The organism is Bartonella sp. AD24XZML (assembly GCF_042196485.1).
Taxonomy (GTDB): domain Bacteria; phylum Pseudomonadota; class Alphaproteobacteria; order Rhizobiales; family Rhizobiaceae; genus Bartonella.
In genome coordinates, this window is sequence record NZ_JBHIQH010000051.1 from 1 (window position 1) to 57,671 (window position 57,671).

The 57,671-nt window shown below is 38.3% G+C and carries 46 protein-coding genes and 1 tRNA gene (1 of these 47 running past the window's edge); 32 read left to right on the plus strand and 15 right to left on the minus strand.

Annotated features, from left to right (window positions below):
• Positions 1-300: 300 nt before the first annotated feature.
• Positions 301-375 (minus strand) — tRNA-Gly (locus ACFIMX_RS04305).
• Between the two features lie 186 nt (positions 376-561).
• On the opposite strand from ACFIMX_RS04305, the gene ACFIMX_RS04310 reads away from it, so the two are divergent.
• The 7 genes from ACFIMX_RS04310 to ACFIMX_RS04340 all read left to right on the plus strand — a co-directional run bounded on the left by ACFIMX_RS04310 (position 562) and on the right by ACFIMX_RS04340 (position 8,986).
• Positions 562-1,539 (plus strand): ABC transporter substrate-binding protein, encoded by a 978-nt coding sequence (locus tag ACFIMX_RS04310; protein WP_375618342.1) that lies wholly within the window; start codon positions 562-564, stop codon positions 1,537-1,539.
• A gap of 62 nt (positions 1,540-1,601) precedes the next feature.
• Positions 1,602-2,498 carry an ABC transporter permease gene (locus ACFIMX_RS04315; RefSeq protein ID WP_375618341.1) on the plus strand — a complete coding sequence of 299 codons (897 nt, stop codon included), beginning with the start codon at positions 1,602-1,604 and terminating at the stop codon, positions 2,496-2,498.
• A complete protein-coding gene (locus ACFIMX_RS04320) occupies positions 2,491-3,285 on the plus strand; it encodes an ABC transporter ATP-binding protein (protein ID WP_375694074.1) in 795 nt (264 codons plus the stop codon). The genes ACFIMX_RS04315 and ACFIMX_RS04320 overlap by 8 nt, the downstream gene beginning before the upstream one ends.
• Before the next feature lie 4 nt (positions 3,286-3,289).
• A complete protein-coding gene (gene holA, locus ACFIMX_RS04325) occupies positions 3,290-4,330 on the plus strand; it encodes a DNA polymerase III subunit delta (RefSeq protein WP_375639844.1) in 1,041 nt (346 codons plus the stop codon).
• Between the two features lie 1,954 nt (positions 4,331-6,284).
• Positions 6,285-7,214: a prephenate/arogenate dehydrogenase family protein gene (locus ACFIMX_RS04330; protein ID WP_375618338.1), complete on the plus strand. Its 930-nt coding sequence runs from the start codon at positions 6,285-6,287 to the stop codon at positions 7,212-7,214.
• Between the two features lie 410 nt (positions 7,215-7,624).
• A complete protein-coding gene (locus tag ACFIMX_RS04335) occupies positions 7,625-8,479 on the plus strand; it encodes a YihY/virulence factor BrkB family protein (RefSeq protein WP_375618337.1) in 855 nt (284 codons plus the stop codon).
• Between the two features lie 30 nt (positions 8,480-8,509).
• Entirely contained in the window at positions 8,510-8,986 is a 477-nt protein-coding gene (locus tag ACFIMX_RS04340) for a YaiI/YqxD family protein (RefSeq protein ID WP_375618336.1), read from the plus strand.
• 2 nt (positions 8,987-8,988) lie between these two features.
• On the opposite strand, the gene ACFIMX_RS04345 is transcribed toward ACFIMX_RS04340, so the two are convergent.
• Positions 8,989-9,684 (minus strand): TlpA disulfide reductase family protein, encoded by a 696-nt coding sequence (locus tag ACFIMX_RS04345; protein WP_375618335.1) that lies wholly within the window; start codon positions 9,682-9,684, stop codon positions 8,989-8,991.
• Between the two features lie 32 nt (positions 9,685-9,716).
• Here ACFIMX_RS04345 and argH point away from each other — a divergent pair, with 32 nt between their 5' ends.
• The 5 genes from argH (at position 9,717) to ACFIMX_RS04370 (ending at position 16,190) form a co-directional block, all read left to right on the plus strand.
• Complete coding sequence (gene argH / locus ACFIMX_RS04350; protein ID WP_375639842.1) at positions 9,717-11,117, plus strand: argininosuccinate lyase; 1,401 nt, start codon at positions 9,717-9,719, stop codon at positions 11,115-11,117.
• Between the two features lie 51 nt (positions 11,118-11,168).
• Positions 11,169-11,348 (plus strand): LPS translocon maturation chaperone LptM, encoded by a 180-nt coding sequence (locus ACFIMX_RS04355; protein ID WP_375618333.1) that lies wholly within the window; start codon positions 11,169-11,171, stop codon positions 11,346-11,348.
• 8 nt (positions 11,349-11,356) lie between these two features.
• On the plus strand, positions 11,357-12,640 hold the full coding sequence (gene lysA / locus ACFIMX_RS04360) for a diaminopimelate decarboxylase (RefSeq protein ID WP_375639840.1): 1,284 nt from the start codon (positions 11,357-11,359) through the stop codon (positions 12,638-12,640).
• A gap of 126 nt (positions 12,641-12,766) precedes the next feature.
• Positions 12,767-15,196 carry a TIGR02302 family protein gene (locus ACFIMX_RS04365; protein ID WP_375694075.1) on the plus strand — a complete coding sequence of 810 codons (2,430 nt, stop codon included), beginning with the start codon at positions 12,767-12,769 and terminating at the stop codon, positions 15,194-15,196.
• A 223-nt stretch (positions 15,197-15,419) separates the two neighbouring features.
• Complete coding sequence (locus ACFIMX_RS04370; RefSeq protein WP_375694076.1) at positions 15,420-16,190, plus strand: class I SAM-dependent methyltransferase; 771 nt, start codon at positions 15,420-15,422, stop codon at positions 16,188-16,190.
• A gap of 912 nt (positions 16,191-17,102) precedes the next feature.
• Here ACFIMX_RS04370 and ACFIMX_RS04375 read toward each other — a convergent pair.
• The 3 genes from ACFIMX_RS04375 to tsaD all read right to left on the minus strand — a co-directional run bounded on the left by ACFIMX_RS04375 (position 17,103) and on the right by tsaD (position 20,819).
• Positions 17,103-17,786: a response regulator transcription factor gene (locus ACFIMX_RS04375; protein ID WP_375694077.1), complete on the minus strand. Its 684-nt coding sequence runs from the start codon at positions 17,784-17,786 to the stop codon at positions 17,103-17,105.
• 907 nt (positions 17,787-18,693) lie between these two features.
• Positions 18,694-19,128, minus strand: a complete 435-nt coding sequence (locus ACFIMX_RS04380) for an EVE domain-containing protein (protein WP_375618328.1) — start codon at positions 19,126-19,128, stop codon at positions 18,694-18,696.
• A 596-nt stretch (positions 19,129-19,724) separates the two neighbouring features.
• Positions 19,725-20,819 carry a tRNA (adenosine(37)-N6)-threonylcarbamoyltransferase complex transferase subunit TsaD gene (tsaD, locus tag ACFIMX_RS04385; protein WP_375694078.1) on the minus strand — a complete coding sequence of 365 codons (1,095 nt, stop codon included), beginning with the start codon at positions 20,817-20,819 and terminating at the stop codon, positions 19,725-19,727.
• A 303-nt stretch (positions 20,820-21,122) separates the two neighbouring features.
• On the opposite strand from tsaD, the gene ACFIMX_RS04390 reads away from it, so the two are divergent.
• The 4 genes from ACFIMX_RS04390 (at position 21,123) to ACFIMX_RS04405 (ending at position 26,555) form a co-directional block, all read left to right on the plus strand.
• A complete protein-coding gene (locus tag ACFIMX_RS04390) occupies positions 21,123-22,307 on the plus strand; it encodes a hypothetical protein (RefSeq protein WP_375694079.1) in 1,185 nt (394 codons plus the stop codon).
• Between the two features lie 11 nt (positions 22,308-22,318).
• A complete protein-coding gene (locus ACFIMX_RS04395) occupies positions 22,319-23,878 on the plus strand; it encodes a heme biosynthesis protein HemY (RefSeq protein ID WP_375694080.1) in 1,560 nt (519 codons plus the stop codon).
• 146 nt (positions 23,879-24,024) lie between these two features.
• Positions 24,025-24,771 (plus strand): glutamine amidotransferase, encoded by a 747-nt coding sequence (locus ACFIMX_RS04400; RefSeq protein WP_375606037.1) that lies wholly within the window; start codon positions 24,025-24,027, stop codon positions 24,769-24,771.
• A gap of 797 nt (positions 24,772-25,568) precedes the next feature.
• A complete protein-coding gene (locus ACFIMX_RS04405) occupies positions 25,569-26,555 on the plus strand; it encodes a DUF2125 domain-containing protein (protein WP_375694081.1) in 987 nt (328 codons plus the stop codon).
• A gap of 1,193 nt (positions 26,556-27,748) precedes the next feature.
• Here the strand turns inward: ACFIMX_RS04405 and ACFIMX_RS04410 are convergent.
• Entirely contained in the window at positions 27,749-32,458 is a 4,710-nt protein-coding gene (locus ACFIMX_RS04410) for an NAD-glutamate dehydrogenase (protein WP_375694082.1), read from the minus strand.
• A gap of 272 nt (positions 32,459-32,730) precedes the next feature.
• Here ACFIMX_RS04410 and ACFIMX_RS04415 point away from each other — a divergent pair, with 272 nt between their 5' ends.
• The 4 genes from ACFIMX_RS04415 (at position 32,731) to rpsP (ending at position 35,931) form a co-directional block, all read left to right on the plus strand.
• Positions 32,731-33,387, plus strand: coding sequence for a carbonic anhydrase (locus ACFIMX_RS04415; protein ID WP_375639832.1), 657 nt, complete (start codon positions 32,731-32,733; stop codon positions 33,385-33,387).
• Positions 33,388-33,617: 230 nt separating this feature from the next.
• Positions 33,618-35,186, plus strand: a complete 1,569-nt coding sequence (gene ffh, locus ACFIMX_RS04420; protein WP_375618345.1) for a signal recognition particle protein — start codon at positions 33,618-33,620, stop codon at positions 35,184-35,186.
• A 24-nt stretch (positions 35,187-35,210) separates the two neighbouring features.
• Positions 35,211-35,540, plus strand: a complete 330-nt coding sequence (locus tag ACFIMX_RS04425; protein ID WP_375639831.1) for a chorismate mutase — start codon at positions 35,211-35,213, stop codon at positions 35,538-35,540.
• Between the two features lie 16 nt (positions 35,541-35,556).
• A complete protein-coding gene (gene rpsP / locus ACFIMX_RS04430) occupies positions 35,557-35,931 on the plus strand; it encodes a 30S ribosomal protein S16 (protein WP_375612227.1) in 375 nt (124 codons plus the stop codon).
• Positions 35,932-36,066: 135 nt separating this feature from the next.
• Here the strand turns inward: rpsP and ACFIMX_RS04435 are convergent, their stop codons facing one another.
• Positions 36,067-36,282 (minus strand): DUF1674 domain-containing protein, encoded by a 216-nt coding sequence (locus ACFIMX_RS04435; RefSeq protein WP_375606032.1) that lies wholly within the window; start codon positions 36,280-36,282, stop codon positions 36,067-36,069.
• Positions 36,283-36,365: 83 nt separating this feature from the next.
• Here ACFIMX_RS04435 and htpX point away from each other — a divergent pair, with 83 nt between their 5' ends.
• The 3 genes from htpX to ACFIMX_RS04450 all read left to right on the plus strand — a co-directional run bounded on the left by htpX (position 36,366) and on the right by ACFIMX_RS04450 (position 40,634).
• Positions 36,366-37,412, plus strand: a complete 1,047-nt coding sequence (gene htpX / locus ACFIMX_RS04440) for a zinc metalloprotease HtpX (protein WP_375618320.1) — start codon at positions 36,366-36,368, stop codon at positions 37,410-37,412.
• Positions 37,413-37,459: 47 nt separating this feature from the next.
• Complete coding sequence (locus tag ACFIMX_RS04445; RefSeq protein ID WP_375639830.1) at positions 37,460-38,824, plus strand: RsmB/NOP family class I SAM-dependent RNA methyltransferase; 1,365 nt, start codon at positions 37,460-37,462, stop codon at positions 38,822-38,824.
• A gap of 64 nt (positions 38,825-38,888) precedes the next feature.
• On the plus strand, positions 38,889-40,634 hold the full coding sequence (locus ACFIMX_RS04450) for a heparinase II/III family protein (protein ID WP_375639829.1): 1,746 nt from the start codon (positions 38,889-38,891) through the stop codon (positions 40,632-40,634).
• 920 nt (positions 40,635-41,554) lie between these two features.
• Here the strand turns inward: ACFIMX_RS04450 and ACFIMX_RS04455 are convergent.
• From ACFIMX_RS04455 to ACFIMX_RS04465, 3 genes are all read right to left on the minus strand, one after another.
• Positions 41,555-41,707 (minus strand): DUF1127 domain-containing protein, encoded by a 153-nt coding sequence (locus ACFIMX_RS04455; RefSeq protein ID WP_273790070.1) that lies wholly within the window; start codon positions 41,705-41,707, stop codon positions 41,555-41,557.
• Positions 41,708-42,071: 364 nt separating this feature from the next.
• Positions 42,072-43,691 (minus strand): bifunctional phosphoribosylaminoimidazolecarboxamide formyltransferase/IMP cyclohydrolase, encoded by a 1,620-nt coding sequence (gene purH, locus ACFIMX_RS04460; RefSeq protein ID WP_375639827.1) that lies wholly within the window; start codon positions 43,689-43,691, stop codon positions 42,072-42,074.
• A 692-nt stretch (positions 43,692-44,383) separates the two neighbouring features.
• Positions 44,384-45,166 (minus strand): SURF1 family protein, encoded by a 783-nt coding sequence (locus ACFIMX_RS04465; RefSeq protein WP_375694083.1) that lies wholly within the window; start codon positions 45,164-45,166, stop codon positions 44,384-44,386.
• Positions 45,167-45,462: 296 nt separating this feature from the next.
• Here ACFIMX_RS04465 and rpmB point away from each other — a divergent pair, with 296 nt between their 5' ends.
• From rpmB to ACFIMX_RS04485, 4 genes are all read left to right on the plus strand, one after another.
• A complete protein-coding gene (gene rpmB / locus ACFIMX_RS04470) occupies positions 45,463-45,768 on the plus strand; it encodes a 50S ribosomal protein L28 (RefSeq protein WP_375694084.1) in 306 nt (101 codons plus the stop codon).
• Positions 45,769-45,845: 77 nt separating this feature from the next.
• Positions 45,846-46,529, plus strand: a complete 684-nt coding sequence (locus ACFIMX_RS04475; RefSeq protein ID WP_375618314.1) for a VUT family protein — start codon at positions 45,846-45,848, stop codon at positions 46,527-46,529.
• A 556-nt stretch (positions 46,530-47,085) separates the two neighbouring features.
• Positions 47,086-47,937, plus strand: a complete 852-nt coding sequence (locus ACFIMX_RS04480) for a DNA adenine methylase (RefSeq protein ID WP_375618313.1) — start codon at positions 47,086-47,088, stop codon at positions 47,935-47,937.
• 8 nt (positions 47,938-47,945) lie between these two features.
• Complete coding sequence (locus ACFIMX_RS04485; RefSeq protein ID WP_375639825.1) at positions 47,946-48,842, plus strand: HaeIII family restriction endonuclease; 897 nt, start codon at positions 47,946-47,948, stop codon at positions 48,840-48,842.
• A gap of 49 nt (positions 48,843-48,891) precedes the next feature.
• Here the strand turns inward: ACFIMX_RS04485 and cobT are convergent, their stop codons facing one another.
• The 3 genes from cobT to ACFIMX_RS04500 all read right to left on the minus strand — a co-directional run bounded on the left by cobT (position 48,892) and on the right by ACFIMX_RS04500 (position 52,605).
• Positions 48,892-50,787, minus strand: a complete 1,896-nt coding sequence (gene cobT, locus ACFIMX_RS04490) for a cobaltochelatase subunit CobT (protein ID WP_375639823.1) — start codon at positions 50,785-50,787, stop codon at positions 48,892-48,894.
• 14 nt (positions 50,788-50,801) lie between these two features.
• Positions 50,802-51,782: a cobaltochelatase subunit CobS gene (gene cobS, locus ACFIMX_RS04495; RefSeq protein WP_375639822.1), complete on the minus strand. Its 981-nt coding sequence runs from the start codon at positions 51,780-51,782 to the stop codon at positions 50,802-50,804.
• A 202-nt stretch (positions 51,783-51,984) separates the two neighbouring features.
• Positions 51,985-52,605 carry a J domain-containing protein gene (locus ACFIMX_RS04500; RefSeq protein WP_375606021.1) on the minus strand — a complete coding sequence of 207 codons (621 nt, stop codon included), beginning with the start codon at positions 52,603-52,605 and terminating at the stop codon, positions 51,985-51,987.
• Positions 52,606-52,729: 124 nt separating this feature from the next.
• Here ACFIMX_RS04500 and ACFIMX_RS04505 point away from each other — a divergent pair, with 124 nt between their 5' ends.
• Positions 52,730-53,002, plus strand: a complete 273-nt coding sequence (locus ACFIMX_RS04505; protein WP_375612716.1) for a BolA family protein — start codon at positions 52,730-52,732, stop codon at positions 53,000-53,002.
• Positions 53,003-53,020: 18 nt separating this feature from the next.
• On the opposite strand, the gene ACFIMX_RS04510 is transcribed toward ACFIMX_RS04505, so the two are convergent.
• Both ACFIMX_RS04510 and ACFIMX_RS04515 read right to left on the minus strand, forming a co-directional pair.
• Positions 53,021-53,989 (minus strand): tyrosine recombinase XerC, encoded by a 969-nt coding sequence (locus ACFIMX_RS04510; RefSeq protein WP_375618308.1) that lies wholly within the window; start codon positions 53,987-53,989, stop codon positions 53,021-53,023.
• A 3-nt stretch (positions 53,990-53,992) separates the two neighbouring features.
• Complete coding sequence (locus ACFIMX_RS04515) at positions 53,993-54,814, minus strand: SapC family protein (protein WP_375618307.1); 822 nt, start codon at positions 54,812-54,814, stop codon at positions 53,993-53,995.
• A 131-nt stretch (positions 54,815-54,945) separates the two neighbouring features.
• Between ACFIMX_RS04515 and rimM the strand changes: the two genes are divergently transcribed.
• The 4 genes from rimM to sdhC form a co-directional block, all read left to right on the plus strand.
• Positions 54,946-55,503, plus strand: coding sequence for a ribosome maturation factor RimM (gene rimM, locus ACFIMX_RS04520; protein WP_375618306.1), 558 nt, complete (start codon positions 54,946-54,948; stop codon positions 55,501-55,503).
• Positions 55,504-55,787: 284 nt separating this feature from the next.
• Positions 55,788-56,486: a tRNA (guanosine(37)-N1)-methyltransferase TrmD gene (gene trmD / locus ACFIMX_RS04525; RefSeq protein ID WP_375694085.1), complete on the plus strand. Its 699-nt coding sequence runs from the start codon at positions 55,788-55,790 to the stop codon at positions 56,484-56,486.
• Positions 56,487-56,695: 209 nt separating this feature from the next.
• Positions 56,696-57,136 (plus strand): 50S ribosomal protein L19, encoded by a 441-nt coding sequence (gene rplS, locus ACFIMX_RS04530; protein WP_375618305.1) that lies wholly within the window; start codon positions 56,696-56,698, stop codon positions 57,134-57,136.
• A gap of 471 nt (positions 57,137-57,607) precedes the next feature.
• On the plus strand, positions 57,608-57,671 hold the beginning of the coding sequence (sdhC, locus tag ACFIMX_RS04535) for a succinate dehydrogenase, cytochrome b556 subunit (protein WP_375606014.1). 338 nt of this gene lie beyond the right edge of the window; the window shows 64 of its 402 coding nt (coding positions 1-64); it begins with the start codon at positions 57,608-57,610; the stop codon falls past the right edge of the window.

The following is a 57,671-nucleotide window of genomic DNA, read 5'->3' on the forward strand; positions in this document are numbered from 1 at the left end:
CCCCCCTTAAAATCATGTAAAAGAAAATAAATTGATACAAAACCTAGTGGCAAAATATACAAAACCTAGTGGCAAGCTACAGTCATTGCTCATCATTTCTAATTAATCTTTTATACGGGGGCTGTAAAAATCCGTCTAAGTTAAAAATTATTATCTTAGATCTAAGCCCCCAATCCAATAGATGCTTCATAAGAAATTACGAATCTTAGAAAAACTTTGAAAAAAAATAAATTGATACAAAACCTAGTGGCAAAATATATAAAACCCGCTGGCAAGCTACAGAATAAATACAAAATTCAATGGAGCGGGCGATGGGATTCGAACCCACGACCCCAACCTTGGCAAGGTTGTGCTCTACCCCTGAGCTACACCCGCTTACCGATTCGATATATGTCTTGTCTGTATGGCGTAGGCTTCTACGAATTGCAACAAAAAAATATCATTTTAGTTTGATTTATTTTGTCCATGTTTAAATAAAATGAAATAAAGATTGATTTTAGAAAATTCTTCAGTAATAGATTATTCTTTTTTTAATTTTTGCATGGAGAGGGGTGGAATATAATGTTGAAGAGAATAAATATATTAGGGATTATCATTGCAACTGTTTTTATGATGAACAGTGTTGCAAAGGCAGATGACCAAGTTAAACGCGTTAAAGTTGCAATAACGCAAATTATGGTCCATCCTGCTGCGGATGCCGTTCGTAAAGGTGTGGAAGATGTTCTTGCAGAAAATGGTTATAAGCAAGGTGAAAATTTTCAACTTACCTTTTTATCAGCGCAGGGTAATATTTCAACAGCAACGCAAATTGCACGTAAATTTGTTGGTGATAAACCCGATGTTATTGTAGCAATTACCACGCCTTCAGCACAAACGATGCTTGCGGCAACAAAAACAATTCCTATCGTTTTTGCGGCGATTTCTGATCCTATCGGAGCTAAAATCGTTTCTTCGCTTACCAAACCTGGCGGTAATATGACGGGGAGTTCTGATCGTATAGATGTTGCAGAAAGTGTTAAACTTTTACAAGAAGTAAAACCAGATTTGAAAAAAATTGGTTATCTCTATAATGCTTCTGAAGCAAATTCTGTTTCAACACTTAAGGTGTTAAAAGATGCGGCAAAAAAAGTTGGAATTGAAATCATTCCTTCATCAGCACCAAAACCTTCAGATGTTCAGGCGGCAACACGGGCTTTAATAGGTAAGGTAGATATCATTTTTATTCCCGCTGATAATACGGTTCTTTCTGTTTTAGAGGGGGCAGTAAAGGTCTCACAGGAAGCAAATGTTCCTGTATTTACTGTTGATGCTAATTCTATTGGACGCGGTCCCTTTATGACGCAAGGTGTGAATTTCTATGATGTAGGGGTTGATGCTGGGAAGCTGGTTGTGCGTATTCTAAAGGGTGAAAAGCCTGGTGATATTGATGTTGTGCAGGCGGCTAATAATGACATTCGAATTGATATGAAAGCAGCAGAAAAAGCGGGGATTGTTATTCCGCAGGCAGTTATTGATCGTGCAACAAAAGTGATTCAATGACTTTCATTGATAGGATGTTGATACAATAAAATACGTTAAGTTTTCATGGGGATTGTCTTTACATGAATATATTTGCGTTTTCTGGCGCTGTAGAATTAGGTCTTATTTATGCGTTTGTGGCTATAGGGGTTTATCTCTCTTTTCGCGTTTTGGACTTTCCTGATTTAACAGTTGATGGCTCATTTCTTCTTGGGTCTTGTGTCTGTGGCGTCTTGATTCTTTTAGGTTTTAATGCATGGACAGCTATGGCATGTGCTTTTTGTGCAGGCATGGTAGCTGGTTTATTAACCGCTCTGTTGAATTTGCATTTTGGTATTTTGAATCTTTTAGCTTCTATTTTAACAATGTCGGCACTTTATACGGTTAATCTTCGTATTATGGGAATTATGGGAGGGTCTAATGTTAATTTAGCTCTTGCTGATACGGCGTTAACGCCCTTTTATAATCTGTTTGGTTTGTCTGATATTTTTGTGCGTCCTCTTTTCGTTGGTATTGTGTTGCTCGTTATGGCGTTTTTGATTTGGCGCTTTTTGGAAAGTGAAATTGGTCTTGCTATGCGTGCAATGGGCGCTAATCCACGCATGGCGACGGCGCAAGGTGTTCATACATCAGCATTGATATATTTTGGAATGGGGCTTTCCAATGCGTGTGTGGCACTTGGTGGTTCTCTTTATATTCAAACTGCGATTGCAACAGATATTACCGGTGGAATTGGAACAATTGTTTTTGGATTGGCAGCCGTGATTATTGGTGAAACTCTCTTTCGTACGCGCAATATTTTTTGGATTATAATCAGCTGTATTGTAGGGTCTGTACTTTATCGTGTGGCGGTGCAATTTGCATTTGAAGCAAATGGCATTGGTATTGATACGTCGACAGATCTTCAGTTGATTACTTCGTTGTTGGTTGTTTTAACCCTTATTGTGCCACGCTATTGGAGGAGGCATAAACGTGATTGAATTTTTTCATGTTGGGGTCACATTTAAACCGCAAACACCTTTGGAAAAACAGGCTTTAATTGATATTAACCTGAAAATTGATCAGGGTAGTTTTGTTACGGTTATTGGTTCAAATGGTGCTGGTAAATCAACTTTGCTCAGTGTTTTAGCGGGTGCAACGCTTCCCTCAACGGGGAAAGTGGTTATCAATGGACAAAATGTTTCTAGGCAATCAGTCAGTGAACGCGCTGGAAAGATTGCTTGTGTTTTTCAAGATTCTTTAGAGGGAAGTTGTGGTTCTTTAACAATTGAAGAAAATTTGGCTCTTGCTGCTCTTCGAGGAAGTCGTCGTGGTTTGCGTGCGGCTTTAAATCATGAGAAACGGCAATTTTTTCGAGAGAAAATTGCTCAATTAGGCATTGGTCTTGAAGCATATATTCATAATCCTATGGATAGTTTGTCAGGTGGGCAACGCCAAGCAGTTTGTCTTGTGATGGCAACATTAGCACATGCGGATGTTTTATTGCTTGATGAACATACCTCAGCGCTTGATCCTGGAATGGCTGATTTTGTGATGCGGTTGACTGAAAAAATCGTTGAAGAGAAAAAATTAACGACTATCATGGTGACTCATTCTATGCGTCAGGCTCTTGATTATGGCGATCGTACCTTGATGTTGCATGGTGGAAAAGTGATTTTGGATGTCTGTCATGAAGAGCGTAAGGGCTTGGATGTAAATGATTTAATTGGCATGTTTCAGAAAGTTCGCGGGGGAGTTCTTGATGATGATGAACTGTTAATGGATTAATAGTGTGGCTCAGAAAAAAGCACATGAAGTTGATCAGTTTCTAATGCGTTTTTCACGTGCTTTTCCTATTGTTCTCATTTATGGGCCAGATCGTGGTCTTATTTGTGAGCGTGCACAATGTTTTGTAAAACTTACACGGGTAGCAATAGAAGATCCATTTTCGACAATTCGTTTGGATGCTGCTGAAATTGATAAAGATCCTGCACGTTTAGAAAATGAAGCGCGTACGTTATCGCTTTTTGGGGGAGATCGTTTGATATGGATCTCTAATGCTGCTAACCAAAAAGGTTTTCTTGCTGCCTTAAAGCTTTTAATTGAGAAACCACCAGAAGCTTGTTTTATTCTCATTGAGGCAGGGGATTTAAAAAAAGGAACAGGGTTGCGCAATGCTGTTGAAACAGCATCAAAAGCGATGGCTTTACCCTGTTTTGCCGATGATATGCGTTCTCTTGACGGTTTGATTGATGAGGTTTTAGGACAGTTTAAGAAGACTCTTTCTTTAGATGCACGTAGATGGTTGCATGAATGTTTAGGGGCGGATCGCCTTGTATCACGAGGTGAATTAGAAAAGCTTTGTCTTTATGCTGCAAATGTTCGTATTACTCTTGAAGATGTGAAAGCTGTTGTAAGCGATGTCAGTGCTCTTTCTCAAGATGAAGTCATTGATGCTCTTTTATTGGGCGATATATCAGGCTTTGAAGCGCATTTTAACCGACATGCAGCAGTGCAGGGGGCACTTTTTTTAATTTTGAGTACAGCTCAAAGGCATTTTCAGCAATTACAGCTATTGCGTTATCAGGTAGAGGTTGAAGGAAATTCGCCTTTTACGGTGGTTTCTCAGGCACGTCCTCCCATTTTTTTTCAACGGAAAAAGATCGTTGAACAAGCTTTAAAATATTGGAAGTTAGAACAAATTTCTTATGCAATGGAAAGAATTCAGAGTGCTGTTTTAGATAGTCGTAAAAATCCACTTTTGGGTGAAGCTATCATTCGTCAAGTTTTGTTAGGGCTTACAATTATTGCACGACGCCAGATGGCAGCTTAACAGCCTAGAAATATAATGATTTTTTATTTTTTGTATACCACAGAGGTATTTTCAGCAATTAAAACTGTTATGCTATCAAGTAGAGGTTGATAGAACTTGTATTTTTGAGGATGCGTTTTAGGAGCTTGAAAGCTTGATAGAAACTTTTCTTCAAAAGAAATAGTTTATTTTCAAAAGGCCATTTTGAAACAGTTTTATTATTTTGTTGTGTCGTAAAATACTGTTTTTAGGGTAGTGATACGAGGCTCATATCAAATTTTATGTATTCGATGTTTTTTGTGTGGATATTTGGTGAATATTAGGTTGGTTCATAGAGTCTTAATGGAGTAACACCCCTCATGTAAAACAGAGTATCTCAAACAACAGAAGATACTTGTATGGTAGATTCATACGCTTTCTTAGAAATATTTTTCAATGCGCGTCATATCTATTTTGCGGCGGTGTTTATGAATGGTGTAGAAGTAAAGTTCCTTGTGAAGAATATAAAACCCATAGAGCAACTCTATCTTTACGCTTAATAAAAGTGCAAGTCGACACTCATTATATACTTTGCTAGCCTCTAATGTTGCTACAGTTTTTAGCATTAGAAAGCGTTTTTCATCATTTTTGCTCACATGTCTTCTTGTGATGTGTAGACAAGAGATTTTAATTGATAAGAGGGTTTGTGATGGAAGAATTTTACAGTATTCGAAGTTATGATTCAAATTGAAAAAAGTATTATTTTTATAAATCAATGTATTATAGATTAATTGAATCACATAAAATAGTGAGCCAGAGGAATCTTTTAGACAAGAAAATGAATTGTTTGCAGATTGGTATGAATTAAGAATCTTCGTGGGATGAGGAGAAAGTCAAAATAGATTATGATGAAAATGACAACACCTATGGGGAAACTTTTATGTTTGATATAGAGATGATTATCTTAGCAATGAATGTGTCTCATAAACAGAGCTAGCCATTGTTTATTATTAATAATTTATTATTTTTCATATTGAATCAATCAGAACAATGTCTTTTGCACGTCATAAGTGGGGGCGTGTGGATAAAAACTGTGCAAGAAAGCACTAAAATGCCTCTTATGAATGCTCTCAAATTCCAAGGTTTTTTGCAACATTGGGGGTAGGAAAATATAATGATAGTGTTTTATTAAGTGTGAAGAGGGTCGTGCTTAATAGATTTATAGTTATAACATTTACGAACACTGTCGTGAGATAGGCTAGAGAGCGAGATGCCTTTTTAAAACAAACGCATGAATTTGTAATCCAAATCTATTCTATTTAGGGCGTTCTGTTTTACGTGAGGGGTGTGATTCCATTAAAGGGATATTCGGTGTTTTTATTATCAAACTTTTTCTTTATTGAGAGGTCGTGTTTTTCTCATATTTATTTGATTTATGGTATCCGGAATCTGGAGAGGAAAATGTTTTTAATGGTATCTTTTGGTATGCGTTGTTTTACGGTGTTTTCAATATTCGCGAAACTTATGTTGTTGTTGTAGGTGGAGGCGTAATACGTTTTTATATAGGTCTGATGTACAAATTAATGAACGTATCGGGATAATTGGAGAAGAGCTAGTGTCTGCTTACGCTTTTGATGTGTTTTTTTGTGAGTAAAATTAGTAAGATAAAGTAAACTGATGGGATTTTATGTAGAGTCGTTGTTATCCTAATTGAGAGTGCATTTTATTTTGTTTCGGTGATGCGCTTTGATCAGTAATTAAGAGGGAGTTTTAGAGCGTGATGTTAGATTTCTCGTCATTTATTTTTTATGTGTTTTCTAGGTAAAGTGATCTGTTGTCAGCTTGCGCAGGTGATAATTGGTAAACTGCGTTATTCTTTATTCCCTAGTTGTCATTTTTTAATGTTTTACGCATAACTCTTGAACAAACAAACAAGAAAATTGTGATTTTACAATTGTCTTTATTGCCATTTGCAAAGAATCTTTGAAGGTGAAAGATGCTCCATATTCAGTTTGAAAAAATAGCACTCATTGGGATCGGTCTGATTGGGTCTTCTTTAGCAAGAGTGATTAAAAAGAAAAATCTTGCGGCTCAGATTTCTATTGCAACACGTCGTCCAGAAACCCTGAAAAGAGCGCGTGAATTGGAGCTTGGGGACTTTTATACGACAGATAATGCAAAAGCTGTTGAAGGAGCAGATTTGGTTATTCTTTCTGTTCCTGTTGGGGCTAGTGCAGAAGTGGCAAAAACCATTCGTGATCATTTAAAACTTGGAGCGATTGTGAGTGATGTTGGTTCTACGAAAGCGTTGGTTATTGCGGAAATGGCACCTTTATTGCCAAAAACGGTTCATTTTATTCCAGGGCATCCAATTGCTGGAACGGAATATTCAGGACCGGATGCTGGTTTTGCTGATTTATTTATGAATCGTTGGTGTATTTTAACGCCTTTTGCGGATAGCGATGCTGCTGCTGTCGCACAATTAACAGCGTTTTGGGAAGCTTGTGGTGCGCGTGTCGAAAAGATGGAACCTAAGCATCATGATCTTGTTTTGGCTATTGTTTCACATTTACCCCATTTGATTGCGTATAATACTGTTGGGACAGCGAGTGATTTAGAAAAAGTAACAAATTCGGAAGTAATTGCTTATTCCGCTTCCGGTTTTCGTGATTTTACGCGTTTAGCATCTTCTGATCCCGTTATGTGGCGAGATATTTGTTTGCATAATAAGGATGCTATTTTAGAAATGTTGAGCCGTTTTAGTGAGGGGCTTGCTTTTTTAGAACGGGCAATTCATTTAGGAGATGGTGAGACACTGTTTAACTTTTTTACACGTACGCGTGCTGTACGTCGCAATATTATTGATGCTGGACAGGAAATTGATGCTCCTGATTTTGGACGTCAGAGTGTTTCTAAAAAAGGGTGAATAAAAGCAAGGGGTTTTTGTTGAATTTCGCTGGTTTTTTCTAGAAATCGATAAGAAGTTTTTTCTTTATTCAGTCATAGATTGCAATAAAAAAGAGTGACGATTGCTCCGATACAGATAACCATGACTTTAAAAGGTTTTATGTGTGCACGATCATCTTGCTTAGCTCTCTATAGGGCATATAATGTACAGAAGAGGTTACTGATCTGTAGAAGTAACAAAAAAATGAGGTTGTTGTAGAACTTCATAGAGTGGGTTATTGTTTTTGTTTTGGTATAAAGTCGGGCTTGACCGTATTGATTATTGACCGTTATATTGCAACATTGCAAAATGTTTATTTGCAGAGCTTTGATGATTTTTATAAAACTTGAAATAGACTGAGGAAGAGTTTTACCAGAAAGTATTGAGTTTTGTTAAAAAATATCTTTTGGTATAGCTATCGTATTTTGGGTGACGCAGTAAGTCATTATTGGCGTGATAATGGGAGTGCTTTTGCAAGCCATGTTGCGCTATCGGGGCTTTTAGCATTTTTCCCTTTTTTTATTTTTGGAACATCGTTTGCTCGTTTTCTAGGTGCTTTTACCTATACACCGCAAAAAATTAAAGCACTGGTGCAGTTATTGCCTGATGTTATCGCAGAGCCTTTATCTCAGGAAATTGTCAATGTTTTAACCATTCATCGAGGAGGTGTGTTGACGCTTTCTGTCATTGGAGCGGCTTATTTTGCTTCTAATGGGATAGAGGCTTTGCGTACGGCTTTAAATAAAGCTTACCGTGTTACTGATCGACGGAGTTTGTTGTTTTGTCGTTTTCAAAGTCTGTTTTTTGTAATCCTTGGAGCTGTTGGTATTGTTGTGATTAGCTTTTTATTGATTTTGGCGCCTTTGTTGATCAAAATTATGCAAAATCATTCTTTTTTTATGACTGAATATATTGCTGCTATTCGTGTATGGCGTTATACAGTTGCAATCATTATTTTGTTTATCAGTCTTTTGATTGTTCATAAATGGCTTCCAGCAGGGCGGCGGAAATTTATAGATATTTTACCAGGAATAGTGGTGACAATGTTTATATGGTTTATGGCTTCTATCGCTTTTGCGCAATATTTAACGATGTTTGATTATATTTCTACCTATGCAGGGTTGGCATCTATTATGGTTGCTATTATTTTTCTCTACATATTGAGTGCAATTTTTATTTTGGGAGGAGAAATAAACGCGGCGATAATGTTTTATCGCAAGGATTTGCAACATTCAGATGAATGAAAGAGTTTATTATTACTTGAAAGCCAAGGTATGAGTATCCCAATAAAGCCTGCTATCACTTTGTTGATTGATGCGGATGCTTGTCCCGTAAAAGATGAAGTTTATCGTGTGATGAATCGTTATCAGCTTAAGACATTTGTTGTGGCAAATCGTTCTTTGTCCCTTCCAGATGAAGCACTCATTGAAAGAGTGGTCGTTGCTGGTGAATTCAATGGTGCTGATGATTGGATCGTAGAACATGTGCATGAGGCAAGTATCGTTATTACCAGTGATATTCCTTTAGCAGCGCGGGTTGTGCAAGCTGGGGGTTTTTGTCTTTCGCCAACGGGGCGTATTTTTGATGTAAATTCAATTGGTCAGGCTTTGGCGATGCGCAATTTGATGGAAGATTTGCGTGGACAGGGTAGTATAATAGGTGGTCCCCGTCCTTTTTCTCGTAAAGACCGTTCTGCTTTTTTGTCAGCACTGGATCTTGTTATACAACGTTTAAAAAGACGCGGTTATTAAAGTTATAGGGCTTCTTTAATGATTGCTTTTATAAGTGCTTTGGCATCGTCATTGGCCCATGGAGCTGCACCATTGAAAGAAGCAATGAGATATCCTTCTTTATCAATGAGCAGTGTAATGGGGAGTCCTAAAGCGAGCCCCTGTTTTCTAACATTGTTGAAAATATCCATTGTTTCATCGCGATAGTAAAGCAAATTATCTGAATGAATATTTTGTAAAAATTGCTGAATTTTTTCAGGAGAAGCAGTTTTATCGATATTAATAGCTATGACATCAAAGTTTTCTCCACCTAATTCACGTTTTAATTGCGCAAGTTCAGGCATTTCTGTGCGGCAAGGTGCACACCAAATAGCCCATAGATTGACCAGCATTGGTTTTCCGGTAAATTCGCTGAGTGTGCGCTCTTTTCCTTGAATATCCTTGAAAGAGAGTTTATTCATATCTAAGAGCGTATCAGCAAATCGTATGTGGCTAAAAAAGCCTTTTGCTGCTTTTCGTATCGCCATCATTTTTTCTGCTCGTGCTTTATTAATGTTTATTTCTTGTGCTTGTGCTGCTGAAATGAAATTGAAAAGAAAAAATTCTCTTTTAGTATCGTAGTTTATGGTTGCGTATAAACTCAGTGCAATGATAAAGAATGCAAGGGAGAGTTGCCTTTTTTTATTGTTTTTTTCGCTGATGAAAATTTGAAAAATCATAATTTTGTCCTTTGGATGGGTGTTTTCAGAATATGACAGATGAGAAGTTAAAGAACCAAATGTGGGGTGGTCGGTTTGCGGCAGGTCCTGCTGCAATTATGGAAGAAATTAATGCCTCTATTGATTTTGATCAAAAACTTTATCGACAAGATATTGAAGGTTCTTTTTCTCATGCAGCTATGTTAGCGCAAACGAAAATCATTTCACAATCAGATTATGAAAAAATTGTTCATGGTTTGAAACTTATTCGCCAAGAAATTGAAGACGGTAAATTTGTTTTTTCACGAAAGCTTGAAGATATTCATATGAATATTGAAGCGCGGTTGAGTGCGTTGATTGGTCCTGTAGCAGGGCGTTTGCATACGGCGCGTTCACGCAATGATCAAGTTGCTGTTGATTTTCGCTTGTGGGTACGTGAAGCAACGCAAAAAATAGCACAAGCTTTAAAAGGATTGATAGAGCAATTACTTATTCGCGCAGAACAACATGTTGATACCTTTATGCCAGGCTTTACGCATTTACAATTGGCTCAACCCGTAACATTGGGTCATTATATGATGGCTTATGTTGAAATGTTTGGTCGAGATTTATCGCGGATGCGTGATGCTGTTGAGCGAATGAATGAATCGCCTTTAGGGGCGGCTGCTTTAGCGGGGACAGGCTTTCCAATTGACCGTTTTATGACAGCAAAAGCGCTAGGCTTTCGGGAACCTACACGCAATTCAATTGATAGTGTTTCAGATCGTGACTTTGCATTGGAATTTTTAAGCGCTGGCGCTCTTTGTGCAACACATCTTTCGCGATTGGCGGAAGAAATTGTCCTTTGGTCAAGTGCACAGTTTTGTTTTATTCATTTATCAGATGCTTTTTCAACAGGGTCTTCCATTATGCCACAAAAGAGAAATCCTGATGCGGCAGAGTTAGTACGAGCGAAAGCAGGTCGATTGAATGGTGCGCTTATGGGATTGTTAACGGTGATGAAAGGATTACCGCTTGCTTATTCAAAGGATATGCAAGAAGATAAGGAATATGTGTTTGATGGGGCTTTGAGTTTGGAATTATCACTAGTAGCAATGACAGGGATGATTGCTGATTTGAAAGTGAATAAAAAAGCCATGAAACAAGCAGCGGATTTAGGGTATGCAACAGCTACAGATTTTGCGGATTGGCTTGTACGCAATTTAGGGATTCCTTTTCGCGAAGCACATCACATCACAGGGTATGCTGTGGCATTGGCAGAAAAAAAACAGTGTCGCCTTCATGATTTATCATTAGATGAACTTCAAGCAATTTGTCCTGATATCAATGCGACACTTTTTGATGTTTTGACCGTTGAAAAATCTGTTGAAAGTCGTAAAAGCTTTGGGGGAACAGCGTCTTCAGAGGTTCTTCGGCAAATTGCGTATTGGAAAAAGCGTCTCGTGAGCGCTTGAGTGATTGTATTTTAAAGGTAAAAAAGAAATCGAGATGAGGAAAGAGGACAAATGAAAATTATATTAAAGGGGTTGGTGATTGTCCTTTTGGGGGGCTTGGGTATTGTTGGGTGTGGGCGTAAAGGGTCATTAGAGTTACCTCCTTCAACAGGAGTGAATTCTTCACAAGGAACTTTTGTTTCTCAAGGCAAAACAGATAAACCTTTTATTCTTGATCGATTAATACAATAGGAATTTTTATGCGTTTTTTTTCTTATCATCAGGGTGTGCTTCACGCTGAAGGTCTTTCTCTTTTGGAACTTGCGCGGGAAGTTGGAACACCTTTTTATTGTTATTCAGCTAGCGCAATCGTTGCACATTTTAAAGATTATCAGAATGCATTTCATGATATGCCGAGTTTAATTGCTTATGCGGTTAAAGCGAATTCCAATCAAGCAGTTTTACAACTTTTAGCTAACAATGGAGCGGGAGCTGATGTGGTCTCAGAAGGGGAATTACGGCGTGCACTTGCTGTTGGTATTCCTGCGCAGAATATTGTTTATTCTGGTGTTGGTAAAACAGTGAGAGAAATAGATTTTGCTCTTGCACAAGATATTTATTGTTTTAACGTTGAATCAGAGCCAGAACTTGAACAATTATCGGCGCGGGCTGCTGCGCTTTCAAAAACGGCTCGTATTTCTTTACGCATTAATCCTGATGTGGATGCTAAGACTCACAAGAAAATTACAACAGGTAAGTCTGAGAATAAATTTGGTATTCCACTGTCTTTGGCGGGTGATGCATATAAAAAAGCAGCCCAATTGCCCGGTCTTCATGTGTGTGGTGTTGATCTCCATATTGGCAGTCAAATTTGTGATTTAAAACCGTTTGAAGATGCATTTGTTATTGTTGCAGATTTTGTGCGTCAATTATGGAATAATGGTTATGCGATAACCCATATCGATATTGGGGGTGGGCTTGGTATTCCTTATGGTTATTATGAGCAGCATCCAGTACCTTCTCCTTTTGAGTATGCAGCACTGGTAAAGAAACATATTGCGCCTTTAGGGATCAATATTATCCTAGAACCTGGGCGTAGTATTGTTGGTGAAGCCGGTGTATTGGTAACATCGGTTGTGTATTTAAAAAAGGGGGAAGGACGAAATTTTGTTATTGTTGATGCGGCGATGAATGATTTCATGCGTCCAACGCTTTATGATGCGTGGCAAAATGTAATGCCAGTGAAAAAAACACCAGTAGATGCCCCTCTGATTAATGCTGATATTGTTGGTCCTATTTGTGAAACTGGTGATTATTTAGGCTTGGAACGTTCTTTACCAGTGTTGAAAGCGGGTGATGTTTTGATGTTAACAGGAGCAGGGGCTTATGGCGCAGTGATGGCAAGCACTTATAATAGTCGACTTTTGGTGCCGGAAGTTCTGGTTCAGGATACGCGTTATGCAGTCATTCGTCCACGCCTTGATTATGCACAATTGATAGGCTGTGATCATATTCCAGATTGGATTGAGCCCAAATTAGATTGAGCATTATTAAATATTTTGGGTCTTATTTTTACTAAACTTTGATGAAACAATTTATTTTCTAGAAATTGTTTTGTATGGGGTTTATGATCTTAATGCACCACGATAAAAGGGGATAAATGCTTGTTTATGAAAAATAAAAACATCAAAGGTTTTGCAATGAAGCTTTTGTGTGTGCGCATTTTGATGTGGGGGATCCTTTCATTTGAACGGATGTGGGTACGGTTGTTGCCATTTTTCCTCGTTCTTAGTCTCTTTTGTTCGTTTAGCTGGTTGGGACTTTTTGGTATTTTGGGCTATTGGTCACATTTGCTCTTACTTGGGGTTATACTTATTTGTGCTGGGGCGAGTTTATTTTTTCTTATTCGTTTTCGGTTTCCCACAATGCGGGAAGTAAATTGCCGCCTTGAACGCGTCAATGATCTTAGACATCAGCCTTTGAATATTCAGACAGATCGTTTATGTTCTGAAAATGATGAAGATTTTAGTGCTGTTATTTGGCGTGAACATCAACGCCGAATGGCAAAGCAATTATACCATTTAAAAACGGGATTTATCTCTCTTAATAGTGCGGATTATGATCCTTTGGCTTTGAGGGCTTTGTGTGCTCTTCTTTTTGTGTGCGCTTTTAGTTTTTCTTTTGGTTCACAAGGGGGGCGTTTGGCTGATGCCTTTGATTTTCGTCCTGTCGTTGATGAAAAACTCATGCGGATTGATGCTTGGGTAACACCACCTGCTTATACCGGTGTGGCACCGATTTATTTGACAAAAGATGAGAAAACACAACTAGAAATCCCTGAAGGGAGTAATGTTGTTGTGCGTGTTGTCAATGGGGCTGGCATTACAGTAAAAGCAAAGTCTGTAGAAGATGGGAGGGAAGTTTCGTTTTCAGAGAAAACGGAACAAACAGCTTTGAATGATCCAATTGTTCATTTTGAAACACATTTAAAGCATTCAATAAATTTATTTGTATCATCACGTCGTAAAAAACAGCAATGGCATTTGCAGATAATTAAGGACACGCTTCCAACAATTCATTGGTTGGAAAAACCAGGGAGGATTTTAACAGGATCATTGGAGTTACGATATGTGGTGGATGATGATTATGGTGTGACAAAGGCTTTTGTTGAAATAGAGCCTTTTCTTCCTCAGAATAAAAGTGCTTCTTCTCTTTATAATGCTCCGGAAATAGAGCTTCTTCTTCCGCGTAGTGGAAAGGGGAAAATGCGAATGGTGCAGGATATATCAGCGCATCCATGGGCGGGTTCGCAAGTCAAAATTACTTTGGTGGCAGAAGATGGTGCGGGGCAGAAAGGGCGTAGCAAAACTTTTGTTATGATATTACCACAGTGTGTTTTTTCGAATCCTGTTGCACGCGCAGTGGTTGAACTGCGTCGTTTATTAGCTCTTAATCCTTTAGCGCGAGAGCGGGTACTTGATATGCTTTCTGCTTTGCTTGTGCGTCCAGAAAAGGGGTTGCAAAATGCATCGCATTTTATTGTTCTACAAAGTGCGTGGACAAGACTTTCTTTAGCACAAACAGACGAGGATTTGCGCGATGTGGTGGATTATTTATGGCAAATTGCTTTGGGTATTGAAGGCAATCAACTTGAATCCGTGCAAAAAAAGTTAAAACAAGCACAAGCTGCTTTACGTGATGCATTGCGTTACGGTGCTTCAGCGGCAGAAATTGAACGGCTTATGGCAGATTTACGTCAAGCTATGGATGAGTATATTCGTGCTTTGGCTGAAAAAGCACCGGATAGTCAAGTTTCTAAAAATTCTAAAAGCTCAAAAAGTCCTAATCTTTCTGAAGCTACATTACAAGAAAAGCTAAATTTAATTGAGGAAATGGCTAAAACAGGCTCTTCTTTAGCAGCTGAACAACTCTTGGCGGAAGTTGAACAGACGCTTGATCATTTGCATGTGCAAAAAGGCAATCAAAATGAGGGAGAAAAAAGCCAATCTGCACAAATGAAAGAAAAGCTGGACCAGCTTGGAGATTTAATGCGTCGTCAGCAAGAAATTCTCAATGAAACACATCAGTTAGAGATGGAACAAAAACGCGGAGAAAATGTACCGGAAACACAAAAAAAATCTTTAAAAAAACGTCAAGCTGAATTGCAATCTGAATTATCAACATTAGAAAAAGAATTATCAGAACGAGGATTTGAAACAGGGGGCGCATTGAAAAGGGCAGAAGAAAAAATGAATTCTGCGGAAAATGCGCTTGATAATGGAAATCATCAGGTATCTATACAAAATCAGTCTGATGCTTTGGAATCTTTGAGGCAAGGTGCACAAAATGTTTTGAAAAAAATGCGCGAAACACTTAAAGAAATGGGAGATGAGCAAAATGCTGATTCTGGTCCTAAAGATCCGTTAGGACGTCCACTTTCTTCAAAAACAGATGAAGAACAAGAAGGCGAGGCACTACCACAAGAAAGTGATCAAATGCGTACGCGGCAGATTTTGGATGAAATTCGCAAACGTCTTGGTAAAGAGCATCTTTCAGAAGAAGAAAAAAACTATCTTGAAAGATTGCTTCATTTTAATTAACCAGTGTTGGCTTTTTTCTTAATTGATGTCAAAAACAGTGTATGAAGAACCTCTATGGGGTTTATCTCCAAAAAAATGATTAAAGTGCTTGTAAGGCAATAATCATCCTGTTGTACTGATTTTTTTAATCATTTAAGTTTAAAATATGCAATATTGAAATGTTCGCTATTGCGGAAAAAAAGCAGAAGTCCATATAGGTTTGGTATATGAAAATCTGTAATGTTTGAAATTTGTTTCTACATGGTATGTTGAGTTGGATATCGTTACGCTGAAAGATTTTTATGCTTCTGCACTTGGACTACGTGTGCAAAAGGCGCTGTGTGACCAATTGAATTTATGGTGGCCTGATCTTACGGATAAACGGATTATGGGATTGGGTTATGCACTTCCTTATCTTTCTACATTGCGTGAACGTGCCCAACAATGTTTTGCTTTTATGCCTGCTGCTCAGGGTGTTTCGCCTTGGCCTTGTTCTGAGCAAGTTGCTACAGCGCTTGTTTTTGAAGAAGATTTGCCGCTTCCTGATGCGTCAGTTGACTGTATTTTATTAGTACATGCATTAGAATATACAGAAAACTCATTTGAAACGTTGAATGAAATATGGCGTGTTTTAGCACCCAATGGCCACTTGATCGTTATTGTACCTAATCGCTCTGGCTTTTGGGCGCGCAATATTACTACGCCCTTTGGTTATGGCGAACCCTATAGTCGGCAACAAATTACTCGTTTGTTTGAAAAAACAAATTTTGTTTCTGGGCCAATACAAGAAATTGTACACTATATGCCCTCTACGGGGTATTTTTCGCGGTTGTTCTCATTTTTTTACGAGCCATTTGCTCGCTATCTTTTGCCTTATTTTGGTGGACTCTTAATGTGTCAGGCACAAAAACGTGTTTATCAGGGTTTGCTCGTACAGCGTCGTCAGTCGCGACGTATTTTTATTCCTGCTTTATCGCCACAGACAAGAAATATTTTAATTTATAAAGATAATTAATCATTTTGTCATTGTCATAAGAACCGCAAGTATAGAAGGATTCTCTTATTTCAATTTTTTGCATTTACAATTTAAAAATATTCTTTTGTACATTAATATGTGGAATTGGTATGTGAATAAAAATCTCAAGTATCTATATACCGAACTATATTTCACGAATAGTGGAAACATTTTAAAAGAAAAAAATGCTGGTATCTTCGTAAAAATAGCAGAGTCCAAGGGATCTTGCATAATATGGTTTATGGTGGTTAAAAACTGTACAAGGAAGGATTAAAATGCTTCTTATGAACCATCTCAAGTATCAAGGGCTCCTCTGCAACATCGAGATCTAACATAAGTGTGTGATGGTGCTGGCTTATTCTTTTATAAACGTAAAGATGGTGGTGCTCAGTGGCTTTATCGTTAGGATAAACATTTAGCGTTATATCATTAATTATATAACCTCTTAAGAGGAGATAAAATCATAAAGAATAGAAGAAAACTATAAAGATAAAAAACATCTCTCAATTTAGGCTAGTGAATATGAGATAAAGCAGTGCGTGGAGCGGTTTTTCTGAAAAAATAATCATAAATAGCACTCATCTAAAGATGATAGTTATGATCAAGAATGTTGCTAAAAGATATCACGATTATTTATATGCGAAACATATTAAAAACTTTAGAAAGAACAAAAGCATGTGAAACAGAAGTTACAAAGTATATCGTGAGGGTTGAAAGCATTTTTGTTTCTGGTTCTCATGTTGGAATATTTCGTTTTTTATTCATAATGTTATATATTTTGTCATAAGAGTACAGATAAGAGTAAGTTCTATGTATATGTAATAGCATTCGAATTATACGTGAAGGTTTTTTCATCTCGTTTCTGTTTTCATTTAGGATATTAAAATTATTTTTGAAACAGTAAATCTCGAATTAAAGATTTAAACGATAACCATTTTGATCTGTCATGAGAATTTGTGCATTGGAGGGATCTTTTTCGATTTTTTGTCGCAAACGATAGATATGGGTTTCTAAAGTATGAGTGACAATATTTTCATTATAACCCCAAACTTGTTCTAACAATGTTTCACGGCTGACAATTTTATCATTGGCATAATAGAGACATTTAAGAATCGCTGCTTCTTTTTCTGTGAGACAGATTTTATTGTTGCATTGATCAAGAAGAAGTTTTTGTCTTAGTTTAAAAGTATAGGGACCAATATGAAAGGTTGCGTCTTCATTTTGTTCATATTGGTGCAACTGTGCTCGAATTCTCGCTAATAACACCGCAAAGCGAAAGGGTTTTGTTACATAATCATTGGCGCCTGTTTCAAGATCTAAAATATTATCACAGTCTGTATCATAATTTGTTATCATCATGATAATGGGGGCACGAAATCCTTGGGTGCGTAATTGTTTAACGGCTTTGTAGCCATCAAGATCAGGAAGTTGAAATCCCAAAATAGTGAGATCAATATTTTCTTCTTGGATTATTTTCATTCCCGCTTTTGCTGTTTTTGCTTGGAAAATTTTAAACTCTTGATGCATTTGCAATTGTTCTACTAAAATGGGGCGTAGATCATCGTCTTCAACGATTAAAAGAGTATAGTGGTTCATGTTTTTCCTTATAGGCATATTGATGCACTGATTGATATAGTTTCATGAAAAATGAGATTTCATGCAAGAAAAATTAAAAGAAGAAAATTAAAAAAGAACGCTTCTAAAAAATAAACTTTTATAATTTCTAATGGTTGCTTGCTGAAAAGAAGGTATTCCGTCTGCAGAGTATTTTACGTATTGGTTGGAAGCGTTTTTTATGTTCTAGAACGTGTTTTAGCTATTGAGTGTCATCATCTTTACGCTTATGGAGAAACAAGCTAGCACTATCATTCACTTTGCCAGCTCGTGGGTGTTGCGGACAGTCCTTGGCACTTGAGACGATTCATAGGAGGAATTTTTAGAGCTTTCTTTCACGTTTTTTATCTATATGGGACTTTCTCCGCTTAGAATGTGCAAGCAAATAGCTTTTGATTGATTCAATATAAAACAGGTTGGGAATGAGAGAATCCTGCGGTATGAGGCGCACTCGTCCAACATGCAAAACAATGAACACGCAATATGATGCGTTTTTTAAGCGTGAAGAGAATTGTGCAACACTTAGCACATATGCACTGTTTAGGAGAATTTCACGATCATTTTTATTGTTTTTTATCCACGTTCAGTTTTGTTTTTTCGTTGCATTTGTGTGCGAAGGGGGCTGTGTGTTATGTTCGTGGTGTTGCTTATTATAATTGTTGAGTAAGCCTTGCCTTTAGCAATGCCGAAAAGATGCATCATAAAGAGGTTTTTTGTGTAATTTGGAAGGAGACTGTATTGAGAAAGAGTGCAGGATAAAAAATGACAAAGAAAAATATCATATTTATGCATTTAGCATGAGAATACCTCAACAGAAGGATGTGTTGTGCTTATTCTTCTGCGCTATGAAGCATCTTTTTATATGAGTTAATGAATAAAAATTATTGTTTTAAGATAAAAGCATTTCCCTCTTAAGGTTGCCCATCAAACAGACTTCTGTCCATTCCTCTTCTGTCACGGGTTGTACTGATAAGCGGCTGGCCTTGACCAACACCATATTTGCTAGTTTAGGATTGGCTTTGATTTGTTTTAATGAAACAGGTGTTGGCATGTCACAAAGTGTTCGGATATCCACACATTCCCAGCGTGGATCAGAACTTGTAGAATCAGGGTGTGCTTCAGCACATATTTCTACAATTCCTACAATTTCTAAACCTTTATTTGAGTGATAAAAAAAACCTTTATCACCATATTTCATAGCGCGCATATTGTTACGGGCTTGATAATTGCGTATACCATCCCATTGTTCGCCATTAACTCCTTTTTTCTTTTGCATCTCCCATGACCATTTATGGGGTTCAGATTTAAAAAGCCAATAAGCCATGAGTTCTCCTTTTTCATAGACTGTTATGCATTTTTATAAGCATCTTTGTAATACCATCAACGATGATTTTTAAAATGGGGTAAAGAACGGCTATTATCTATTTTTTCTTGTTTCAAAATAACGTGTAGTAGAGAGACGCGCTCCATTGATATTTCATGTTGTGTAAAAGTATTTTGCTCTTTGCTTATCTTTTCAGCTATGGTTTGAAATGCGGTTACTATAAGAGTTTGTTGGAAAAAATTAAGAAAATTGGTTCTAAAAAGCTTTAAGATTACAATGACAATGAAACGAATAAATGATCAAAGATGATGAGGTCAACGAATGACATTCATATCTATGCTTCGTGGGAGAGAGTAGATCTTATTATGCTGTAAAATACCGTCATTTGAAGTGTAATGATATAAGGCAGTTTTTTGAAACATGGAGTTTTTAAGAATGTGTGGTGAATATTTAGGTTTACGTGTCGATCTTTGGGTTAAGTGAATTGTGTGAGTGGGAAGCAGGTGGAATCTGCTCGATAGAGAATTCGGACTATCTATAGACCGGATTGAGTAGAAATCTTCGTTCTTTAAGATGTGTGTAGGACATCAATTTTATTATGCTTTTGTTCCACGGCGTCCCATCCCGATCAAGGGTGGGGCTTTTTCATCTAATGGCCAGCGTGAGCGGGGTGCAATGTCAAGAGAGCTTGTTTCTCCTCGTACGAGTTTTTGTGCACCGGCGAAAGCAATCATTGCAGCATTATCGGTACACAAGGAAAGAGGAGGGGCTATAAATTCAAAACCATGTTGATGGGCAAGTTCTTGCAACGTAGAGCGAATGGCTTGGTTTGCGGCAACACCGCCTGCGACAACCAAAGCAGGAGAACGCTTTTCTTGATCATGAGAGAGAGGATATTGGTGGGCAAAGTGTTGTAGGGCTAGGTGAATACGATCATGTATTGTATCGGTCACGGCGGCTTGAAAACTTGCGGCAATGTCAGCAATATCATTTTCTGTAAGGGGAGCTATGGCTGTTGCGGCTTGTCGAACAGCAGTTTTGAGTCCTGAAAAAGAAAAGTCTAACCGTTTTTCACCTTTTAAAGGTCGTGGAAGAGGGATGCGATTTTTATCACCAAATAAAGCTGCTTTTTCAAGTGCTGGTCCACCAGGATAAGGAAGACCTAAAAGTTTTGCTGTTTTATCAAAGGCTTCTCCTAATGCATCATCAATAGTGGTTCCTAAACGTTGATAGTTGTCTACTCCATGAACAATGATTGTTTGTGTATGACCTCCTGAAACTAAAAGTAATAAATAAGGAAAGCTGACGTTGTGCGTTAACACAGCTGTTAAAGCATGTCCCTCTAAGTGATTTACCGCAATAAATGGTTTGCCAGTGGCAAGAGAGAGTGCTTTTGCGCTCATAACGCCTACCAACAATCCTCCTATCAAACCAGGCCCACAGGTGGCTGCAATGCCATCAATATCTTTTAATTTTGTGTTTGCTTCTGTTAGTGCTTGTAGAATTAAATGATCAAGAACTTCAACATGGGCACGAGCAGCAATTTCAGGAACAACACCGCCGTAAGGTGCATGGTGATCAATTTGACTCCAAACAACATTGGAAAGAATTCGGCTGTTTGATTCATTGTTATATTCAATGACAGCTGCTGCCGTTTCATCACAACTTGTTTCTATTCCCAGCAGACGCATTTTAAACAAAACCTTATATTGAAGCTTCTTTCCTGCGTGCGTACCATGAACAGAAAAAGATGCAAAGTATTTCTCTTAGAATTGTTTTTTCTATGAAAAATATGTGTTTTGGCATTTTCTTTGAATTTTATGATATCGTTGATTAAAAAATAAAGCTGTATTTTCGAGTATAAAATGCAAATGTTTTTTAAAAACTTGTCTATTAAAGGCGATACTTGTATTATTGAGAAAAGCTGCGTTTTTAAAACTTTTTTCATTTTATTATTTTATCATTAAAAAAAGTGTGCACGAAAAGTGACAGAGATGGTCGATTCTTCAAAACCAAAAGTTAAACCACATTATGCTGGTACGCGCCGTAAGAAACCAGTTATTGAACATGAAGCTGTTCCCCATGATTCAGAGGAAAAAATCCACAATTCTGTAGAAGCTCATGCGCGAGAAAAACAGAATATGCAAGGTCAGGATAAAAGTACCTCTAGTACAACTTGGCTTTTCTTGTCCCTTTCTGGGATTTTGGGAGGATTCATTGCTTTGGGAATTTTTATGGGGCTTCAACGGGCTGGTTTTTTTCCTTCTCCTTTTGTGGAAAATTCTGCTAGAGGAGAAAAAGCTTTGCAGATTGCTGAAGCCGCAAAAAGTCAAGGTGAAGAGACAAAGGAACAATTGAGGCGGGTCTTTCAAGAAATTGATACGTTAAAAACAGAGTTTTTTTCTTTTTCATCACAACAGTTTAAAACAACGAAAAATGATGAACTATCGAAAGAAGAAAGCAAAAAAGCTTTTGCGATTTTAGAGGAAAAAGTAAAAGCTCTTGAAGAAACTGTACAAACTTTTGTTAGAAAGTCGAAAGATATAGAGACGGCTTTGTCTGTTGGGCAGAGCAATGCAAATAATTTTGCTGCGTTAAAACAACAGTTAGAAGCACTACAGGAAGAAACTGCTGTTAAAAATAGTGAGAAAAAAGAAATAGATACCGCGCTCTTTACTGCAATTAGTTCATTAAAAAATGCTGTAGAGCGTGGTGGATCTTATAATAATGAATTAAAGCTGTTGCGGCAATTATCGCCTTCGATTAATGGACTTGATGTGTTGCAAAAAACAGCTACTGTGGGTCTTCCAAGTTCAGCACAACTTTCAGTTGATTTTGCTCATGTTGCTGATGCAATTGTTGGTACGCAAAATCTTGTTGCGTCAGATGCTGGTTTTTTTGACCGAATTTTAGCGTGGATAAAAGGGCTCATTGTTTCGCGACCGATTGGAAATGTTGAAGGGATAACGCTGGGGGCTATTGCTGCACGCATGGAAGTTGCCATTCAAGCTGGTGATTACGAAAAGGCTTTGAGCGAATGGCAATCATTGCCCCAAAGTGCAAAAGATGTTTCAATGGATTTTGTTAAGCAGCTTGAAAGACATATTGCTATTCAACAGTTGTTGCAGCAATTGTTATTGTCTGTGCAACAAGGATCTTTTAAAGCAACAAAGATGTAAATAGGCCCAAGATGATACGTGTTTTTATTTATATTTTTGTTGTTTGTATCCTCGGTTTAGCTTTCACGTGGGTTGCTAATCACAATGGTATTTTTGTTCTCACATTTTTGCATTTCAGATTTTCTGCTTCATTTCTTACAGTGTTAAGTGTGCTTATTTTGTTTTTTGTAACGCTGGTGCTTTTATGGTGGTTATTGTCTTTCTTTTTTTCCATACCGAGTGCTTTTTCCAATTATTTTTATAAACGCCATCAAAAGCGTGGTTACAAAGCTCTTTCAAAGGGGATTCTTGCAACTTTTGCTGGTGATAGTATGGTTGCGCAAAAAATGGAAGCACGGGTTGCTAAATATCTTGCAGGAAAACAAGAGCCATTGGTAAAACTCTTACAAGCGCAAACCTTGTCTTTACAAAATGACTCTGTTCGCGCCATCGGTCTTTATGAAGAGATGAGAAAGGAAGATCCGACAAAACTGGTTGGACTTTATGGTTTGTTTCGTGAAGCGATGAAGAGTAAAGCTTATGAGGCAGCGCAACAATATGCCGAAGAGGCACTGACTTTATCGCCAGCACTTTTATGGGCGCATCAGGCGGTGCTTGATCGGTTAAGTACTGAGGGTAAATGGGATAAGGCACTTACTATTTTTGAAAGAACGCAAAAAGCTCTCCCGCGTTCTATTCGCGCGACTCCAGAGCAGCAGCATATACAGGTTTTACTACTAAGTGGGCAGGCACTTTCTTTGTTTGATACACATCCTGTACAAGCACGTGAAGCTATTTTGAAAGCCCATAAATTGGCGCCTGATTTTGTTCCAATAATAGTTATTGCTGCTGATATTCTTTATAAATTAAACGAGACGCGTAAAGCGGATAAAATGATTATAGCGGCTTGGCAAAAGGAGCCGCATCCTGACTTGGGAGCGCTTTATCTTGAAAGAGAAGAAGGAGCCATTGGGCGATTGAAAAGGGCTAAGACACTTGCTTCTTATAATAAAGATGCATTTGAGTCGGCTTTCCTTATTGCTAAAGCAGCTTTGGATGCTGGTGAAACAGCATTAGCAAGAGAGAAGGCACAAAAAGCATTACAATGTCATCCACGGGAAAGTGTTTATTTATTATTGGCAGATATTGAAGAGGCACAGGGAAACAATCAAGGTGCTGTGCGTCAATGGCTTTCTTTAGCACTTCGTGCTGAACGTGATCCAGTGTGGATGTGTGATGGGGCCATTTTTTCTTCTTGGTCAGCGGTTTCTCCAATCAGTGGACGTTTGGGCTGTTTTGAATGGAAGGCGCCTCCTTGTATGCCTTCTCTCACATTAGAGGCGGACAATATTGTGTCGAAAAAGCAAGACAAAGAGTATGTTATGGGAAAAAGTGTTGAGGTTGGAGATAAGAAGCTTGAAAAATTAACACCTATAGATGATTCTCTTTTGCATAATGCGCAGGTGGAGAAACAAGATATAAAAGAAAAAGATGTAAAAATGTTCAGTCAAACTCACTTAAATGTTGATGATCCAGGGGTTAAAACAGAAGAAGAAACATCTTTATCGAGGAAAAAATTTCGTTTATTTTAAATTGCATCAATGTGATAATACGAATGTTTTCTCAGAAGAAACAATTGACCTAGAAGAAAAAATATCGTTAGTCTTGTCCAATAAAATTATTCTCTTATGTTTTAAAAATAAAGTTTTGCTTGATAGCAGAGGTGATTGGTTAAAAAATGTTTTTAAATCAGAGATGTCTTGATAAAAAACAAAAAAATAACAAACCAAGGATTGCTGTCGTTATTCATCGGCGCTCTACTTATACTGGTCGTTTGGGAAAATTTTTACAACAAAATGGTTTTGTTCTTGATATTTATCGTCCTATTTTTGGACAAAAACTCCCTGATACATTAGAGCATTATGCCGGCGTTGTTATTTTAGGGGGACCGATGAGTGTGAATGACAGCGAAGCCTATATTGGTGAGGAAATTGATTGGATTTCGTTATCACTAAAGGAAAATAAGCCTTTTTTGGGTATTTGTCTTGGAGCACAAATGTTAGCGCGAAATCTAGGGGGGCGCGTTGGTACAAGAAGTGATGGGACTGTTGAAGTCGGCTGGTATCCACTAGAAGCAACCCCACAAGGGAAGGAATTGATGAATTGGCCAGAGATGGTCTACCATTTCCATGATGAAGGTATTTATGATTTACCGAAAGAGGCAATGCTTTTGGCAACAGGGAATACATATCCTACACAAGCTTTTCGTTATGGAAATAATGCATGGGGCTTGCAGTTTCATGCTGAATTTACACGCGCTATGATGCGGCGTTTGGTCGTGCGTTCGGCACATAAATTGACTGAAAAAGGTGCTCAACCTGCTTGTGCACATTTGAAAGGTCGTTTAATCTATGATCGAGCTTTGAGCCAATGGTTTGAAAGCGCATTACACCAGATTTTTTGTACACCGCCCGTACTTGTGTGATTATTGACAAAGCATTGATTTATATAGGTAATTCATGGTTTTGTATATTGAATGAGAACTCCGAATATAGTAAGGTTTTCTCATTCCAAATCTGTGTATGTTGACTCAATAAAAACTTCTTGCTTGCATGTCACAAGTAGGGCTGGTATGTGGGCAAAAACTGTATAAGAAAAGACTAAAAATGCTTCTTATGAACTGTCTTAAGTGTCAAGGGTTGTCGCAACATTTGGGGGCTAGCCAAATATAATGATGGTGCTGGCTTGGCTCCTCCATAAGCGTAAAGATGGGGGGCTCAATGGCTTTATCGTTAAGAGACACTATTCATTATCATTTTTGTTGTGCTGTAAAACAGTATGGTTTAAGGCAGAGGTAGAAAATCTATGTAAAACTTTACACATGAGGTGTTTTTTGTTAAGGGGTGTAATGGGTTTTTTTTAAGAAAATCTTGTTTATTAAGCTTATGAGATACTATACTTTAGAACGATGTATAGGGACTTCTTGAAGTGATCAGTAGATAAAATCCGATCGATTAAGAAGTTGGATTGTGTATAAACTGAACGTGGTTGGGAATCTTTATCCTTTTTAGGGTGGGGAGGAAGTTAAGAGATAAAGAAAGTTTGAATATTGTCTAAATCCTTTCAAATACCATCATCACAAAAAAGTTTTTCTTTGAGTTATTTAATTTGTGGGCTCTTTTGTTTTGCTCTGATATTTATTTATAGCGCACTCTGGTTTTTTTTTCACGTAAAATAGAAGACTATGTTTCTGATATATTCACAAAAGTATCTTCCCATAATATGGCGGCGGTATGTGAGAATGTGCACAAGGATGGTTATCCTTTAAGTGTCGGTGTTGTTTGTGACAAGTTTCAATTTTCTTGGCCTTTACATGGGGTTTCTTTATCGACGGGGCGTTTGACAGCTGGTGCACCAATTTACGCACCTCATTTGGTCGAGTTTAATGTTCATTCTCCTGCATTAATTGTTTTTTCCGAAAAAACTCCCATAGTATCGCATTGGCGCAATTTGGTGATTGAAACAGAGCCTTATTGGAAAACGGGTAAAACATTGAAATTTATAGCTGAAGGGCTTGAGATTTCATCTTTTTCCTCTTCCCCTGAAGATCAAAAGCTTCAAGAAGCATTAAGAGCACAAACGACAGATAAAAAAACGACACAAGAAAATATTGAAGATCCGGCATCTTTGCAAAATACGCATGACGTGATTATTCAGCCGTTAGAGCCAAAAGAAGCTTCCCAAAAAATAACGGCAGAATTTTTGCGTTTTGATCTAAAACATGAAAAGAATGATTTATCGGGACATATAACTTTTGACGGTTTTGATGCTTCTCCTTTTTTAAAACCTTCTTTTGTTGATATTCCTAAAATTGATGGCAATTTGAAATGGATTTTAAATGACATCTCTTTTCAGTCTGAAGATGAAGAAAAAAATTGGCAACAGCGACTGTATGGAAAAAGTGGACTTTTAAAGCAAGGTGAATTGACTTTTCATACAGGTGGTGCAGTGCGTATTAGTGGACCTTTTTCTTTTGATGATGAAGGATATTTGACAGCAAAATTTGAACTTGTCCTTATTCAGTCCATGAAGCTTCTTGACACTCTGCAGCGCTTATTTCCCGCGCAAGCCAATAATCTTCAAGTGTTATTTTTTATTTTGGGTGCTTTGCCTAAAAATGCGGACGGCGCTCCCGTTCTTTCCTTGCTCATTAACAATGGGTGGGTAAAACTGGGATTTTTAAAACTTGGTCGTCTTGCTCCACTTTAGGTGTTGTACCAAAGCCTTTTTTCATCTTTACTACCAAATTTCGACTTTTTCTGATTTTCACACTTTTTTGCAATTTTAGAGTGTTAAACATTTATTTTAACAAAATGCGTATTTAATGGTAAAAAAAAATAGCTATAAAAATAAAAAATTACCACCTATTCCTAATTCGTCCAACCTCTTTTCACTTAGTACAAAATCTTATGTCAAACTACATATAGCAACAGTGTTTGTATGGAAAAAGTGGCATTTTAAAGTATGCTGAATTGCCTTTTTATACAGGTGGTGTGGTTTTTGTTAGGAACCTTTTTCTTTATATATGGATTGAGCATATTGCATATATTTGTTTGGGTGTAACCTCTAAAAACAAGTAAATAGCCTAGTTGGAGGAAGATATGAAGTTGTAAAGGGGAAAATCAACATCCATCTTTACTGTCATTTTTTATTCGATTTTACGCATTTCAAAAGCAGTTACAGTTATATCTTTTAAATAATGGATTAAACTTATCCTTTTATTTCTGATATTTTTTAATGAAGCCATATGTCTTCCACGTAAAACAGAATATATTTGTATTGCATATTTACGTATTTATTAAAACAATATTTCTTAGTGCTTCTTATTTCACGATGTCGCCTATGAATGGTATAAGGATAAAGCCATTAAACACCACCATCTTTTCGGTTATGGAGTAATAAGCTAGGGGGCAACACCATCATATTATATTTGCTAACTCCCAATGTTACTGCAGCTTTTGGCACTTGGGGCGGTTTATGAGGGGCATTTTTAGTCCTTTCTTTATTGTTTTTATCTATTCGGCTTTCCCATTTGCAATATGCAAGGGGAAATGGGGTTAATTGACAGTAAAATTTGAATTTATTTTTTATTTTAAGTGCTCTGTCTAAAAATGCAGGATAGGGCTTCCGTTCTTCCCTTGCTGATTAGTCATAGATGGATAGAACGGAGCAAAAGCTTAGCTGTTTTGTACTGCTTTTTAGTTTGAAAGGTTTATGTTTTTAGGGTGAAAAATCAATCCTGTTGTTTTTTTGAAATTGTTGCAAACAATTCTATTGTGATAAATAGCGAGATTTTTATTTTTGGAACCTTGCCTAAAAATGCAAACTTCTGCTCTGTCTTAGTTGGTTTGTTGTGGTGGTGGGATAGAATGGGAGATTGAGAGGGCCGTTTTGTATTTTCTTTAGGTTTGAAAGCCAATATTTTGAAGTTGAGAAATCAATCCTGCTGCAAAAGTAAAACGAGAAATATTGAGATCATTTTCAATAAGGGCGCTAATGCGGTTTGTAATGTTGTGAATATGATCTTCTTCTGTTTTTTTCCAAGTGTCAAAAGGATCTTTTTTCTTTCCATAATTTTTGAGGATTTTCATAACGATTTGCCGAAAGCTTTCAGAAACATTTTCTTTGGCTTGGCTTAAAGCCATACTATCATAATAATCTACTACAGGGATTATACGACTTGCTTCGTTAATGCGGTTTATACGAATGATTTGCGCAAGTGAAAAGTAGATCTCTGCGGTTTTAATAAGATCACTGTTACTTCTTTTTGCAATTAAAGAAATATCACAGATTGTTGAAGCAGCTTCCAAGAGGGCTAATTGTTTCGCTAATGCTTTTGGTGCTCCCTCTTCGCTGTAGTGTAATGCTTTTTCTTCAATCTTTTGCTTAATATCGTTGTCGTGAGAATGCATAAGCTCTTTTTCAATAACGCTACGGGCTTGCTTTATTGTTTTTACAATTTCTTCTAATGGACGTGAGAGATCTATGTTGTGCAAACCCCAATTGGTTGTTTCAAAGAGCATTGGGGTCATTGTTGCGTAGAATTTATTTTGGACAAGGCCGGGTATTTTATTATCAAGCTTATCAATTTGCTCAGACAATTGAGGAATTTCGAAACCATCGCGGATGGCAATGAAAACGCGAATAATATTTTCAGTCTTTTGTTCTGTTGCATCGTGTAGTCTATTAACAAAAGTGGGGCCTCCACGATTTACAATATCGTTGGCAATCAGCGTTGCGATAATATTACGACGCAATTGATGGTTAATAACTTCCTTCTTAAAATTTTCTTGAATTTGGGTTGGAAAATAGTTCAGCAAGGCTGTATTGAAATAGTGATCATCAACAATGGGGCTATTAGCAATTTCTTCTTTTAAGGTCAATTTAGCATAGGCAAAAATAACGGCGAGTTCTGGACGGAGAAGACCTTTGCCTTGGGTTGTTCTTTGTCGTAAAATTTGCTCATCAGGGAGTATTTCAACTCTACGATCTAGAAGCTTTTTTTGTTCCAAATCGTGCATAAAGCGTATTTGATAGGGCAAATCAGTAGTGCTTTGGTTTTCCGCCAAAGAAAGCGCAAGGGGTTGTAGATAATTGTTGCGCAAGACGAGTTGCTCGACTTGAGGCGTCATTTTTTTCAAGAGCTTATTGCGATCTTCGCGGGTTAACGTTTTGGCACGTAGTGCTGATGCAAGAACAATTTTGAGATTGACCTCAATATCAGAACAATTCACACCAGCAGAATTGTCAATGGCATCCGTATTGCATCGACCACCATTTAAGACATATTCAATCCGTCCACGTTGTGTAACACCAAGATTAGCTCCTTCACCAATAATTTTTGCATGCACTTGTTCTCCGGTAATGCGTATTGCATCATTTGCGCGATCACCTACTTGGGCATCATTTTCTGTTGCAGCACGGATATAAGTACCAATGCCACCGAACCATAAAAGATCAACAGGGGCTTTGAGAAGAGCAGAGATAATTTCAAAGGGTGTTCCTGTTTGTTTTTCGAAACCAATGGCTTGTGCTGCTTCAGGTGAGAGAGTAATGGTTTTTTCTTTTCGTGAGAAGATACCACCGCCCTTTGATAATTTGGTTTTATCGTAATCCTGCCAGCTTGAGCGAGGCAGTCTGAAGAGACGCGTACGCTCTGCATAGCTTTCGTCTATGTTCGGATCTGGATCAATAAAGATATCGCGGTGATCAAAAGCGGCAATCAATTTTGTTTGTTTGGAAAGCAGCATTCCATTGCCAAAGACATCACCAGACATATCGCCAACACCGACACAGGTGAAGGGCGTTGTTTGAATATCGTGATTAAATGACTCTCTAAAATGTCTTTTGACGGCTTCCCATGCACCTTTAGCTGTAATACCAATGTCTTTGTGGTCGTAACCTGCTGAACCTCCAGAGGCAAAAGCATCATCAAGCCAAAAGTGGTTTGCTTGGCTGATGGCGTTGGCTGTATCAGAAAAAGTTGCTGTTCCTTTGTCTGCCGCAACAACAAAATAGGGGTCAGGGTCATCATGACAGATGACATTGTGGGGAGAACTTATTTTGCCGTTAATCAGATTGTCTGTAATGGAGAGCAAAGCTGTGATAAAGTCTGTATAAGCTTGTCGTGCTGCTTCTATGATGACAGCACGGTCATTTGTTTGGGGAAGCCGATGGGGATAGAATCCACCTTTTGCACCTGCAGGAACGATAACCGCATTTTTAACTTGTTGGGCTTTGACTAAGCTAAGCACTTCGGTGCGATAATCTAATGCACGGTCAGACCAACGAATTCCACCACGAGCGATAGGTCCAAAACGCAAATGGACCCCTTCAACTTCTGGTCCATAAACAAAAATTTCTCGGTAAGGGCGCGGTTCAGGCAAACCTTCAATCTGGCGCGGATTTAATTTGGTGGCTAAAATACGCCGTGGACTTCCATCAGGAAGAGGTGTAAAGGCATTCGTTCGTAAACTCGCCTCGATAAGGTTACAATAACGGCGTAAAATGAGATCATCGTCTAAACCAGAGACTTTCCGTAATTTTTCTTCAATGCGCTTTTGAATGACTTGTTGGTTTTTTTCCCGTTCTTTTTCTGTATGGCTTTGATGAAATTTTAAATGAAATAAAGCATAAAGATCTTGGGTAATGTCAGGATAAGCATTTAAAGTTTGGGCAACGCGATCTTGCGAATAAGGAATTCCAGCTTGTTGGAGATAGCGCCCATAATGGCGCAAAATAACAATTTCATGCCAATCAAGCTCAGCTGTCTGGGTGAGAGCATTAAAGCCGTCATTATCAGCATTTTGTGCCCAAATGGCTTCAAAGGTTTCGGCGTGTTTTTGACCGTCTTTTTCAAAATCGATACAGCGTTGGAAAGTACTTTCTAGCTGCATATCATGAAGATACACAGAGCGCCCATTGCCATCTGGTAATTCAAGGGTTTGTTCAGCAATAACGCGAAACCCCATGTTTTCAAGGAGTGGTACACGTTTGGAAAGGGCAAGTGCTTCATGGCGGTGAAAAAGCCGAAGAGAAATGCACTGTTTTTCTTTGTTTTGTGCGTGATAAAAGATCACGAAAAGGGGCTTTTCATCATGAAGACTTAGAATATGTCCGGCATCATTAATAGCGTCTTCAGCTGAAAATAAATCACGATAGCTGTTGGGGAATTCACTGGCTAGACGTGTTTGTTGCTCTGTTATTTTCTTGTTAAGAGCGATGGCTTGAACCCTGTCTTCCCAACTTCGTGCAATCGAACGTACATGTTGTTCAAGTGTGGAGCGCTCGTGAAGAGGAACAGTTTCATTTCCTTTGCGATGGATGATATAATAGACACGTATAAGAGTGCTTTCCAAAAATAGCGGATAAGATTCAAAAAAGTCACCTTTATAAAGCTCAACAAAATGTTCACCAACTTTTTCACGCAGGCTGCTGCTATATTGGTCACGCGGTACGTAGACCAGGATAGAAACAAAGCGTCCAAAAGAATCAGTGTGGGCAAGAACCCGTAAACGTGGGCGCTCATCTAATTGTAGAATAAGCTTAGTGTTTTCTGTCAATGTATCAACATCAGAGCGAAACATTTCATCTCTTGGATAGGTTTCTAAAGCACTGATGAGTGCTTTTCCTGAATAATCGGCATGATTGTGTCCAAGACGTTGAATAATAGTTCGGGCTTTTTCTTTTAAGAAAGGAATTTGCAAAATAGAACGTGTATAAGCTGAGGAGGTAAAAAGCCCTACAATGCGTAATTCTCCACAGAGTTGGTTTTCTTTATCAAAGATTTTAAGACCAATATAATCGAGCCAAACAGAACGGTGAATTTTGGAGCGGCTGTTCGCTTTTGTCACGATAAACAGATTATCGCTTTCCATGAAGGATAAAACTTCTTGAGGAGGTTCTTTCATGCTTTTATCGTCAATAATATGAATAGAAGCATCCGTGAGTATACCAAGTTCAATATTACTTGCTGTAAAGGATTTTAGGGGTTTTTGGTCTTTGATGAAGTTGTAAGTGCGCATACCAAGGAAAATGAAATTATCGTCCATTAGCCAGTGAAGAAACTCAATGGCTTTTTCGCCTTCTTGTTTGTAGTGCGGGGGAAGACTTATTTGGTAGGCATGAATATGCTTTTCAACTTCTTCAAGCATAGGTTTCCAGTCTTGTACAGCAGCATTAACCTGTTCAAGAACTAAGGTGAGTTCATTTTCAAGTTTTTGTATTTGCTGTTTGTTTAATGACTCGATGTGAATTTGCATCAGACTGATGCGTTTTCCAGAAGCACAATCAATAATGGGGTGTGCAATCAAATAGATATGGTTTTTGTGTTGATTGAAAACATTTAAAATAGAATCGAGAAGGAAGGGTTTGTTATCATTGACAAGCGTGATAACGGTTACAGGTCTGTTACTACGGGTTAAATTTTGTTCAAAGCAGATGGTGTTGTTTCCCGTCTGATGGAGATTAAAAGCTTTTACCGCGATGGCTGTGGCCTTTTTAAGTTCTTCATTTTCATAATAAGCAATATCTTCTTTATCGGTTTGGGCAAAAAGGATTTGTTCTATTTTATCTTGGGTGTTTTTTGTTTCTGTTTTTTTTTGTTGCAACACATTCACTCTCCCTTTTTGCTCTTAAGGGGTCTTTCTTCTCTTTTTAAAAGCAGACCATTATATTTTTTATATACTGTAACACCTTCTTTCTGAAGAAAATAGCTCTTTATTTGGAAAGAATGAGTTTGTTTTTGCTATTTTTAGTAATATTTTGTACTTTAAAGAAATATTTTGCTTCAAGGAAAGGGCATTTTTAGTATTTTGTATGTTAATAGTTTGTTTTTTAAACTATACAAAATGAAAGTAAAAAAAGAAGCAAAAGTAAAGAGAGAATGGCGCATTTACCAGAAAGACTTTTAAGTGGTTACCAAAACTTTATAAACAATCATTTTTTATATAAAATAGCAGATTATCAGCAATTGGTGATTGAGGGGCAGAAACCTGAAGTTTTGGTCATTGCTTGTTGTGATTCGCGTGCAGTACCAGAAATGATTTTTGATGCTAAGCCAGGGGAAATTTTCACTCTGCGCAACGTGGCGAATGTGGTTCCTCCTTTTTCTCCTGATGACCAATATCACGCAACATCAGCAGCTCTTGAATATGCTGTGCAATTGCTTGAGGTGAGACATATTGTCGTTTTTGGTCATGCCCATTGTGGAGGTATTCGTACTGCTCTTAATGAGACATATAAATCTTTATTATCAAATGATTTTATCGGTCAATGGATAAGTCTCTTAGCTCCAGCAGCAGAAATTGTTTTGAATAATAAGTCGTTGTCGTGGCCAGAAAAACAGACGGCATTAGAGCAGCTTTCTATTCGCTATTCGTTGAGAAATTTAGAGACGTTTCCGTGGATAAAACTTCGCAAAGATCAAGGTTTTTTGACATTGCATGGGGTTTGGTTTGATATCTCTAGCGGAAAATTATGGAGCATGGAACAGGAAACAGGTTGTTTTATGCGTGTTGAAGTTGAAAGTTTTGAAGTATAGTATTTGTTGTTTTTATTTCTTCGTATAAAAAGACATTTTATGATAAAACTTGACAAAGCTGGGGTTTTATTGTTTGAAGGAGCAAGCTTTCAGTGACAAAATTAACTTGGAGCCACCGACTGAGACCCCGGTTTAAGGGTATAAAGAGATCTCAGAGGTCAACATCCGACGGCGCGATGCGTTCTCGGATGCTATTTTGGTTTGTTTGTTATGCAACAATGAGGTAAATGATGTTTGAATCCTTGCAAGAGCGACTTGGTTCTATCCTGTCTCATTTGACGGGACGTGGCGCTTTATCGGATCAGGATGTTGTAGAGGCGCTACGTGAAATTCGTCGCGCTTTATTGGAAGCTGATGTTGCTCTTGATGTTGTGCGCTCTTTTACCGATAGAGTTCGGGAAAAAGCTGTTGGGGCCGAAATCGTTAAATCAATTAAACCAGGCCAAATGGTGGTTAAAATTGTTCATGATGAATTGGTTCATATTCTTGGAAATGAAAGCGTTCTGAGTGATTTAAATGCACCAGCTCCTGTTGTTATCATGATGACTGGTTTGCAAGGTTCGGGAAAAACAACCACAACAGCAAAGCTTGCAAAACGTTTTACTGATAAGCACAATAAAAAAGTTCTCATGGCGTCATTAGATACACGCCGTCCCGCTGCACAGGAACAATTGCGCCAATTGGGAGAGCAGGCAAAACTTGCAAGCTTGCCTATTATTGCGGGTCAGCTGCCCGTTGATATTGCATCACGTGCCGTGCAGGCTGCTAAATTGGGTGGTTATGACGTGCTTCTTCTTGACACCGCAGGACGTAATCATATTGATGAAGCTTTGATGCTCGAATTGGCTGAAATTAAAGCATGTTCCCTTCCTCATGAGATTATGTTGGTGGCTGATAGTTTGACGGGGCAAGATGCCGTTCATCTTGCTCGTTCTTTTGATGAGCGTGTAGGGATTACGGGGATTATTTTAACACGGATGGATAGTGATGGGCGTGGTGGCGCTGCTCTTTCTATGCGTGCTGTTACAGGTAAACCAATTAAAGCAATTGGAACTGGTGAAAAAATAGATGCTTTAGAAGAATTTCATCCCAGTCGTATTGCTGATCGTATTCTCGGAATGGGGGATATTGTTTCTTTGGTTGAAAAAGCTGCAGAAACAATGGATCACGAGAAAGCTGCTGCTTTTGCAAAAAAAATGCAAGCCGGAAAATTTGATCTGAATGATCTTGCAGAACAGTTGCAGAAAATGAAAAAACTGGGTGGAATGGGCGGTATTATGGGCATGTTGCCAGGAATGGGGAAGGTCAAAGAGCAGATTGCGGCTGCGGGGTTTGATGATCGTTTGTTTGATCGTCAATTGGCCATTATTTCATCTATGACACCGAAAGAGCGGGCGAATCCAGAGCTTTTAAAACATAGCCGCAAACAACGAATTTCTAAGGGGTCTGGTACGACAGCGGCTGATATTAATAAACTTTTGAAGATGTATCGCCAAATGGCTGATATGATGAAAGCTATGGGTGGTAAAGGAAAAAGTGGTTTTATGGGAAAAATGTTGGGAGGCCTTGGTTCCAAAATGGGTTTTGGTGGTATGGGAAACTTGGGAGGGGATTCTCCAGCTATGCCGGATTTGTCGGGATTGGATCCAAAGCAATTCTCAATGCTTCAAAAGCAAATTGAAAATGGTAATGGAGGGAAGCTCTTGCCCGGACTTCCTAAGCGTGGATCTACATTTCCTGGTCTTTCCAATGGCATTGTCGATGGGGGAAATTTTCCTCAGCATCCTAAGAAAAAATAAGATGTAAAGAGGGAAAGGAATATAATGCAGGAAACAGTATTAAACGAATTGGCACATTTACGAGCATCCATTGATAATTTTGATGCAACCTTGATTCATATCTTAGCAGAGCGGTTTCGTTGTACGAAAGCTGTTGGGCGCTTAAAAGCCCGTTATGATTTGCCTAAAGTAGATCCTCTGCGTGAGCAATATCAGGTAGCGCGTTTGCGGCAATTGGCTATAGATAGTCATCTTGATCCTGATTTTGCTGAAAGATTTTTAAAATTTATTATTAAAGAAGTTGTGAGTCATCATGAAGTTATTGCTGAAGAGCAAAAAACAAAAAAAGTCAATTTAAACGAAAGCCAGAGCTGACAATAGGAGATAAAATATGGCATTGAAAATTCGTTTGTCCCGTGGAGGTTCAAAAAAACGTCCTTACTATCATATCGTCGTTGCAGATGTTCGTAGTCCGCGCGATGGGCGGTTTCTTGAACGTGTTGGTGCATGGGATCCAATGTTGCCTAAAGATGGACCGAGGGTGAAACTTAATGAAGAACGTATCCAATATTGGCTTGGGCAAGGGGCTCAACCAACAGATCGCGTTTTACGGTTTTTAGATGCAGCTGGCTTGAAAAAGCGTCCAACTCGTAATAATCCACATAAAGGTGAACCGGGTAAAAAAGCACAAGAACGTATAGCAGCAGCAAAGCAAGCGGCAGAAGAAGCAGCGGCAGCGGCTGAAGCAGAATCTGCTACAGCATAAGAAGCATGGTTGTTTAATCAATGTGTTTTTAAAAGCTTTAGAAAAATAAATATTATCCGTTTTTGTCTATCAAAAACGGATTTTCTTTAAAAAGTTGCTTGTTTAAATCGCGCTGGTTTTTTTTAATCAATGGTTTTAAAAATCAATGGCGCGGCCTTTAATTTCCCAGTCTCCATAGCGGGAAGGGTCTTTGCCGCCGCGTCCGCCGTTTTCTAAAGGTTGTTCTTTTTTTGTTGCGCGTTTTCGTCTTTCTTCAGCTTCTTTAAGGGCGCGTTGTGCTGCGGGAGAAAGAGATTGCTGTTTAATGACAGTTGCATTTTTTTTGCTTGTTTTCTCATCTTTTTTATTCATTTTACACCTATTCCATTGAAGAAGCAGAAAGAAAACACCATCATATAGTATTAATTGACTTTTATCATGGAGTTTTTTGAGTAATGAATATAATGCGTACAGCTATGCTTTTGGCTTTTTTAACTGCTCTCTTTATGGGAGTTGGTTATCTTGTTGGAGGGGGTGGTGGCATGGTCATTGCTCTTTTAATGGCAAGTGGTTTAAACTTTTTTTCTTATTGGAATTCAGATAAAATCGTTTTACGCATGTACGGGGCGCGTGAAGTTGATCAGCATTCAGCACCAGTTTATTATAAGATTGTAAGCGATTTAGCTAAAAAAGCTTCTCTTCCTCAACCAAAAATTTATGTTATTGAGAATACACAGCCAAATGCTTTTGCGACGGGACGTAATCCGCAAAATGCAGCTGTTGCTGCAAGTACTGGGTTGTTAGAGCGGTTAAGCGCTGAGGAAATTGCCGGCGTTATGGCGCATGAGCTCGCACATATTGAGCATCGTGATACGTTAACAATGACTCTAACCGCAACGATTGCAGGGGCAATTTCAATGCTTGGTAATTTTGCTTTCTTTATGGGAGGACAGCGTAATTCTTCAGAAGATTCTCATGGCGCTGGGGCAATTGGAGGATTTATTGCATTGCTCGTGGCGCCTTTTGCAGCGATGCTGGTGCAAATGGCGATTAGCCGTACACGGGAATATGCTGCGGATCGTAGAGGGGCTGAAATATGTGGTAATCCTTTATGGTTGGCTTCGGCATTGCGTAAGATTGCTGATGGAGGACGTGGGGTATATAATGAAGAAGCAGAGCATAATCCAGCAACCGCGCATCTGTTTATTATTAATCCTTTGAGCGGTGAGGGAGCGGATAGTCTTTTTTCGACACATCCAGCAACTGCAAATCGTATCGCTGCTCTTTATCAGCAAGCAGAAGAGATGAAAGGGGCTCTTGCCAAAAGTGTGGGATGGAATAAAGAAGACGCTATACATGAAAAAAGCAGCGGGGTGAACTATGGAGATTTTCATAGTGGTCAGACTCATGCATTAGGTGAGCAAGAAAACAGTTCTTTTCAGCGTGTTACAAAACGTCCTTCTTGGCTTCGTTATGAAAATTCAAAAAGATCTGGTTCATAGAGTTATTGAGGGAGCTTTTGAGAAAATAGTGATATAAAGGTGGTGTTTTGAAACACAAAAAAGCGGGGCATGTGTCTGAAAAAAATGTTCCAGGATTAGCTGTTCGACAGGTGTGTGTGCGTCTTTTGGGGGCGGTAGTTGATAAGTATACGCCTCTGTCTGGTTTGACGGATAATGAACACGGACATCCACAATATTTGAAGCTTTCACAACGAGATCGTTTGTTATGTCGGGCTATTTTAACAGCTTCATTGCGTCATCGAGGGCAGATTATGGCGGCTCTCTCACGCTTTTTGGCGCGTCCTTTGCCTTCACAAGCACTTTCACTTCAGCATCTTTTGCATATCAGTGTTGCACAAATTCTTTATCTTGATATTCCCGATCATGCGGCTATTGATTTAGCTGTCCGTGTGGCGAAACTTGATCCTCGAATGCGCCGTTTTTCAGGGGTGGTGAATGCTCTTTTGCGCAATGTTACGCGTGAGGCAGAGCCTTTACGCCAACAAGTTCCTACCATTGAAGGTGTTCCAGCGTGGTTTGGACAGCTTTTAGTGTCAGCTTATGGAACAGAAAAGGCGCATAAGATTATCGCAATTCAAAGTGTGGAACCTCCTTTCGATTTGACAGTGAAATCTGATAGTGGTGGATGGGCTGAAAGGCTTGGCGGTGTGGTATTGCCCAATGGTTCTGTTCGATTGAAGCGTCTGGAGTGTTCTGTTTCTGATTTATCAGGCTATCGTGAAGGGTCTTGGTGGGTCCAAGATTTTGCAGCAGCTTTGCCTGCTTGTTTACTTGGGAATATTGAGGGTAAACGCGTTGCTGATCTTTGTGCGAGCCCTGGAGGAAAAACAGCACAATTGGCTTTGCAAGGGGCTGAGGTGACTGCAATTGAGCTTTCTGCTAACCGCATAAAGCGTTTAAAAGAAAATATGGAACGGCTTCATTTTTCAGTTCACATTTGGCAGGGCGATGTGAGAAATTTCTATCCCACACAGCTTTTTGATGTGGTTCTTCTTGATGCTCCTTGTTCTTCTACAGGAACAATCCGTCGTCATCCAGATATTTTATGGACGAAATCGAGGGAAAATATCGTCAAGTTAGCGGCGTTGCAATATGATTTGCTTGTCGCAGCAATTTCTTTGGTGAAGGTAGGGGGGCGGATTGTTTTTTCCAATTGTTCATTGGCAAGAGAAGAAGGTGAAGATCTTATTGAGAAAATTTTATCGACACGCAATGACATTGTTTTAGACCCTATTTATCCAGAGGAAATGGGAGCACTGGAACATTTGCTTTGTGGGGGGATGTTACGGACAACGCCTGCGGATTTTTGTCATAAAAATTTTGATGCTGAGAAAACCGTATTTTTAGGAATGGATGGTTTTTTTGCTGCGCGCTTACGAAAAATTGCTTAATTAACGCTTCATTTACAAAAATGGTCGAAATTGTATTTGATTCAGCATAAATGGAGATGAAATTTTGGCGGTTGCGGTAAAAGCTCCTCAGGTAAAAGTGGCAGCCTGTATCGATACGATACAGAATGTTATGCGGCGTTTATGGGTTGGACCATTGTTTCGTTGGCGATTTTCAGGGTTTCGTCCTCATAAAATTTTAGCGCATCCCATGGATTTGCATGTAGCTGATCCGATGATGGCGCATGAATTTTATCATGGTCGTTTTGCTTTTGCTGGTCATATTGTTCATTCTGGTGCTGTTTCGCCGTTTTCATTGGTTCCACCAACGCTAGAATGGGAAGCGGCTCTACATGATTTTCATTGGTTGCGCCATATGGAGGCAGCAGGAAGTGATTTAGCTTCTGCACATGCACGCTCTCTTTTAGAAGATTGGTTTGACCATGCTGGCAAGAAGGTAAAAGGGCTTGCTTGGAGTAGTCCTGTTGTGGCGCGGCGCTTGATTTCATGGATTTGTCATTCGAAAATGTTGTTAGAAGGGGCAAGTGAGCGGTTTGAAAAACGCTTTTTGCGTGCACTTGGTTTGCAATTTCGTTATTTGCGCGTAACAATTTGTAGTATGGAGCACAATGATCAACGTTTACAAGCAGCAGTAGCTTTGACATTCGCATCTCTTGCTTTGCCTGTTTCTGCGGCAGTGAAAAAAAAGGTACAAACCACACTTATAGAGGAGCTTTCCCGTCAAATCCTAGTTGATGGTGGGCATATTTCCCGTAGTCCTGTTATTTTGCTGAATTTGTTATCGGATTTATTGTCGTTACGGCATCTTTTTATGCGTAGCAATGAAACAGCACCCCGTATTTTGATTGATTCTGTTGAGCGTATGTTGCCAGCTTTACGATTCTTTATCCATGAGGATCAAACGTTGGCCCATTTTAATGGGGTTGGTCCCCTTGTATCGGAACGATTATCATCACTTTTGGAGCTTGATGAAACAGGAGGACATCCTTTTAGTTATGCCCGTTATTCAGGATTTCAGCGCTTAAAAGCCAATCAAACAACAGTGCTTGCAGATACAGGAAAGTTTCCACCCCGCTCTGTAGCACAGCAGGCTTGTTCGGGGTGTTTGTCTTTTGAAATGTCTTCACAAGGGCACCGTTTTATTATCAATACCGGTGTTAATCCTGATGGGCGGGAAGAGTATCGACATTTAGGGCGTGTTACTGCAGCACATTCAACAGCTACGCTTAATGATTGTTCAGTGGGTGCTTTTTATCATAAAAACAAAAATGGCGCGCCATTTTTGTTTGATGGACCAACAGATGTTCAAGTGTGCCGTATAGAGGATTCAGAGAAGACAGGTTTTATTGCGAGTCATAATGGTTATGTGCGACCCTTTAATCTTATTCATGAGCGTGGTCTTATTTTGGCGACAAATGGAGATACGATCGAAGGTTTTGATCGCTTTTTTATGCCAAGTAAAGGGAGAAAGAGACACAAGAGTGTGCAAAATGAACAAAATTATGTTGCTGTTCGATTTCATCTTCATCCACAAGTTGAAGTTAACTATGATGGCAAACGTGTGTGTTTAGCCGTAAAGAACGAGAACGTGAAGAGCGAACAAATATGGTATTTTATATCGCCTGACGCAGATATTTGTCTTGAAGATTCGATTGATTTTGCAGAATTAACAGGTCCACAACGGACACAACAGATTGTTTTATATTTTCGTCCTGCATTTCAGGAAAAAGTTCGTTGGCGTTTTATCCGTAAAGCGTTTGATAAAAAATTAGAACATTGTTCCAACCCATAGTATATTGCGTTTTATATTGCGTGTCGCAAAACATTATTGTTTATTGTGGTAATATTCTCAAAATTTGAAGATCATATCAATTTTATACACGAAGCATTTTTTGGGAGTATGGGTTGGATGTTTTTAGGCAAGGTTTGCTCATAGAATCTCATGAGGTGATGCTAAAGGGATTGGCTTCAGAAAAAAAGGTTTTTGAAAGACCCTTGTTGACAGATGAGTACTAGTTAAGGATTTTGATCCTTTAAAGATATGGAGAGAAAATTAAGCCGTTGCTTATCTTCGATAAGTTCTTAAGTGTGCTGTTGGGATCAATATTTCTCTCTGAGAGAGTTGCATTAATAGGATTACGCTCTTCACGAAAAACAGAGCACTATTGTATATTCACGGACTTATTTTAAAGAAAAATCCCTTAACGCTTCCAAGCCTATTTTGCGACGATGCCCGTGATGGGTATAACGGTAAATCCATTAAGCACCCTCATCTTTACGCTTATGAAGGAGCAGCTCGGCACTATCACACTATTGATCAGTGTCCAATGTTTGTAACAAGCTCTTGGCACTAGAGAGGGTTCATAAGAGGCATTTTTAGCCTTTTCTTAATAGCTTTTATCCATACAACTCCCCCCGCTTGTAACGTGCAGGCGAATGGTTTTGGTTGATTCAACATACATAGATTTGAAATGAGAGAAACTTACGGTATTCGGGGTTCTAATTTAATATGAATAACGCTAAATTATTATTACAAATCAAATGTTGTACATCACAGAAGCATTGAAAATTCGAGAAACAATACATTACAATGGCCAAGAAAAATAACCCTTCTGCTCTTTGTTATTATACTAAAAATGAAGTCATAATAACAAACCACAAAATGCGCACTTTTTTATAGCAAAGCATTCTCTCAAATATCTCAAACAATTTTCATAAAGATTTACGCGAATAACGTCGTGCAATTGAATCAATATCACCTCGACAAATTCCAAGATCGCTGAGTTCATATGTCGAAAGACGACTTAACGCATTAACGGTTCGACGATAACGGCGCCAATTACTATAAAAACGTAGAATATTCATATCCTCTACTCAAACTTTTCATTACACTCTTTAGTTTAAGAATAGAGTATATTACTAAAAAGAGTTGTGTTATAATATCATAGCAGGTATGCATCTACATAAAAGATAATGTCCCTTTAAGATTTTCCTCATGCGAAAGGGTAACCATTAAAAATATCAACAAGAACATCTTATTCTTAACCAATGGCTAAATTATGTGCATTGGTTAAATTATGTGCATTTTCTGCGGTGATAAACTTCTTCACGTGTAGATTCTTTGGATTGAATAACTGCTTCTATTTCAACAGTTATCAATAGTCATACGATAATTATGAAAAATTCCTTGAAACATTTGTCTCATACGAAAAGAAAAGCAGCAAAATTATTAATGGCGGAAGTGACGTGTTCCTGTAAAAACCATCGCTAACCCCTGTGCATCAGCAGCGGCGATAACTTCTTCATCACGCATGGAGCCTCCTGGTTGAATAACTGCTGTTGCCCCTGCTTCAGCTGCTGCTAATAAACCATCTACAAAAGGAAAAAATGCATCTGATGCAACAACAGATCCTTTTGTGAGAGTTTCTGTTAAGCCTGCTCTTTGCGCACTTTCTGCTGCTTTACTTGCAGCAATTTTGGCTGAATCGATGCGGCTCATTTGTCCGGCTCCAATTCCAACTGTTGCGCTATTTTTCGCGTACACAATAGCATTTGATTTAACGTGCTTTGCTACACGAAAAGCAAATTGAAGATCACGCATTTCATCTTGAGTTGGTGCCCGCTTTGTCACTACTTGCAATTTAAGATCATCGACTACCACGTTATCACGTGATTGCACTAAAATACCTCCTGCAAGTGTTTTCGCAAGAAGTCCTCCACAGCGTGGATCAGGAACTCCACCTGTAATGAGCAAACGAAGATTTTTTTTCTTGGCAATAATTTCACGTGCTGCCATTGTGGCATCAGGAGCAATAATCACTTCTGTGAAAATTTTAACAATCTCTTCAGCACATTCCTCATCAAGGGTTTGATTTAAAGCAACAATTCCACCAAATGCCGATACATTATCACACATAAGAGCTTTCAAATAAGCTTCTTTCAAATTTTCTCCTTCCGCAACACCACAAGGATTGGCATGTTTAATAAGAGCGACAGCAGCGGTTTTTTGCGGATCAAATTCTGCCACAAGTTCAAAGGCTGCATCTGTATCATTCAGATTGTTATAAGAAAGCGCTTTGCCTTGTAAAAGTTTTGCTGTTGCAATACCAAAACGTTTTTCATTATTGCGATAAAATGCTGCCTGTTGGTGTGGATTTTCTCCATAGCGCATAACGTTTTCAAGATGACCAGAAAAACTCTGCCACGATGGAGTTTCAATTTCTAAATCCCGTGCAAACCATGATGCTATTGCCGTATCATAAGCAGCGGTGTGTGCATAAGCGCGCATTGCTAGCTGATGACGCATAGATAAGCTTAAACATCCATTATGCTGCTTTAATTCAGCTAGAATCGAATCATAATTTTTTATCGCTGTTACAACACCGGTATAAGCATAATTTTTTGCACCGGCGCGAATCATCGCCGGTCCACCGATATCAATATTTTCAAGAATCGTTTGCCCATCAGCTCCCGAAAGGATCGTCTCTTCAAAAGGGTAAAGATTCACCACTAAAAGATCAATTCCATAAATGCTGTTCTTTTCCATAGCTTCCCTATGGCTAGGATCTTCTCTTACCCCTAACAAAGCACCATGAATCAAAGGATGGAGTGTTTTTACACGCCCATCCATTATCTCAGGAAATCCGGTAACTTCAGCAACATCTTTTACGGGTAAACCAGCCGCTATGAGGGTTTTGGCTGTTCCTCCTGTTGAAATCAATTCAACATTGTAAGTAGCATGAAGAGCTTGTGCAAAAGCAACCACACCCGTTTTATCAGACACAGAAAAGAGAACACGATGAACCCGATGAAGATCAGGTACGGGAAAATTTTTGGCAACAACACCCATAACAGCAGCCTTAAAAATGAAAGAGTTAAAATTCTAGTAAAACAAGCTTATACATTTATAGCATAAGCCTTTAGCAAAATACACTGAAAGGATAAACTGTCTTTTTAGAATATAGGATGACTCACCTTTTTCTATTATCCTGTAAAAACCTCTCATTTGAGGTGTGGTGATAGGTATAAAAGTCGCGTTGAGAAATTAAATGTTTTTTGTTGCTTATAATTCAATATCTCATCTTCATAGCAGTTGTGAAACAAAAAATGTATCCGTATGTTCTTTGCTATATTAGATGAAGGCGAAAGTATTGCGTATATCAATTGGAGTAATCTCTGAAATGGGAAACAATCTAATGAAGCAAGAATATAAAATTATAAAGGCAAAAATGAGTGCTCATCTTTTCTATTATTTTAAAATTTAGCTTTATATTTTTTAAAAGCGTTTATGACAATTCTTTTTAAGAGTGAAGATAATGCATTTCTTCACATTTTGGGGCATTACATCTTTAATGAATCAACCCTATTTTATGATGTTTTTTTGATAAGAGTGTCGCGTAAATCTTTTGTGGATGGTATAAAGTTCATTGTATGCCTATGATCTTTAATTTAACAAAGGCGCAAGTTGGTAGCTTTTATTCTCTTTATCAGTTTTCAAGATTCTAAAAATTTTTGTTACTTGAGATGGAAGAGGTATTTTTTTTAGTTTTTTTGCCGTAGCAGAAAAAGAAAAGCTCCTAACACACCAGCAGCTAAAATAAACCACGTGATTGCATAAACGAGGTGATTATTTCGAAAATGAATAATCGTAAGACCAACGACGGGAAGTTTTGCTTGTGGAGATGTTTTTCTGGCATCAATGAAATAAGGAGCAACAGTGGACAAACCAAGTTTTTGTGCCATAGCCGGGAGATCGCGCGTATACCATAAATTTTTGTCAGGATTATTTTTACGCGGGAAAAATCCATTTTTTTCACTCATGCGTAATAAACCTATAATTGTTGTTTGTTCTGTGTCCGTGGTAGAATTTTGCTGAGATGAGGCATTTGTATGCGATTGCTCTGAGTTTTGAAAATTGTTACGTTCATCCATGGGGATAAAGCCACGGTTGATAAAGATCAGTGTATTATCAGCAGTTTTTAAAGGAGTCAAAACCCAATAGCCTGTAGTATTTTGAGCGGCAGCAGTGACTAAAATATTTTTATCTGTTAAAAATTTTCCTGTGATAATAACAGGTTGATATTCATATTTTTCAAAAGTAACATCTGACCATTGATTTTTTGGAGGGGCTTTTATGGGGGGCAAATGAATGCGCTGATTGGTACTGGTGATAAGATTTGTTTTCCAGTTTAACCGTTGTACTTGCCATATACCTAATGCACTGAAGAGAAGAAAAAAACAAATACATAAAGTTCCAAATAAAAAAGCAGAAAAACGGCAAGAATTTCCCTGAAGCTTTGTCATGGGGGGCTCTTTTTTGCTCATGATTTGTGCTTCCTTTCGGGACAATAGGCTTTTATTCTAACATGGTATACATTAAAAAAAACATTTTGTACGCGTTTTGGTGGAATTTGCACGCCTTATTGAGGAAAAAGATGAAAAATGAGCCAACAAGAGATGAAAAAGGTTTTATAAAAGACTTGACCTTTTGTTGTCGACCCCCTATTAAAAAGAAACTTCCCAATGATGCCCGTTCAAGGTTGCATTGCGCGTGTTTTGCGTTCATTGTGTCCTTTGGGTATGGGGATTTGAAAGTTTCTTAGAGTTTAAGGGTGAAGTTTATGTCTCGTGCATGTGAATTGACAGGGAAGACGGTTCTGTATGGTAATAATGTTAGCCATGCGAATAATAAGACTCGGCGTCGTTTTTTACCAAATCTTTGCAATGTGACATTGATTTCAGAGGTGTTACAGCAAAGTTATCGCTTGCGTATTTCAGCAAGTGCATTGCGTTCTGTTGAGCACTGCGGTGGTCTTGATGGTTTTTTGATTAAAGCAGACGATAAAGAGTTGTCACAACGTGCGCGTTTGTTAAAACGCCAAATCGTTAAGAAAAAAGGTGAGCAGAAGGCTGAACAAGCAGCGTAATTTTCAGCGTTATTGTTTTTGGCTTTTTTCTTTTTGATCGCTCTGTTTTATTGGTTCCATATCCCAGGTTAAAAAAAATGTCTTCAAGCGGTCCTTTATTAGAACAGCAAAAGAAAAGGTATGTTGTTTTTTCTATTTTTGCAATGTGCCTTGCTGTCACGGCTTCTAATATTTTAGTTCAATATCCTGTCTATTGGTTTGATTTGAATGAGCTGTTGACTTATGGGGCTTTTACCTATCCATTTGCTTTTCTAATCAATGATTTGACCAATCGTTTTTATGGTCCATCTGCTGCGCGGCGTGTGGTTTATGCTGGTTTTTTTACGGGTGTCTTTGTTTCTTGGATATTGGCGACACCACGGCTTGCACTTGCTTCTAGTTTTGCATTTTTATTTGGGCAACTCCTTGATATTGTTGTTTTTACTCCTTTGCGACGTAAAACATGGTGGAAAGCACCTTTAGCAGCAGCGTTGGTTGGTTCAGCTTTGGATACAGTGCTGTTTTTTGCTCTTGCTTTTTCTAGCTCGTTTGCTGTTCTTGATAAGATAACAGGCTATGCTGATAGTTCACTAGTGGAGAGTACTGTTTTGGGAGGGATAGGCATGCCAGTTTGGCTATCGCTTGCTTTTGGTGATTTTTCGGTAAAAATTATTATGAGCCTGTTTATGTTGATTCCTTATGGAACAATTCTTAATATTGTAAAGCTTCCTCTTTATCAAAGTCCTTCAAAGGATGATTCTTCTTTTGTTTGTAACAAATAATGGTCTTTGTTCTTTTGTTTGGCTAAAGAAGAGGGGAGGGGAGTTCTGTCCTCTAAGGGCAGAGTTTAAGCGGATTTATAAGAGGTATTTTGATTCTTTTCTCAAGTTGTATTTATCCATACATCATCTATGCTTACGATGTGTAAGGAAATGGTTTTGACTGATTCAGTATGGGATAAGAACATCTTATCAGCATTAAAAACAGATAATAAAGCTCTTATAAAGGATCAAAAATGTTTTGTTAAGAGTTGTGATGTCTTACTTATGATTATTTGAGCTATAAGAAACTTGGTTCTTATAAAGGAAAAAACATTTCGATATACATTTGGGTAGTATATAAATAGAAAAATAAATACCAATGGTATCAAGTCTTTTTTGACAGTTTTAAAATTTGGTTATACTGATATTTATCATTATTTTAGTAACAAATGTTTGTGCAGATATGTTAATGAATTTACAATTTGTTATAATGCGATCTCTGTAGAATTTGGCAAACGCTTCGAGTGTTTATTTTAGATAATTGTAGGTTAGAAATGCGATACTTGGAGCTGATAGTATGAATAAAATGATAAATCAAACTGATCATACAGAGGCTTTATTTGATAATTTTGTATTAACTTCCTTGAAAAAACAGAGAGAGACTAGGGAGTTGCCTATTGTAAAATCACCTCTTCGTTATCCGGGAGGGAAAAGTCGTGCTGTTCCTATGATTATTAATAACTATATAAGGAAACAGAAAACTTTATGTTCTCCTTTTGTGGGAGGCGGTTCAATTGAATTAACCTTAGCAAAAAGAGGAACAAGGGTTTATGCTTATGATGCTTTTAAGCCGCTTGTTATTTTTTGGCAGATGCTTTTGAAAGATGCTTCAGCTCTTGCAGAAAAAGTGAGAGAATATGAAGATATGACTCCCGTAATGTTTTATAATCTCCAAAAAACTTTTGGGAATATTAAAAATCAATTAGAGATTGCTGCCGTTTTTTTTGTTCTTAATCGTTCTTCTTTTTCCGGAACGACACTTTCTGGTGGTATGTCTCCAGGACATCCCCGATTCAATTATCGTTCTATTGAACGGCTTAAAGATTTTAAGATTGAAAACTTCATAGTGGAACACAGAGATTTTACAGAAAGTATTCCTAAACACTCTAACGATTTTCTTTATTGTGATCCTCCGTACCTTATTAATCAAAAACTTTACGGTCACAAAGGCGATAAACATAATTCTTTTGATCATCAAGCTCTTGCTGAACTTTTGAGAAAGCGTCAAGGATGGGTTTTATCTTATAATGATTGTGTGGAAGTTAGAGAACTTTATAAAGGATATACAATACTTAATCCTGAATGGACTTACGGTATGGGAAACAATAAAAAATCAAATGAACTCGTAATTTTGAGTAAGGATCTTTAGGAAATTGCATGAATCAGGTAGAAAATGGAAAAGCCTTTGAATATGCTTTGGCTATGGGTTTTAAAAAAGCAACAAAGGCTTCTATAGAGTTTAATTCGTCTTTTCAAATAGCGGAGTATTTTTATAATTTATTTAATGATACTGAAAAAAGGCTTTTAAATCTTGCTTCTATTGAAGCAGCCGTTTTTTTACAGTTACATGATAAAAATATTAGAAACACGAAAACTATTGTTCTTCAGGAAGATTTTGTTGGGATCAAAGGAGATGTCCGTGATATTATTTTAAAAGTTCCTGAAAATCCTATTGGTATTTCTGCAAAACATAATCATAGCGCTATCAAACATCCTCGCCTTTCCAGTAAAATAGATTTTGGTAAAGAATGGACAGGTTATTCTTGTAGCAGCGTTTATTTCAATGAAGTTAGGCCTGTTTTTGATTATTTAGCAGAGCTTAGAGATAAGAAGATGTTCTTTAGAGATATAGAGGATAAAGACAGCAGAGTTTATCTTCCAATCCTAGAAGCTTTTTCTAAAGAACTTCAAAGGCTTTGTTTAGATTATCAAGATAAATTTGTGAAGCTATTGTTTCAGTATGTTATAGGTTCTTATGATTTTTATAAGATTATGATAGATACAAGATCTAAACAAAAACGGGTTATTATTCAGTCTTTTAATTTGAATGGCACTCTAGGATATGGTCGTAAATGGAAAATTCCAAGCAAAAATTTATCCGTTTCACTAAAACCAGAAAGTAAAAACAAACTCATTATAATTTTTGAAGATGGTTGGAGCATTTCTTTTAGGATTCATAATGCATCCAGTAAAGTAGAAGCTTCCTTAAAGTTCGATATTCAATTTGTGGGATTATCTTCTCAGGTTGTTAGTCATCAAATTCCGATGGTTTAATGATAGAGATAATTTTTTAAAATGTAATCGTTGCTGATTCAAGGCAGGTTTATTTCTTATGAATATGAGTTCTTTTATCACTAAAAAGTATTTCTAATTGTTTTGTTATGGCGTCGGCGAGTTCTTCAGCATTCATAATTGTTACAGCACGTTGATAATAACGTGTGACGTCATGACCAATTCCAATGGCAATGAGTTCGATAGGGGAGTGTGTTTGGATTTCTTGAATCACTGCGCGTAAGTGTTTTTCTAAATAATTGCTGGAGTTGACCGATAGTGTCGAATCGTCAACAGGAGCACCATCAGAAATGACCATGAGGATGCGACGTTGTTCACGCCGTGATAAAAGGCGTTGATGAGCCCAAATCAAAGCTTCTCCGTCGATATTTTCTTTTAATAATCCTTCTTGCATCATCAAACCTAAATTGCGTCGTGCGCGACGCCATGGGGTATCAGCACTTTTATAGATGATATGGCATAAATCATTGAGGCGTCCAGGATTATGGAGTTTGTTTTGGGTAAGCCATTGTTCGCGCGATTTGCCCCCTTTCCAAGTTTTGGTGGTAAAACCTAAAATTTCAACTTTGACACCACAACGTTCAAGAGTTTGTGCCAAAATATCAGCACAACTTGCAGCAACGCTAATGGGGCGTCCGCGCATTGAGCCAGAATTATCAATGAGGAGTGAAACAACTGTGTCCCGAAATTGGGTGTTGCTTTCCATTTTAAAAGAAAGGGGTTGCATGGGGTCAATAATTAGACGTGGAAGCCGTGTTGTATCAAGATATCCTTCTTCAAGGTCAAAGTTCCAGTTGCGATTTTGTTGCGCCATCAAGCGGCGCTGGAGACGGTTTGCTAAACGTCCAACGATGTTTTGCAGATGATTGATTTGCTTATCAAGATAATGGCGTAAGTGATCTAACTCGTTTTCAGAACAAAAATCTGTTGCTTCCAAAATTTCATCAAATTGACGGGTGAAGATTTTATAATTGCCAAGTCTTTGCATTTGTTCCGAATCAGAAAAAAGGTGTTTGGGTTTGCTCGGCTTTTCTTGCCAAGGTCCATTTTTTTGCTCGCCGTCAGCTTGATCATTGTTGTTTGATTGTGTCGCTTGTGTTTTTCCATCATCTTGCACATCACTTTCTTGTTCAGTGCTGGTTTGTTCTTCACTTTGAGCGTGTTTTTTGTTTTTACTCTCTTCTTCTCTTTGGTCTTGAGGTTCACACGCATTTTTTAATTTTTTATTGTTTTCACTGTTAGAAGCTTCAGCTTGTTGCACTGTCATTTTGAGTGTAACAAGCATTTGGCGAACAATCTGTGCAAAAGCTTGTTGGTTGTAAATATGATGTGGGAGTTCATTGAGTTGTGATGCTGCTTTTTGTTCGAGTTCTTGACGCCACAATTCTAAAACAGGACCCGCTTCTCTTGGAGCTGCGCGCTTTGTTATTTTTTCACGCAATAAAAGTGCAATCGCTTCTTGGATGGGGGCTTCACTTTGGTTGCTAATCTTATGATAATGGGCTCTTTTGTATTTATCGGCGAGCATGACATCAAGATTTTTTGCAAGTCCCTCCATGGCTAAAGTACCAATTGCTTCAATACGTGTTTGTTCGAGGGCATCAAAGATAGCACGTGCTTCTGATTCTGGTGGAGAAAATTGCATGTGAATGCGGTTGTCATGCCATGCTTTGCGCAGAGCCATGGAATCACCTAGTCCGCGGGTAATAGTGATGTCTTTATTCGTTGCGTATTGAGGTAATTCTGGTAAACGCGCGCAACTTTCGCTTAAAGATGGTCGGTTATGACTAAAGGAAACTTCAAGGTTGTTTGTGCCTGCAATTGCACGCATACAGGTGGAAAGTGCTTTTTTAAAAGCTTCAGCATTAAGAGTGTTGTTGGAAGAGTTCTTTGCCAGATTTTTGTTGTCGCCAATATCGGTAGCCATGAGTGACAGATTCCTTAAGGCGAAACACCATGAATGAGTGATTCGGGAAGCTCTTGTCCAAAGGCGCGTTGATAAAATTCTGCAACAGTGGCACGTTCGAGTTCATCACATTTATTGAGAAAGGTTAATCGGAAGGCAAAGCCGACATCTTGAAAAATTGTTGTGTTTTCTGCCCAAGTAATGACGGTACGTGGACTCATGACAGTTGAAAGATCTCCATTGATAAAAGATTGGCGTACCATATCAGCAACATGAACCATTTGTGAAATTGTCTTTTTTCCCTCAGCCGTTTGAAAAGATTTGACCTTTGAATAAATGATATTAACCTCTTTATCATGGGGTAAATAATTGAGTATCGTAACAATAGACCAGCGGTCCATTTGAGCTTGATTGATCTGTTGGGTACCATGATAGAGACCGGTTGTATCACCAAGACCAATGGTGTTTGCCGTTGCAAAAAGACGAAATGCTGGATGGGGAGAGATGACACGGCTTTGATCAAGTAAGCTTAGTTTTCCAGAGGTTTCAAGAACGCGTTGGATAACAAACATAACATCGGGACGCCCCGCATCATATTCGTCGAAAACAAGAGCAATATTATTTTGATAAGCCCATGGCAAAATGCCCTCTTTAAATTCTGTGATTTGTAAGCCATCTTTTAAAACGATAGCATCTTTTCCTACAAGATCGATACGACTTACATGACTATCAAGATTAATGCGAAGACAAGGCCAGTTAAGACGTGCAGCAACTTGTTCAATATGCGTTGATTTCCCTGTACCGTGATAGCCAGAAACCATTACACGGCGGTTAAAGGTAAAACCTGCGAGAATCGCTAAAGTTGTTTGCTGATCAAAAAGATAATCAGGATCGATATCAGGAACATGGGGATTTTTTGTGCTAAAAGCAGGGACTTTCAGATCTGTTTCAATATGAAATAGATCGCGAGCACAAAGTGTAATATCGGGCAAATTTTCAACGGTAAGATTTGTCATTATGTTTCTGGAAGGGAGAGGACGCTATTTATTCATTAGAAACGATACAAGAGTTAAAGTATTTATGCAATGCTCTATAATGAGAGCCTTAGATATTGAAGAAAGATTTTTTTACGTATTCTATAATGTTTTGCAAAAAAAGTAACATTTTGCGCAAATAATGATGGTCTAAATGAAAATAGACTCATATAAGCGTATGTTTTCAGCACAAACCAGACTTTTTTAGCAAATTGTAAGCATGTAAAACATCACGAAAGCGCTCTTCTGAAGCACGATTACCACCATTGGAATCAGGATGGTGCTTTTTTACCAACTCTTTATATTTCATTTTGATGTCTTCTGCTGAAGCGTTTGCCTGTAGTCCCAGTGTATCAAAAGCTTTTGCTTCTAAGGGCTTTAATTTTCGTGAGAACTTATTGCTTGAATGCTGCCCAGTAAAAAGCGTGAAGGGATCGCGCATGCGATTTTGATAGGCAGCTGTTCCAGAGCGAATCTTTGCATAATTAGCGGCTGTTTTTTTCGATGTACCATTGCTCAGATCTGTAGGCCATGTCGGACGATGTCCTGTGAGAGCATCCTTTTGAAATTTTGCGATATCTTTATTGCTAAGACCAGAGAAGTAATTAAAATTTTTATTATAGGCGCGTACGTGTTCAATACAAAAATATAAATATTGTCCTTCGTGATTTCGACCTGCTGGTGCTTTATGGGACCCTGTTTTTTCACAACCTTCCCACTGACACTGTTGTGCTTCTGGCTCAGCTTTTTGTTTTTTATTTGAGCTTATGCGAATTGAATCGAATAATTTAGATGTTATTGTCATATTATTGGTTTATGCAAAATTGATTAATTTTACAAGAATTGACTTTTGAAAAATTTGTTTTCACACTTATTCTATTATGAAAAAGGTGTATTTTTGCACGTTCATTTTGTTTGAGGAATGAAAAATGTTTATAGAAACAATAATTCAGAGAAAGCTTCAGGATGCTTTTCATCCGCAAAAGCTTGAAGTGATTAACGAAAGTCATCTTCATGAGGGGCATCCTCATAATGAACATGCTTTTGATGGTAAAGGAGAAACACATTTTCGAGTGAAAATTTTATCTTCTTCTTTTTCTAATATGACACGCGTAGAAATACATCGAGCGATTTATAAAGTTTTACAAGAAGAGTTAGCTACTTGTGTTCATGCTTTGGCACTTGAGGTTGAAACACTCTAATTTTTTGATGAGACGTTTTTAGGAACGGGGATGGGCCTTTTGATAGATTTTTAACAAATGGTCTGTATCGACGTGGGTATAGATTTGTGTGGTGGAAAGACTAGCGTGCCCAAGAAGCTCTTGAATCGTGCGCAAATCTCCCCCCCGTGATAAAAGATGGGTGGCAAAAGAATGGCGCAGTGTATGAGGCGTTGCAGTTTCTGGTAAACCAAGGCTTGCTCGTAAGTTGCGTACAGTTTTCTGAATAATGGCGGGCTGTAGGGGACCGCCTCGCGCCCCGCGAAATATGGGTTGGTTATCCAATAAAGGATATGGGCAACATTTGAGATAATTTTGTACAGCTTCGTAAACAATTTTGATGAGAGGAACAAGGCGTGTTTTGCCGCCTTTTCCTGTTATAAATAAACTTGTTTTTTCAGGATCAGAAAATTGTTCTGGTGTGAGGCTTAAGGCTTCTGATATTCGCATTCCACAGCCATAGAGAAGCATGAGGACAGCCGCATTACGAGCGCTAATCCAAGGTTCATTTTCTAGCTGGTTTTCTTGTTTGACTATGTGAAGTGCTGATTTTATCGCTAAAGGTTTTGGGAGCAATTTGGGGTGTTTGGGGCTTCGGATAAGTTGAGCCGCCGGAACATTGACGATTCCTTCACGTGATAAGTATTTGAAAAAAGAACGGATGCCTGCTACTCCGCGGCTTAAAGAGCGCGCACTTACATTGTTTGTACGCCGATAAGCAAGATAAGCACGCAAGTCACTGATGCGTAAATGAGCAAGATCTGTAAGGGTTGGTGTATGATTTAAGTGCTGACAGAGAAAAGACAAAAATTGCCGCGTATCACGTTCATAGGCCTGCACTGTTTGTGCTGACATACGACGTGTTTGGGTAAGACACTCTAACCAATTTTTCCTTGCGTTTAAAATTGCATGGTCTGCTGGAATGAGAGGAATATTTTCATCTTTTCTCTTGTCGTTTTTGATGGGCATTATCTAGTTGAGAGTTTCTTTCTTTTTAGATTTTTCATCGTTAGAATGACCATTCTTGTTTTGCGGTTGCTCTTCACGATTGATAAGTTGCTTTTCACCTTTGAGAGAGAGTATTTTCACAAGATTGTGTGTTGACATCAAATGCGCAAAAATTAATCCTAAAAAGCCATTTTTATGAAGTTTGGCAAGTTGACTTGCTGATAATTTATTCAATTTTTCTTCATCAACAACCCAAAAATGTTCCAATTGCGCTGAGAGACCTTTATCGTTTTTCACATTGATGGATTTTTGGCTTAGAAGATCCATTTCTACAAGAGCATCAATAAACTCAGAGGTTTTCTCCATAGCGATTTTAAAACTTTCAAGAAAGCGAATACGTTCTTCCATAAAAGGAGAAATAGAGCCATCGGAATTAAAAAGTTCTGTTCCTGCAACTTCATTAAACATACCGGACTGTTGATCAAAGCACACAGAAAGTTCTTTTTCATTGCTAATTTGTGCCAAAACAAAAGGATAGCGACGGACAAAAGCAGGAACATAAGTATTGTTTTTCCAACTTTTATCAGAAGCGATATAGTCATTTTCGTCATTAGAAAGACCGACAAGAGCTGCGGATGTGTAGTGCCGTTTTTTTTGTTCATCTTCGGCGCACATAAATAAAATAGGATAGTCTAGTGCTGCTTGAAAATATTCAGTACTTGCTAAAGGAACCCAATGAGTATCCTTGGCAAAAGACATATCATTTGGAGGAGCAAATTTTAGATTTTTATGGGAAATTTTGTTGATTGGTGTGATATCTTTGTAAAATAGCATAATATTTGCCATAAGACTTTCTCCTTTATTAATTTGTTTTTGTTACCAAGAAAGGTCTTTTAGAAGATTGTCTCATATGGCAACAAGATTGAATAGAAAACTATAAGATTGAAGGGTTCATTTTTGAGAGATAATATTTTTGCATGAAGTATAATAAAGAAAAGCTTAAAAATAAAGTCTATCTTGCCATTATTGGTATGCCTCATGGTATAAAAGGAGATGTTTTTGTTAAAATTCTAAGTGCTGAGCCACAGCGTTTCAAGTTTTACAGCACTCTTTATGATGATATGGGGCGTTCTTATGAAATTGTAACTCTTCGCATACAAAAAAATAAGGCGATTGTACGTTTTAAAGGGGTAGAAAATCGTAATGCGGCTGAGTCTTTAAAAGGTATTCGCCTTTATGTGACGCGCGATCAATTAATTGATGATTTGATGGAGGATGAGTTTTATCAAGTCGATTTAATAGGCTTGTGTGTCCAAGATTGTGGGGGAAAAATCTTAGGTGAAGTGTGTGGTTTTTTTAATTTCGGGGCTGGTGATTTGCTTGAAATACGTTTGAATACAGGTAAAAGAGTTCTTATTCCCTTTAGTAAGGCGGCGGTACCAGAAATTTGTATGGATTCTGGTTTTCTTGTTGTTGATCCCATGGCCGCTGGTTTAATTGATGGGGGAGACAATGATAAAAAGGAAATAGCTTGAATCTAAAAATAAAGATGAAGGTAAAAAACAACAGATGAATTTCGTCAATAAAAAGTGGAATGTGTGAAAATATTAAAAATGCTCTTTTGAGCAGATATTGTAAGCACTTTATCTCGAAATAGTCCTGAATTTTTAAAGTCTTTTTTAGTGCAAGTATTTAGAAGGATCGTATTGAATATGGCGCAGATCAAGGAGACTCAAATTAACGCTATAGCGTTAAAAGTCTTGTTTGTGCTATTTTTGCTATTAAGAGTCTGTTTAAGAAAATAAGGATAAGAAATAAAATGAAGTTTCAGGCGCGCGTTTTAACCCTTTATCCTGAAATGTTTCCTGGTTTTTTAGGGTATTCTTTAGCAGGGCAAGCTTTAGAGCGTGGAATTTGGTCACTGGAGACGGTACAGATTAGGGATTTTGCTTTAGACAAACACCATAGCGTTGATGATAAACCTGCTGGTGGGGGAGCTGGTATGGTAATGCGGGCGGATGTATTGGCGGCTGCTCTTGATTGCTGTCCACAGGATTCGCCAAGATTGTTGATGAGTCCACGTGGGCGTCCTTTTGATCAAGTTTACGCGCATAGCTTGGCTCGTGATACAGGTGTGACGTTAGTTTGTGGACGTTTTGAAGGGGTTGATGAGCGAGTCATAGAGGCACGAGAATTAGAAGAAGTCTCTATTGGTGATTATATTCTTTCAGGGGGTGAAACAGCCGCATTGGTTATCTTAGATGCTATTATACGTCTTCTGCCTGGAGTGATGGGGAATGCAGCTTCTGCAAGGTGTGAAAGTTTTGAAAATGGCTTACTGGAACATCCGCAATATACACGCCCTTCTCTTTTCGAAGGGCGCGGTATTCCGCCTGTATTGCTCTCAGGTCATCACAAAGCGATCGCAGATTGGCGTCAAAGCCAAGCCGAATTGTTAACACGTCAACGTCGCCCTGATCTTTATGCGCGTTATGATAAAAATCATCAGAAAACTTGATTCATATGATAAGGTGGTGTATTGCATGGCTCTCTTTTTAGAGAGTTTTTTATAAAATGTTTTCTGTAGTTCCAAAATTAAAATGAAGGAATGGTGTATTCGCTCCTGTGTAAGACATAGCCTAAAGAGCTCCTTATTCTTAATAAAGGCTTTTTTGGTAAGAGTTGAGCGCTCTGACTGTTCGATAAAGAACATGAAGGATAAAAGAAATGAATATTATCGCACAGCTTGAAGCTGAACAATGTGCAAAAATTGAAGAAAAGCGCCAATTTCCAGCATTTCAGCCAGGAGATACAGTCCGTGTTATGGTGCGTGTGACGGAAGGTACGCGGACGCGTATTCAGGCTTATGAAGGTGTTTGTATTGCGCGTTCAGGCGGTGGGTTGAATGAGACATTTACAGTACGCAAGATTTCTTATGGTGAAGGGGTGGAACGGGTATTTCCTGTTTATTCTCCTTTGATTGAAGGTGTTGAGCTGGTGCGCCGTGGTAAAGTGCGCCGTGCAAAACTCTATTATCTGCGTGGCTTGAGAGGTAAAGCTGCGCGTATCGCTGAAAAGAGAGATTATCGGAAAAAAGCTGAAAAGGTTGTTGAGAAAGTAGAAGCAGCAGCCGTAAGCACAGATGTTGAAAAGCAAGTTTCTGAGTAAAGATTATATCGGCTAAACTTTATGCAAAAGCGGCTTTTATGCCGCTTATTTGTGTCTTTCTTGATTCGTTTTGCCTTTTACAAAGGCTTGGAGGGGACATAAAAATGTTTAATCTATCAATTTTTCCTCTTTTTATTCTTAATCATGGGTGCAATTTAAGAGACCATTGCATATATCGTGGATACTCAAAAGGATAAGTTTAATCTGAAAAAATGTCTGTTTATATTTGGAAAAGATTTTAGACCTTTGACGTGAAGATAAAAATGTATTAGATTAAGGCGAGTTTTGCGGATCATATCCGGGGAGTAATCGGTTTTTTTATGCGTGACCTTTAATCCGTTATTTGAGACAACCGACCTGTAATATCGGTATCTTGAGATGCCAAACAAGTAAAAACGAGAGAGTATGTTTAGTCGTTTTGCGCGAACTTTCTCGTTCATTGCGGTTGCAAAAACCAGGTCAGGATATTTTATGATAGAGACAACTAGGATAAAAGAGCGCCCTCGTTCCCCTCATATAAGTATTTATCGTTGGA

What these genes read in the sequence shown, in the direction of transcription:
- ACFIMX_RS04515 (WP_375618307.1), bottom strand. Translation starts at nt 54,814, where the DNA reads ATGGCAAATATTATGCTATTTTACAAAGATATCACACCAATCAACAAA.
- ACFIMX_RS04355 (WP_375618333.1), top strand. Translation starts at nt 11,169, where the DNA reads ATGAAAATTATATTAAAGGGGTTGGTGATTGTCCTTTTGGGGGGCTTG.
- ACFIMX_RS04510 (WP_375618308.1), bottom strand. Translation starts at nt 53,989, where the DNA reads ATGCCCATCAAAAACGACAAGAGAAAAGATGAAAATATTCCTCTCATT.
- tsaD (WP_375694078.1), bottom strand. Translation starts at nt 20,819, where the DNA reads ATGCGTCTGCTGGGAATAGAAACAAGTTGTGATGAAACGGCAGCAGCT.
- trmD (WP_375694085.1), top strand. Translation starts at nt 55,788, where the DNA reads ATGAAGTTTCAGGCGCGCGTTTTAACCCTTTATCCTGAAATGTTTCCT.
- rimM (WP_375618306.1), top strand. Translation starts at nt 54,946, where the DNA reads ATGAAGTATAATAAAGAAAAGCTTAAAAATAAAGTCTATCTTGCCATT.
- ACFIMX_RS04375 (WP_375694077.1), bottom strand. Translation starts at nt 17,786, where the DNA reads ATGAACCACTATACTCTTTTAATCGTTGAAGACGATGATCTACGCCCC.
- purH (WP_375639827.1), bottom strand. Translation starts at nt 43,691, where the DNA reads ATGGGTGTTGTTGCCAAAAATTTTCCCGTACCTGATCTTCATCGGGTT.
- rplS (WP_375618305.1), top strand. Translation starts at nt 56,696, where the DNA reads ATGAATATTATCGCACAGCTTGAAGCTGAACAATGTGCAAAAATTGAA.
- ACFIMX_RS04405 (WP_375694081.1), top strand. Translation starts at nt 25,569, where the DNA reads ATGGCGGCGGTATGTGAGAATGTGCACAAGGATGGTTATCCTTTAAGT.
- ACFIMX_RS04480 (WP_375618313.1), top strand. Translation starts at nt 47,086, where the DNA reads ATGAATAAAATGATAAATCAAACTGATCATACAGAGGCTTTATTTGAT.
- ACFIMX_RS04340 (WP_375618336.1), top strand. Translation starts at nt 8,510, where the DNA reads ATGAGTATCCCAATAAAGCCTGCTATCACTTTGTTGATTGATGCGGAT.
- rpmB (WP_375694084.1), top strand. Translation starts at nt 45,463, where the DNA reads ATGTCTCGTGCATGTGAATTGACAGGGAAGACGGTTCTGTATGGTAAT.
- ACFIMX_RS04435 (WP_375606032.1), bottom strand. Translation starts at nt 36,282, where the DNA reads ATGAATAAAAAAGATGAGAAAACAAGCAAAAAAAATGCAACTGTCATT.
- ACFIMX_RS04500 (WP_375606021.1), bottom strand. Translation starts at nt 52,605, where the DNA reads ATGACAATAACATCTAAATTATTCGATTCAATTCGCATAAGCTCAAAT.
- ACFIMX_RS04345 (WP_375618335.1), bottom strand. Translation starts at nt 9,684, where the DNA reads ATGATTTTTCAAATTTTCATCAGCGAAAAAAACAATAAAAAAAGGCAA.
- ACFIMX_RS04400 (WP_375606037.1), top strand. Translation starts at nt 24,025, where the DNA reads ATGTTTTTAAATCAGAGATGTCTTGATAAAAAACAAAAAAATAACAAA.
- ACFIMX_RS04365 (WP_375694075.1), top strand. Translation starts at nt 12,767, where the DNA reads ATGAAAAATAAAAACATCAAAGGTTTTGCAATGAAGCTTTTGTGTGTG.
- ACFIMX_RS04425 (WP_375639831.1), top strand. Translation starts at nt 35,211, where the DNA reads ATGCAGGAAACAGTATTAAACGAATTGGCACATTTACGAGCATCCATT.
- ACFIMX_RS04455 (WP_273790070.1), bottom strand. Translation starts at nt 41,707, where the DNA reads ATGAATATTCTACGTTTTTATAGTAATTGGCGCCGTTATCGTCGAACC.
- lysA (WP_375639840.1), top strand. Translation starts at nt 11,357, where the DNA reads ATGCGTTTTTTTTCTTATCATCAGGGTGTGCTTCACGCTGAAGGTCTT.
- ACFIMX_RS04315 (WP_375618341.1), top strand. Translation starts at nt 1,602, where the DNA reads ATGAATATATTTGCGTTTTCTGGCGCTGTAGAATTAGGTCTTATTTAT.
- argH (WP_375639842.1), top strand. Translation starts at nt 9,717, where the DNA reads ATGACAGATGAGAAGTTAAAGAACCAAATGTGGGGTGGTCGGTTTGCG.
- ACFIMX_RS04505 (WP_375612716.1), top strand. Translation starts at nt 52,730, where the DNA reads ATGTTTATAGAAACAATAATTCAGAGAAAGCTTCAGGATGCTTTTCAT.
- ACFIMX_RS04485 (WP_375639825.1), top strand. Translation starts at nt 47,946, where the DNA reads ATGAATCAGGTAGAAAATGGAAAAGCCTTTGAATATGCTTTGGCTATG.
- rpsP (WP_375612227.1), top strand. Translation starts at nt 35,557, where the DNA reads ATGGCATTGAAAATTCGTTTGTCCCGTGGAGGTTCAAAAAAACGTCCT.
- ACFIMX_RS04380 (WP_375618328.1), bottom strand. Translation starts at nt 19,128, where the DNA reads ATGGCTTATTGGCTTTTTAAATCTGAACCCCATAAATGGTCATGGGAG.
- cobT (WP_375639823.1), bottom strand. Translation starts at nt 50,787, where the DNA reads ATGGCTACCGATATTGGCGACAACAAAAATCTGGCAAAGAACTCTTCC.
- ACFIMX_RS04475 (WP_375618314.1), top strand. Translation starts at nt 45,846, where the DNA reads ATGTCTTCAAGCGGTCCTTTATTAGAACAGCAAAAGAAAAGGTATGTT.
- ACFIMX_RS04390 (WP_375694079.1), top strand. Translation starts at nt 21,123, where the DNA reads ATGGTCGATTCTTCAAAACCAAAAGTTAAACCACATTATGCTGGTACG.
- cobS (WP_375639822.1), bottom strand. Translation starts at nt 51,782, where the DNA reads ATGACAAATCTTACCGTTGAAAATTTGCCCGATATTACACTTTGTGCT.
- ACFIMX_RS04310 (WP_375618342.1), top strand. Translation starts at nt 562, where the DNA reads ATGTTGAAGAGAATAAATATATTAGGGATTATCATTGCAACTGTTTTT.
- ffh (WP_375618345.1), top strand. Translation starts at nt 33,618, where the DNA reads ATGTTTGAATCCTTGCAAGAGCGACTTGGTTCTATCCTGTCTCATTTG.
- htpX (WP_375618320.1), top strand. Translation starts at nt 36,366, where the DNA reads ATGAATATAATGCGTACAGCTATGCTTTTGGCTTTTTTAACTGCTCTC.
- ACFIMX_RS04465 (WP_375694083.1), bottom strand. Translation starts at nt 45,166, where the DNA reads ATGAGCAAAAAAGAGCCCCCCATGACAAAGCTTCAGGGAAATTCTTGC.
- ACFIMX_RS04395 (WP_375694080.1), top strand. Translation starts at nt 22,319, where the DNA reads ATGATACGTGTTTTTATTTATATTTTTGTTGTTTGTATCCTCGGTTTA.
- ACFIMX_RS04415 (WP_375639832.1), top strand. Translation starts at nt 32,731, where the DNA reads ATGGCGCATTTACCAGAAAGACTTTTAAGTGGTTACCAAAACTTTATA.
- ACFIMX_RS04330 (WP_375618338.1), top strand. Translation starts at nt 6,285, where the DNA reads ATGCTCCATATTCAGTTTGAAAAAATAGCACTCATTGGGATCGGTCTG.